The 55670-nt window shown below is 74.5% G+C and carries 54 protein-coding genes (2 of these 54 cut by a window edge); 30 read left to right on the top strand and 24 right to left on the bottom strand.

All coding sequences use genetic code 11. The annotated features are described in order from the left end of the window. Both dapE and EDD39_RS01990 read left to right on the top strand, forming a co-directional pair. Positions 1 to 138, top strand: partial view of a succinyl-diaminopimelate desuccinylase gene (gene dapE / locus EDD39_RS01995; protein ID WP_123553082.1) — the 3' end only. 936 nt of this gene lie to the left of the window's left edge; only the last 138 of its 1074 coding nucleotides appear in the window; its start codon lies off the left edge, out of view; the stop codon is at positions 136 to 138. Positions 139 to 272: 134 nt separating this feature from the next. Beyond that, on the top strand, positions 273 to 1055 hold the full coding sequence (locus EDD39_RS01990; RefSeq protein ID WP_123553081.1) for an LOG family protein: 783 nt from the start codon (positions 273 to 275) through the stop codon (positions 1053 to 1055). A 39-nt stretch (positions 1056 to 1094) separates the two neighbouring features. Here the strand turns inward: EDD39_RS01990 and folP are convergent, their stop codons facing one another. Next, positions 1095 to 1907 (bottom strand): dihydropteroate synthase, encoded by an 813-nt coding sequence (gene folP, locus EDD39_RS01985; protein WP_051816906.1) that lies wholly within the window; start codon positions 1905 to 1907, stop codon positions 1095 to 1097. Between the two features lie 183 nt (positions 1908 to 2090). On the opposite strand from folP, the gene EDD39_RS01980 reads away from it, so the two are divergent. Beyond that, entirely contained in the window at positions 2091 to 2588 is a 498-nt protein-coding gene (locus EDD39_RS01980) for a DivIVA domain-containing protein (protein WP_162869917.1), read from the top strand. Further along, on the top strand, positions 2585 to 3154 hold the full coding sequence (locus tag EDD39_RS01975; RefSeq protein ID WP_123553080.1) for a DNA-3-methyladenine glycosylase I: 570 nt from the start codon (positions 2585 to 2587) through the stop codon (positions 3152 to 3154). Before EDD39_RS01980 ends, EDD39_RS01975 begins: the two co-directional genes overlap by 4 nt. Before the next feature lie 105 nt (positions 3155 to 3259). Here EDD39_RS01975 and EDD39_RS01970 read toward each other — a convergent pair whose 3' ends face one another. Further along, a complete protein-coding gene (locus tag EDD39_RS01970; protein WP_123553079.1) occupies positions 3260 to 4060 on the bottom strand; it encodes an enoyl-CoA hydratase/isomerase family protein in 801 nt (266 codons plus the stop codon). 292 nt (positions 4061 to 4352) lie between these two features. Here EDD39_RS01970 and EDD39_RS01965 point away from each other — a divergent pair, with 292 nt between their 5' ends. Continuing rightward, positions 4353 to 4520, top strand: coding sequence for a DUF3117 domain-containing protein (locus tag EDD39_RS01965; RefSeq protein ID WP_014137929.1), 168 nt, complete (start codon positions 4353 to 4355; stop codon positions 4518 to 4520). 108 nt (positions 4521 to 4628) lie between these two features. Here EDD39_RS01965 and EDD39_RS01960 read toward each other — a convergent pair whose 3' ends face one another. Then, positions 4629 to 5303 (bottom strand): O-methyltransferase, encoded by a 675-nt coding sequence (locus EDD39_RS01960; RefSeq protein WP_369794946.1) that lies wholly within the window; start codon positions 5301 to 5303, stop codon positions 4629 to 4631. A gap of 133 nt (positions 5304 to 5436) precedes the next feature. Here EDD39_RS01960 and sigE point away from each other — a divergent pair, with 133 nt between their 5' ends. From sigE to EDD39_RS01935, 5 genes are all read left to right on the top strand, one after another. Beyond that, the gene (gene sigE / locus EDD39_RS01955) at positions 5437 to 6258 is read left to right on the top strand and encodes an RNA polymerase sigma factor SigE (RefSeq protein WP_123553078.1); all 822 of its coding nucleotides are present in this window, start codon (positions 5437 to 5439) and stop codon (positions 6256 to 6258) included. Then, the gene (locus tag EDD39_RS01950; protein WP_123553077.1) at positions 6255 to 7271 is read left to right on the top strand and encodes a zf-HC2 domain-containing protein; all 1017 of its coding nucleotides are present in this window, start codon (positions 6255 to 6257) and stop codon (positions 7269 to 7271) included. The genes sigE and EDD39_RS01950 overlap by 4 nt, the downstream gene beginning before the upstream one ends. Beyond that, on the top strand, positions 7256 to 7669 hold the full coding sequence (locus tag EDD39_RS01945) for a sec-independent translocase (RefSeq protein ID WP_123553076.1): 414 nt from the start codon (positions 7256 to 7258) through the stop codon (positions 7667 to 7669). The genes EDD39_RS01950 and EDD39_RS01945 overlap by 16 nt, the downstream gene beginning before the upstream one ends. Positions 7670 to 7838: 169 nt before the next feature. Next, positions 7839 to 8528 (top strand): hypothetical protein, encoded by a 690-nt coding sequence (locus EDD39_RS40190; protein WP_107066530.1) that lies wholly within the window; start codon positions 7839 to 7841, stop codon positions 8526 to 8528. A gap of 22 nt (positions 8529 to 8550) precedes the next feature. Next, the gene (locus tag EDD39_RS01935; protein ID WP_123553075.1) at positions 8551 to 9363 is read left to right on the top strand and encodes an integrase; all 813 of its coding nucleotides are present in this window, start codon (positions 8551 to 8553) and stop codon (positions 9361 to 9363) included. Positions 9364 to 9473: 110 nt separating this feature from the next. Here EDD39_RS01935 and EDD39_RS01930 read toward each other — a convergent pair whose 3' ends face one another. Genes EDD39_RS01930 through EDD39_RS01910 form a run of 5 tightly spaced genes read right to left on the bottom strand, consistent with a single transcriptional unit; the run spans position 9474 to position 12838 of the window. Next, positions 9474 to 10709: a tyrosine-type recombinase/integrase gene (locus tag EDD39_RS01930; protein WP_123553074.1), complete on the bottom strand. Its 1236-nt coding sequence runs from the start codon at positions 10707 to 10709 to the stop codon at positions 9474 to 9476. After that, positions 10709 to 10912: a helix-turn-helix transcriptional regulator gene (locus tag EDD39_RS01925; RefSeq protein ID WP_123553073.1), complete on the bottom strand. Its 204-nt coding sequence runs from the start codon at positions 10910 to 10912 to the stop codon at positions 10709 to 10711. Before EDD39_RS01925 ends, EDD39_RS01930 begins: the two co-directional genes overlap by 1 nt. Further along, positions 10903 to 12324 carry a replication initiator protein RepSA gene (gene repSA / locus EDD39_RS01920; protein ID WP_123553072.1) on the bottom strand — a complete coding sequence of 474 codons (1422 nt, stop codon included), beginning with the start codon at positions 12322 to 12324 and terminating at the stop codon, positions 10903 to 10905. The genes EDD39_RS01925 and repSA overlap by 10 nt, the downstream gene beginning before the upstream one ends. Then, positions 12321 to 12539, bottom strand: coding sequence for a hypothetical protein (locus tag EDD39_RS01915; RefSeq protein ID WP_123553071.1), 219 nt, complete (start codon positions 12537 to 12539; stop codon positions 12321 to 12323). The genes repSA and EDD39_RS01915 overlap by 4 nt, the downstream gene beginning before the upstream one ends. After that, a complete protein-coding gene (locus EDD39_RS01910) occupies positions 12536 to 12838 on the bottom strand; it encodes a hypothetical protein (RefSeq protein WP_123553070.1) in 303 nt (100 codons plus the stop codon). Before EDD39_RS01910 ends, EDD39_RS01915 begins: the two co-directional genes overlap by 4 nt. A gap of 253 nt (positions 12839 to 13091) precedes the next feature. On the opposite strand from EDD39_RS01910, the gene EDD39_RS01905 reads away from it, so the two are divergent. The 4 genes from EDD39_RS01905 (at position 13092) to EDD39_RS39210 (ending at position 15871) form a co-directional block, all read left to right on the top strand. After that, on the top strand, positions 13092 to 13958 hold the full coding sequence (locus EDD39_RS01905) for a winged helix-turn-helix domain-containing protein (protein ID WP_123553069.1): 867 nt from the start codon (positions 13092 to 13094) through the stop codon (positions 13956 to 13958). Continuing rightward, positions 13948 to 14631 carry an HAD family hydrolase gene (locus tag EDD39_RS01900; RefSeq protein ID WP_123553068.1) on the top strand — a complete coding sequence of 228 codons (684 nt, stop codon included), beginning with the start codon at positions 13948 to 13950 and terminating at the stop codon, positions 14629 to 14631. The genes EDD39_RS01905 and EDD39_RS01900 overlap by 11 nt, the downstream gene beginning before the upstream one ends. A gap of 528 nt (positions 14632 to 15159) precedes the next feature. Further along, entirely contained in the window at positions 15160 to 15735 is a 576-nt protein-coding gene (locus tag EDD39_RS01895) for a hypothetical protein (RefSeq protein ID WP_123553067.1), read from the top strand. Continuing rightward, the gene (locus EDD39_RS39210) at positions 15716 to 15871 is read left to right on the top strand and encodes a hypothetical protein (RefSeq protein ID WP_162869916.1); all 156 of its coding nucleotides are present in this window, start codon (positions 15716 to 15718) and stop codon (positions 15869 to 15871) included. The genes EDD39_RS01895 and EDD39_RS39210 overlap by 20 nt, the downstream gene beginning before the upstream one ends. Positions 15872 to 16022: 151 nt before the next feature. Here EDD39_RS39210 and EDD39_RS01890 read toward each other — a convergent pair whose 3' ends face one another. From EDD39_RS01890 to EDD39_RS01875, 4 genes are all read right to left on the bottom strand, one after another. Beyond that, the gene (locus tag EDD39_RS01890; RefSeq protein ID WP_123553066.1) at positions 16023 to 17183 is read right to left on the bottom strand and encodes an Mrp/NBP35 family ATP-binding protein; all 1161 of its coding nucleotides are present in this window, start codon (positions 17181 to 17183) and stop codon (positions 16023 to 16025) included. 56 nt (positions 17184 to 17239) lie between these two features. Then, a complete protein-coding gene (locus EDD39_RS01885) occupies positions 17240 to 17803 on the bottom strand; it encodes a DUF1003 domain-containing protein (RefSeq protein WP_244257081.1) in 564 nt (187 codons plus the stop codon). 79 nt (positions 17804 to 17882) lie between these two features. Then, positions 17883 to 19169: a magnesium transporter MgtE N-terminal domain-containing protein gene (locus tag EDD39_RS01880; protein WP_123553065.1), complete on the bottom strand. Its 1287-nt coding sequence runs from the start codon at positions 19167 to 19169 to the stop codon at positions 17883 to 17885. A gap of 137 nt (positions 19170 to 19306) precedes the next feature. Further along, entirely contained in the window at positions 19307 to 19840 is a 534-nt protein-coding gene (locus EDD39_RS01875; RefSeq protein ID WP_123553064.1) for a pyridoxamine 5'-phosphate oxidase family protein, read from the bottom strand. A 119-nt stretch (positions 19841 to 19959) separates the two neighbouring features. Here EDD39_RS01875 and EDD39_RS01870 point away from each other — a divergent pair, with 119 nt between their 5' ends. Continuing rightward, positions 19960 to 20880, top strand: coding sequence for a DMT family transporter (locus tag EDD39_RS01870; protein ID WP_123553063.1), 921 nt, complete (start codon positions 19960 to 19962; stop codon positions 20878 to 20880). A gap of 60 nt (positions 20881 to 20940) precedes the next feature. Here the strand turns inward: EDD39_RS01870 and corA are convergent, their stop codons facing one another. Then, positions 20941 to 22056, bottom strand: a complete 1116-nt coding sequence (corA, locus tag EDD39_RS01865; RefSeq protein ID WP_123553062.1) for a magnesium/cobalt transporter CorA — start codon at positions 22054 to 22056, stop codon at positions 20941 to 20943. Positions 22057 to 22493: 437 nt separating this feature from the next. Between corA and EDD39_RS01860 the strand changes: the two genes are divergently transcribed. Continuing rightward, a complete protein-coding gene (locus EDD39_RS01860; RefSeq protein ID WP_244256569.1) occupies positions 22494 to 23138 on the top strand; it encodes a suppressor of fused domain protein in 645 nt (214 codons plus the stop codon). A gap of 21 nt (positions 23139 to 23159) precedes the next feature. On the opposite strand, the gene EDD39_RS01855 is transcribed toward EDD39_RS01860, so the two are convergent. The 5 genes from EDD39_RS01855 to EDD39_RS01840 all read right to left on the bottom strand — a co-directional run bounded on the left by EDD39_RS01855 (position 23160) and on the right by EDD39_RS01840 (position 29222). Beyond that, positions 23160 to 24008 (bottom strand): PHP domain-containing protein, encoded by an 849-nt coding sequence (locus tag EDD39_RS01855; protein WP_123553061.1) that lies wholly within the window; start codon positions 24006 to 24008, stop codon positions 23160 to 23162. Between the two features lie 94 nt (positions 24009 to 24102). Then, entirely contained in the window at positions 24103 to 24741 is a 639-nt protein-coding gene (locus EDD39_RS01850) for a DUF6758 family protein (protein ID WP_014137947.1), read from the bottom strand. A gap of 248 nt (positions 24742 to 24989) precedes the next feature. Then, positions 24990 to 25133: a hypothetical protein gene (locus EDD39_RS39205; RefSeq protein WP_162869915.1), complete on the bottom strand. Its 144-nt coding sequence runs from the start codon at positions 25131 to 25133 to the stop codon at positions 24990 to 24992. 428 nt (positions 25134 to 25561) lie between these two features. Then, positions 25562 to 26404 (bottom strand): alpha/beta fold hydrolase, encoded by an 843-nt coding sequence (locus EDD39_RS01845; RefSeq protein ID WP_123553060.1) that lies wholly within the window; start codon positions 26402 to 26404, stop codon positions 25562 to 25564. Positions 26405 to 26573: 169 nt separating this feature from the next. After that, the gene (locus EDD39_RS01840) at positions 26574 to 29222 is read right to left on the bottom strand and encodes a DEAD/DEAH box helicase (RefSeq protein ID WP_425269630.1); all 2649 of its coding nucleotides are present in this window, start codon (positions 29220 to 29222) and stop codon (positions 26574 to 26576) included. A 569-nt stretch (positions 29223 to 29791) separates the two neighbouring features. Here EDD39_RS01840 and EDD39_RS01835 point away from each other — a divergent pair. Beyond that, positions 29792 to 30517, top strand: coding sequence for a ferritin-like fold-containing protein (locus tag EDD39_RS01835; RefSeq protein WP_244256568.1), 726 nt, complete (start codon positions 29792 to 29794; stop codon positions 30515 to 30517). Between the two features lie 40 nt (positions 30518 to 30557). Here the strand turns inward: EDD39_RS01835 and EDD39_RS01830 are convergent, their stop codons facing one another. The 3 genes from EDD39_RS01830 to EDD39_RS01820 all read right to left on the bottom strand — a co-directional run bounded on the left by EDD39_RS01830 (position 30558) and on the right by EDD39_RS01820 (position 31964). After that, on the bottom strand, positions 30558 to 30827 hold the full coding sequence (locus EDD39_RS01830) for a hypothetical protein (RefSeq protein ID WP_030459952.1): 270 nt from the start codon (positions 30825 to 30827) through the stop codon (positions 30558 to 30560). Between the two features lie 119 nt (positions 30828 to 30946). Further along, positions 30947 to 31174, bottom strand: coding sequence for a DUF3107 domain-containing protein (locus tag EDD39_RS01825; RefSeq protein ID WP_030459953.1), 228 nt, complete (start codon positions 31172 to 31174; stop codon positions 30947 to 30949). A 142-nt stretch (positions 31175 to 31316) separates the two neighbouring features. After that, complete coding sequence (locus tag EDD39_RS01820) at positions 31317 to 31964, bottom strand: TetR/AcrR family transcriptional regulator (protein ID WP_035955088.1); 648 nt, start codon at positions 31962 to 31964, stop codon at positions 31317 to 31319. 241 nt (positions 31965 to 32205) lie between these two features. Here EDD39_RS01820 and EDD39_RS01815 point away from each other — a divergent pair, with 241 nt between their 5' ends. The 5 genes from EDD39_RS01815 to moeZ all read left to right on the top strand — a co-directional run bounded on the left by EDD39_RS01815 (position 32206) and on the right by moeZ (position 38371). After that, the gene (locus EDD39_RS01815) at positions 32206 to 33120 is read left to right on the top strand and encodes an alpha/beta fold hydrolase (RefSeq protein ID WP_123553058.1); all 915 of its coding nucleotides are present in this window, start codon (positions 32206 to 32208) and stop codon (positions 33118 to 33120) included. A 309-nt stretch (positions 33121 to 33429) separates the two neighbouring features. Beyond that, positions 33430 to 35049, top strand: coding sequence for a DUF3492 domain-containing protein (locus EDD39_RS01810; RefSeq protein ID WP_162869914.1), 1620 nt, complete (start codon positions 33430 to 33432; stop codon positions 35047 to 35049). After that, positions 35046 to 35996: a hypothetical protein gene (locus EDD39_RS01805; protein WP_123553056.1), complete on the top strand. Its 951-nt coding sequence runs from the start codon at positions 35046 to 35048 to the stop codon at positions 35994 to 35996. Before EDD39_RS01810 ends, EDD39_RS01805 begins: the two co-directional genes overlap by 4 nt. 91 nt (positions 35997 to 36087) lie before the next feature. After that, positions 36088 to 37032: an NAD-dependent epimerase/dehydratase family protein gene (locus EDD39_RS01800; RefSeq protein WP_123553055.1), complete on the top strand. Its 945-nt coding sequence runs from the start codon at positions 36088 to 36090 to the stop codon at positions 37030 to 37032. A gap of 160 nt (positions 37033 to 37192) precedes the next feature. Then, positions 37193 to 38371 (top strand): adenylyltransferase/sulfurtransferase MoeZ, encoded by a 1179-nt coding sequence (gene moeZ, locus EDD39_RS01795; protein WP_030459959.1) that lies wholly within the window; start codon positions 37193 to 37195, stop codon positions 38369 to 38371. A 61-nt stretch (positions 38372 to 38432) separates the two neighbouring features. On the opposite strand, the gene EDD39_RS01790 is transcribed toward moeZ, so the two are convergent. Continuing rightward, the gene (locus EDD39_RS01790) at positions 38433 to 39149 is read right to left on the bottom strand and encodes a TetR/AcrR family transcriptional regulator (RefSeq protein ID WP_123553054.1); all 717 of its coding nucleotides are present in this window, start codon (positions 39147 to 39149) and stop codon (positions 38433 to 38435) included. 153 nt (positions 39150 to 39302) lie between these two features. Between EDD39_RS01790 and EDD39_RS01785 the strand changes: the two genes are divergently transcribed. Continuing rightward, positions 39303 to 40214, top strand: coding sequence for an NAD-dependent epimerase/dehydratase family protein (locus EDD39_RS01785; RefSeq protein ID WP_123553053.1), 912 nt, complete (start codon positions 39303 to 39305; stop codon positions 40212 to 40214). Between the two features lie 9 nt (positions 40215 to 40223). Here EDD39_RS01785 and EDD39_RS01780 read toward each other — a convergent pair whose 3' ends face one another. Next, positions 40224 to 42926, bottom strand: coding sequence for a lysylphosphatidylglycerol synthase transmembrane domain-containing protein (locus tag EDD39_RS01780; protein ID WP_244256567.1), 2703 nt, complete (start codon positions 42924 to 42926; stop codon positions 40224 to 40226). A gap of 142 nt (positions 42927 to 43068) precedes the next feature. Here EDD39_RS01780 and EDD39_RS01775 point away from each other — a divergent pair, with 142 nt between their 5' ends. The 4 genes from EDD39_RS01775 (at position 43069) to EDD39_RS01760 (ending at position 51420) form a co-directional block, all read left to right on the top strand. Further along, positions 43069 to 43398 (top strand): MGMT family protein, encoded by a 330-nt coding sequence (locus tag EDD39_RS01775; protein ID WP_123553052.1) that lies wholly within the window; start codon positions 43069 to 43071, stop codon positions 43396 to 43398. A gap of 179 nt (positions 43399 to 43577) precedes the next feature. After that, positions 43578 to 46850 (top strand): ATP-dependent helicase, encoded by a 3273-nt coding sequence (locus EDD39_RS01770; protein ID WP_123553051.1) that lies wholly within the window; start codon positions 43578 to 43580, stop codon positions 46848 to 46850. Then, positions 46837 to 50022, top strand: a complete 3186-nt coding sequence (locus EDD39_RS01765; protein WP_123553050.1) for an ATP-dependent DNA helicase — start codon at positions 46837 to 46839, stop codon at positions 50020 to 50022. The genes EDD39_RS01770 and EDD39_RS01765 overlap by 14 nt, the downstream gene beginning before the upstream one ends. Before the next feature lie 198 nt (positions 50023 to 50220). Next, positions 50221 to 51420 carry a PP2C family protein-serine/threonine phosphatase gene (locus EDD39_RS01760; RefSeq protein WP_123553049.1) on the top strand — a complete coding sequence of 400 codons (1200 nt, stop codon included), beginning with the start codon at positions 50221 to 50223 and terminating at the stop codon, positions 51418 to 51420. Here EDD39_RS01760 and EDD39_RS01755 read toward each other — a convergent pair. Then, complete coding sequence (locus EDD39_RS01755) at positions 51417 to 52325, bottom strand: endonuclease/exonuclease/phosphatase family protein (RefSeq protein WP_123553048.1); 909 nt, start codon at positions 52323 to 52325, stop codon at positions 51417 to 51419. The genes EDD39_RS01760 and EDD39_RS01755 overlap by 4 nt on opposite strands. 77 nt (positions 52326 to 52402) lie before the next feature. On the opposite strand from EDD39_RS01755, the gene EDD39_RS01750 reads away from it, so the two are divergent. The 3 genes in view from EDD39_RS01750 to EDD39_RS01740 are tightly spaced (at most 16 nt apart) and all read left to right on the top strand, a layout consistent with a single transcriptional unit that may run on beyond the window. Beyond that, a complete protein-coding gene (locus EDD39_RS01750) occupies positions 52403 to 53014 on the top strand; it encodes a PadR family transcriptional regulator (RefSeq protein WP_123553047.1) in 612 nt (203 codons plus the stop codon). 16 nt (positions 53015 to 53030) lie between these two features. Then, the gene (locus EDD39_RS01745) at positions 53031 to 53795 is read left to right on the top strand and encodes an ABC transporter ATP-binding protein (RefSeq protein WP_123553046.1); all 765 of its coding nucleotides are present in this window, start codon (positions 53031 to 53033) and stop codon (positions 53793 to 53795) included. Beyond that, positions 53792 to 55670, top strand: the 5' portion of a protein-coding gene (locus EDD39_RS01740; protein ID WP_123553045.1) for an FtsX-like permease family protein. The gene runs 947 nt beyond the window's last position; 1879 of the gene's 2826 nt are visible here — the first part of the coding sequence; the start codon lies at positions 53792 to 53794; its stop codon lies off the right edge, out of view. The genes EDD39_RS01745 and EDD39_RS01740 overlap by 4 nt, the downstream gene beginning before the upstream one ends.

Below are 55670 nucleotides of genomic sequence, written 5' to 3'. Positions count from 1 at the left end.
CGGTTCTCCGCGCACGGCGTCCCCGCCGTCAACTACGGCCCCGGCGACCCGAACCTGGCCCACAAGCGCGAGGAGCACTGCTCGCTCAGCGCGATCGCCGAGGTCGAGCAGCGGCTGCGGGACTGGCTCACCGCGTAGCGCGGCGGGGCCTCCGGCGGGCCCTCCGGCCGGGCCGGAGGGCCGGTGGAGCCGGGCGGGGTTCGCCCGACTCCCGCCTGGGCGACGGCTGTTATTTACCTCGGATCGCGCCTCGTCAGGCGTAGGGTTTCGTCATGACAGCCAACGGAGATGAACCCGTCCGCCGGCAGAAGAAGCCGTGGCCCGAGAAGCGCAAGGGCCCCGTGCTGCTGCGGCGCGACCAGGTCGAGACGAGTACGACGGACCAGCGGCTGCTGGACACCACCGGGCCGTCCGACTGGTTGCACACCGACCCGTGGCGGGTGCTGCGGATCACCTCGGAATTCGTCGAGGGCTTCGGCGCGCTCGCCGAACTCCCCACCGCCATCAGCGTGTTCGGTTCGGCCCGGACGCCGGTCGGCTCGCCCGAGTACGAGGCCGGGGTGGAGATCGGCCGGGCCCTGGCCGAGGCCGGCTACGCGGTGATCACCGGCGGCGGCCCCGGCGCGATGGAGGCCGCCAACAAGGGCGCCACCGAGGCCGGCGGGCTGAGCGTCGGCCTGGGCATCGAGCTGCCGTTCGAGCAGGGCCTGAACGAGTACGTCGACCTGGGCCTGAACTTCCGCTACTTCTTCGTCCGCAAGACGATGTTCGTGAAGTACGCCCAGGGCTTCGTGGTCCTCCCCGGCGGGCTCGGCACCCTGGACGAGCTGTTCGAGGCGCTCACCCTGGTGCAGACGAAGAAGGTCACCCGGTTCCCGGTCATCCTGTTCGGCAGCGCCTACTGGGGCGGGCTGGTGGAGTGGCTCACCTCCACCCTGGTCGCCCAGGGCAAGGCCAACCCGGCCGACCTCGAACTGTTCCACGTCACCGACGACGTGACCGAGGTGCTGAAGATCCTGGACGCCGCGCGCGGCCCGAAGGGCACCCCCGCGTAGCGGGGGCGACGGGCCGCCGCGGCCCGCGGCGACGGGCCGTCAGGCCAGCCCCCGGCGGGCCGCCGCCGGGGGGCGGGTGCCGCGGATCGAGGCCACCATGTCCAGCACCTGGCGGGTCTCGGCGACCTGGTGCACCCGGTAGACCTGCGCGCCCAGCCAGGCCGAGACCGCCGTGGTGGCCAGGGTGCCGAGCAGCCGCTCGTCCACCGGCTTGTCCAGGGTCTCGCCGACGAAGTCCTTGTTGGAGAGCGAGACCAGCACCGGGAAGCCGGTCGCGGTCATCTCCGGCAGCCGCCGGGTCGCCTCCAGCGAGTGCCGGGTGTTCTTCCCGAAGTCGTGCCCCGGGTCGATGATCAACCCGTCGCGCCGCACGCCCAGTTCGAGCGCCCGCTCGGCCAGGCCGACGGTCACCGCCAGGATGTCCGCCATCACGTCCTCGTACCCCACCCGGTGCGGACGGGTGCGCGGCTCGGCGCCGCCCGCGTGCGTGCACACCAGGCCCGCGCCGTACCGGGCCGCGACCTCGGCCAGCTTCGGGTCGAAGCCGCCCCAGGCGTCGTTCAGCAGGTCCGCGCCGACCTCGCAGACCGCCTCGCCGACCTCGTGCCGCCAGGTGTCCACGCTGATCACCGCGTCCGGGTGGCGCTTGCGCAGCTCCGCCACGAACGGCACCGTGCGGCGCAACTCCTCCTCCACCGTGACCTCTTCGCCCGGACCGGCCTTCACCCCGCCGATGTCCAGGATCGCCGCGCCCTCGGCCACCGCCCGGTCCGCGGCCGCGAACGCCGCCTCGTCCGCGAAGGTCGCCCCCCGGTCGAAGAACGAGTCCGGGGTGCGGTTCACGATCGCCATGACGACCAGCTCGTCCGGGCCGAACTCCCGCGTGCCGAGGCGTAGTGCCACCGGTGTCTCCTCCTCAGCGCTCCCGGGTGCAATGATGGGCCCCGGCCTGTACAGGGACCATGATCCCACCGTAGCCCTCGCGGGCGGGCCGAAGCCGACCGGGAACTGCCGGGAACTGACGGAGGACAGCTCGTGTTCGTGGTGATCGTGATCGCGATGGCCCTGGTGGTCGGCGGCGCCGCAGTGGTGGCGCTCGGCGGTGGCGGAACGCTGCCCGAGGCCGAGCACGACCGGCTCGCCGTGCGCCTCCCGCAGGACCGCGCGCTCAACCGCACCGACGTCGACGAACTCCGCCTCCCGATGGCCCTGCGCGGCTACCGGATGGACGAGGTCGACGACCTGCTCGACCGCCTCGGCGCCGAACTCTCCCTCCGCGACGCGCGGATCGCCGAACTCGAGGCCGTCGGCGCGGTCCGCGGCTCGGTGGCCGCCACCGAGGGCGCGACCGGCGAACCGCTGCCCGGGCTGGAGTCCTTCACCGCCGTCCTGGAGAAGGCGCCGCAGGGCCCGGCGACCGGCGAGGTCACCGCGGACGCGGAGGGCGGCGTCACCGAGGCCACCGACCTGGTCGCGGACGAGGACACCGCGGCGGGCCCGGCCGCCGCCGAGCGGAAGGGCGACCGGGCGTGACCGGTGCGGTCCTCGGGGCCGACGGGCTGCGGCGCTGCGGCTGGGGGGACTCGGCCGAGGACTACCGGGCCTACCACGACACCGAATGGGGCCGCCCGGTCCACGGCGACCGGGCCCTGTTCGAACGGATCACCCTGGAGGCGTTCCAGTCCGGGCTGTCCTGGATCACCATCCTGCGCCGCCGCGAGGGCTTCCGGACGGCCTTCCGGGGCTTCGACCCGGCGGCGGTCGCCGAGTTCGACGACACCGACGTCGAACGGCTGCTCGCCGACACCGGGATCATCCGCAACCGCGCCAAGATCCTGGCCACCGTGGCCAACGCGAAGGCGGCCCGGGCGCTGGCCGGCGGCGAACTCGACACCCTGGTCTGGAGCCACGCCGGCGACCCCGCCCGCCCCGCCCCCCGCACCCTCGCGGACGTGCCCGCGGTGACCCCCGGGTCGACGGCGCTGGCGAAGGACCTCAAACGGGCCGGCTTCCGCTTCGTCGGGCCGACCACCGCGTACGCGCTGATGCAGGCCTGCGGACTGGTGAACGACCACCTCGCCGACTGCCACGCCCGGTAGCCCAGCGGCCGCCCGGCCGCCCGTGGACCTTGTCCGCCTGCCCCTTCCGCCGCGCGCAGTCCCCCGCGCCCCTGACGGGGCGGGGGAGCAGGCGCCCGGGGCGGGCTAGCGGCCGGTGAAGGCGGGCTTCTCCTTGGCGAGGAAGGCGTCGACGGCGATGGCGTGGTCCGCGCTGTTGCCGGCGAGGGTCTGGAGTTCGTCCTCCTTGTCGAGGAGTTCGTCGAGGGAGCGCGAGGCGCCGTAGGCGAGGGAGGCCTTGATCGCGCCGTAGGCGACGGTGGGGCCGCCTGCCAAGGTGAGGGCGAACTCGCGCGCGGCGGCGGCGAGTTCGGCGGCCGGGAGGACGCGGGTGGCGAGGCCGAGGGTGAGGGCCTCGTCGGCGCGGACGGTGCGGGGCAGCATCAGGAGCTCGGTGGCCCTCGCGTGGCCGACCAGCCGGGGGAGGGTCCAGGAGGCGCCGGAGTCGGCGGTGAGGGCGACGCCCGCGAATGAGGTGTTGAAGCCCGCGGTGTCGGCGAGCAGCCGGAAGTCGCAGGCGAAGGCGAGCGAGGCCCCGGCGCCGGCGGCGATGCCGTTGACGGCGGCGACGGTGGGCTTGCGCATCCCGGCCAGGGCGCGGACCAGCGGGTTGTAGTGCTCGCCGACGGTGCGCAGCGCGCCCTCGCCGGTCTCGCGCTGGCGCTGGAGCAGGCCGACGTGCTCCTTGAGGTCCTGGCCGACGCAGAAGGCCTTGTCTCCGGCGCCGGTGAGCAGCACGGCCCGGACGTCGGGGTCGGTGGCGGCGGTGGTGACGGCGTCCCGGAGGGCGATCTTGGTGGGGACGTCGAGGGCGTTCATGGCGGCGGCGCGGTCGATGGTGAGGACGGCGAGGGCGCCGTCGCGCTCGTAGCGGACGGTGTCGGACATGGGTGAGGGCTCCCCGGGTCGCGGTGGCTGTCGTGGGCCAGCATGCCGGTTCGCGGCCGGGCGGGGGAGTGTGAGGTGCCGCACCTCCGGAGGGCGTGTCGGAGTGCGGCGCGATGCGGCTTTCGGCAGGTAATCAGCGCTTTTCTGCTGGTTGGCGAGGGTTGGCGCAGAGAGTGATGTTGGTCATCCAGCGGTTGCATGCGGGATAATGGCTTCCGATCAATGCGTTCGATACCGGCGGTGGACGGACTGTCCGGTGCGTACCTGAACGGTTGCAGGAAGGGGAACGAGCATGGCGGCCATGAAGCCGCGGACGGGTGACGGCCCGCTGGAGGTCACCAAAGAGGGGCGGGGCATCATCATGCGAGTTCCGCTCGAAGGGGGCGGGCGCCTGGTGGTGGAGCTGACGCCGGACGAGGCGGACGCTCTGGGCGAGGCCCTCAAGAAGGCCTGCGGCTGATCTGCAGGTGGTGACCCCGCACCTCCCCGGCGATCGGCGAGGTGCTCGACGGGCCCGGCTCCCCGCTGCGGGGGGCCGGGCCCGTCCCGCGTGTCCGGCCCCGGACGGTCAGCGCTTGACGGCGCAGAGCAGCCCGTCCGAGACCGGGAGCAGGGCGGGCAGCAGGGTGTCGCTCTCCCGGATGTCGGCGACCAGGTCGCGCACGGCCCGGGTCTGCGGGTCGTCGGCCTCCGGCTCGGCGAGCCGGCCCTCCTGGAAGACGCCCTCGAAGCAGACCACGCCGCGCGGCCGCAGCAGCCGCACCGCCTCGGTGAGGTGGAAGCCGGAGTCGGCCGGGTCGCCGTCGCAGAACACCAGGTCGTACTGGCCGTCGGCGAGCCGGGGCAGCACGTCCCGGGCCCGGCCGGGGATGCAGCGGGCCCGGTTGCCGGCGAACCCGGCGGCCCGGTACGCCTCGCGGGCGTACTGCTGGCGGACCGGCTCGGCGTCGACGGTGGTGAGCACCCCGTCGGGGCGCATGCCGCGCAGCAGGTAGACGCCGGAGACGCCGGTGCCGGTGCCGATCTCGACCACCGCCTTGGCGTCCAGCGCGGCGGCCAGCAGCCGCAGCGCGGCGCCGCCGCTGGGGCCGATCGCGCGTATGCCGGTGCGGGCCGACTGGGCCCGGGCGTAGGTCAGCACCGCGTCCTCGCCGACGTAGGTGTCGGCGAGGGCCGCTCGCTGGGGCCCGAACTCGGTGATGGCTGCCTCTTCCGGAGCGCCGGTGCCGACCCAAGTCGACAAATTCCAGCGACAGACTACTGGCCGCCCGGGAACCGCGTTCGACGGCTGGCCGTTGAACTGCTACGGGCGGCCGGACCGTCCGGGGCGGTCGCTGTTCGACGGCTCTTATCCGGGCTTGACGGGTGAGGTGGATATGGTGGTGGCTCTGCTGGGCAGAAGAGCCGACCGAGGAGGTGTGGCCGAGGGCGACGTCCCTGTGCAGCGGCACCCCCGCGGCCTCACGTCGATCCGTACGCCGAAGCCCGTGATGAACCAGTCTGTGCAATCCCCCCTGGACAAGTCGACCGCAGCCGACGACTCGGTGGCCGGGGCCGCCGGCACGCTCGCGTCCTTCGCGGAGGGGCCCGACGCGCAGAGCTGGACGCCGCCCAGCTGGGAAGAGATCGTCGAGGCGCACAGCGCCCGGGTCTACCGCCTGGCCTACCGGCTGACGGGCAACCAGCACGACGCCGAGGACCTCACCCAGGAGGTCTTCGTCCGGGTGTTCCGCTCGCTGTCCACGTACACCCCCGGCACCTTCGAGGGCTGGCTGCACCGGATCACCACCAACCTGTTCCTGGACATGGTCCGCCGCCGCCAGCGGATCCGCTTCGACGCCCTCGCCGAGGACGCGGCGGAGCGCCTGGCCAGCCGCGAGCCCAGCCCCGCCCAGCACTTCAGCGACACCCACTTCGACGCGGACGTCCAGCAGGCGCTGGACACCCTCGCCCCGGAGTTCCGGGCCGCCGTGGTGCTCTGCGACATCGAGGGCCTCTCCTACGAGGAGATCGCCGCCACCCTCGGGGTGAAGCTCGGCACCGTCCGCAGCCGGATCCACCGCGGCCGCTCGCACCTGCGCGCGGCCCTCAAGCACCGGGCGCCGAACGCCGCCGCGGGCCGTTCGCGCCGGGGCGGTTCCGCCGAGCCCGTGCCGGTCGGCGCCGAACAGGCCGTCAGCGACCGGAGGGGGTCATGAGCGATCGCGCCCCCGAGCGCGCGGACACCACCGGCCGCCCGCGCTGGGCGCCGCTGCGCCGCGCCGAGCAGGCGGCGGCGGGGCCCGAGCTGCGTCCGCTGGCGGTCCGTCCGGTCGAACCGGCCGCCGAGGAGCACCACCTGGGCGACCGGCTGTCCGGGTACCTGGACGGCGAGTTGGGCCACGACGCCCGCGAGCGGGTCCAGGCCCACCTGGCGACCTGCCCGGACTGCCTGGCCGAGGCCGAGCAGGCCCGGTCGGTCAAGCGCGCGCTGAGCGAGTCCGCCCCGCCCGGCCCGTCCTCGGCCCTGATGGCCCGGCTGCTGGCCGTCGCCGCGCTGCCCGAGGACGAGCCCGGCCAGGACGGCCCGCCGGGCCCCGGCGGCGTGTTCGGCGCCAGCCGGCTCACCGGCGGCTCGTTCGGCCGCGGATCGGGCTTCGGCGGCGGCGCGCTCGGCGCGGACGCCCCGATACCCGGGATCGACCCGCGGGCCGGCCTGTTCGGCGCCCGCCCGTCCGCCCTGCCGCGCCGCGAACCGGACGCGGACGTCCGCCCGCTGGCCGCCGGCCTCGGCGAGCTGCCGGTCTCCCGGCCGCCCGCGCGCGGGCGCCGGCTGGTGTTCGCCGCCGCCGGGGCGTTCTCGGTCGCCGCGGTCACCCTCGGCGGGGTCGGCGGCGTCACCGCCGGGCAGAGCCCGAGCCGGCAGCCCAGCAGCGTCACCCCCGGTCGGCGGCTCGATCGTCCCGGTCAACGCCCAGCAGCCGGTCAACCCCCCGCAGCAGGTCGACGAGTACCCGCTGCGCGCCCCGGTACCAGCTCAGTCCGCCCACGCCCACCGGTGACCCGCGCCAGCTCCTGCGCTAGCCTGCCTTCACCGGCACGCCGTCGACGCCGGTCACCCGGGTGGTCTTTACCACGGTTTCATCCTCCGGGGACCGGGGGAGCGGCCGACCGCGTTTACCCTTGGTTCAGCGTTGTCGGGTGCTGGGAGTTCAGGTGTTCGGAGACATAGGCGGACTGGAGGTCGTGACGATCGTCGTCATGGCCATCGTGATCTTCGGCCCGGACAAGCTCCCCAAGCTGATCCAGGACACGATGGGCTTCATCCGCAAGATCCGCTCCTTCGCGGACAGCGCGAAGGAGGACATCCGGAGCGAACTCGGGCCGGAGTTCCAGAACTTCGACTTCGAGGACCTCAACCCGAAGACCTTCGTCCGCAAGCAGCTGCTCGGCAACGGCGACGACCCGCTGGGCCTCAAGGACCTCAAGGACAGCGTCGACCTCAAGTCCGCGCTGAACGGCGACCCCGCCCCGACGCCCACCGCCTCGGTCGACTTCAGCAAGAGCGCCAGCCCCGGCCCGGCCCTGGCCGCCGGCGAGCGCCCCCCGTTCGACCCCGACGCCACCTGAGGGCACCCCTCCTCCCCGCGACGCCCCGTCCTGCTCCGGCAAGGCGGGGCATCGTCGTCCGCGCCGCTAGGGTGTCACTACCCTCCCCGGACGGCGGACCCGTGGGCTCCGTCACGCCGGGCCGCGCACCGGCCCGGTTCCCCGGACGGGAGGGCCCGGGTGCGCGACCATGGGACGCCCGGGGAGCACAGCTGAGGAGAGGCCCGCAGTGGACGCCACGCACCGTACCGGAGGCACTGCCGCCGCCGCCCGCCGCGCCACCGACCCGCTGGCCGGCTACCACGCCGCCGACTTCCCCTGGTACGGGCTCGACGAGGGCTGGACCGGCCGCCGCTGGCTCGGCCAGGTCGGCACCGGCCAGCGCGGCGCCGACACCGGCGCCCCCGACTACGGCACCCTCGGCCACGGCGACGAACCCGCCCGCGGCCCCGAACCCCGCGACACCCGCCGGTTCGCCGTGGTGGTCACCGTCGCCCGCCGCGAGGTGCGCCGCAGCGCCGACAACACCGGCACCCTCGAAGCGACCTCCGCCTCCTCCGCCGCCTGGCTGGCCGGCTCCGGCCTGCTCGCCGCGACCTGGCCCGGCAACCTCGACCGCACCCTGCGGCAGAACTGGCTCGACCAGCAGTCCGCCCTCGCCTGGGACCTGGCCGACGACCTCGACGGCCCCGCCTGGACCTCGCTCACCCTCCCGGTCAACGGCCTCCCGCAGCCCTTCCGCTACCGCGAGTCCGAACACGGCTGGGTACTGGCCGGCGAGGCCCCCGGCGTGCTGATCGGCGCCTACGGCCGCTCGGTCTCCGCGTACGGCGTCGGCTTCACCGCCGTCACCGACCTGGGCAGCTACGACGGCCGCTGAGGCCGGGCGGAGCCGACCACCCGTGCAGATCTCCTTCGCCACCGCCCCCGGCCACCCCGACCGCCCGAACGAGGACCTCGTCCTGGCCGGCCCCGACACCGTCCTGGTCCTCGACGGCGCGGGCCTGCCCGACGACACCGCGACCGGCTGCGCGCACGGCGTGCCCTGGTTCGTCCGCACCCTCGGCGCCGAACTGCTCCACCGCACCCCGGACGGCGACCGCCCCCTGCCGGACTGCCTGGCCGACGCCCTCGCCGCCACCGCCCGCCGCCACGGCCCCGGCTGCGACCTCGCCCACCCCATGACCCCCACCGCCGCCGTCGCCCTGCTCCGCCGCAACGGCGACGACGCGCAGTGGCTGGTGCTCGCCGACTCCACCGTCCTGCTCGACCTCCCCGACGGCCCGCGCGCCGTCTCCGACCACCGGGTCGGCGAGGTGACGGACCGTCAACTCCGCGACCTCGCCGACCGCCTCGACGGCCTCCCCGCCCCCGACCGCCGCACCCTCCTCACCGCCGCCCAACGCGAGGCCATGAACACCCCCGACGGCTACTGGGTGGCCGGCCCCGACCCCGCCGCCGCCCTGCACGCCCTCACCGGCACCGCCCCCTGGGCCGCCCTGCACGGCGCCGCCCTGCTCACCGACGGCGCCGCCCGCCCCGTCGACGACTTCGCCACCACCGACTGGCCCGGCCTCCTCGCCCTCCTCCGGGACACCGGCCCGCAATCCCTCATCGACCACACCCGCGCCCTGGAACGCACCGACCCCCACCACACCCGCTGGCCCCGCACCAAGACCCACGACGACGCCACCGCCGCCCTGCTCCGCCCCTGAAACGCCGGAACCGGCCCCGGGGCACTCGCCCGGAGCCGGTCGCGGCCGGAAGGACCGTCAGAACTTGTTCAAGTCAGGCCGAATAGCCGCTGACCTGTGGTGATGGGGCGTCACTCGGGCCGGTGGGCCGTCGTGGGGCCGTCAGCCGGTCCGGGGCCGCCGAAGGCGCGGTCGACGGCTTCCTTGGTCCGCTTCTCGCTGCTCGGCATCAGGTGCGTGTAGGTGCGAAGCGTGAAGCCGGGGTCGTGGTGTCCGAGGTAGTCACTCAGGGCCTTGATGCTCTCCCCGGCGTCGAGCAGCACCGAGGCGTAGAAGTGCCGGAGGGCGTGCATGCCGTTCTCCCGGCCGGCGGCGATGCCAGCCGCAGCGAGGGCGGGCCGCCACGACGAGCGGTTGAAGTCGTTGCGGTTCAGGTGGCGCCCCCGAGAGTCGAGGAACAGCAGCGAGGCAGTGACCTGAGGGCCGTCCACGTCCCGCCACGGCAGGGTGATGCTCACCGGCGGATGCGCGGCGATGTGCTCCCGGAGGCTGCGGGCGACGGTCCCCGGGAGGGGGACGGTTCGGGTCTTGCCGCCCTTGGGCAGCGAGAACACCGGCCGGTTCCGGATGAGACGAATCTGCCGGACCACCTGAACGGTGCCTTCGGTGAAGTCCACCGCGTCGACGGCCAGGCCGAACACCTCTCCCTGGCGCAGGCCGCATCCGCCGGCCAGGTCGACCATCGGCCGGTGCGGTTCCGACAGCCCGGCCCGTACGGCCAGGACCTGACCGAGGAGCCACGGAGCGATCCGGCGGGCGTCGAGCTTCGGGGCCCGGACGGATGAGGAGCGGCACGGGTTCACCGGGATCAATCGGTCCTCGACCGCTGCCGTCAGCATCGTGCCCAGGTTCGCGAACACCACCCGCTGAGTCGCCGCCGACAGGCCCAGGCCGTTGAGCTTCACCAGCCACTCGCGAATGTCGGACGGCCGCAGCGAGGCCAGCGGCCGGACGCCGAGGTGCGGTACGACGTGCAGGCGGATGCGCTGCTCGGTGCTGACGTACGACTGCGGGTCCATGGTCAGAGAGGCCAACCACGTTTCGGCGAACTGCTTCACCGTGACTCGGCCCGCGTTCGGGTCGATGTACTGGCCGCGTGCCATGTCGGCTTCGATCTGGGTCAGCCAGTCTTCCGCGCGGCGCTTCTGGCGGTCGGGGAAGCTCTTGGACTTCTCGGTGCCGTCGGGGGCGACGTAGCGGGCGCGGTAGCGCATGCCGGTGCCGTGCCGGTCGGTCTTGGTCTTCTTCGGCTTGCCGTCGGGGCCGGGCTCGGTCTTGAACCAGCGGTCCTGGATGTGCCCGGCCATCAGGCAGCCACCCCCTCGGTGAGGGTCTCGATCCAGGCGTGCACCTTGGCGGGGTCGTAGCGCAAGTGCCGGCCGACGCGGAAGCCGGGCGGGCCGGTGCGCTTGCGCCGCCACTGGTAGACGGTCTCCACCGGGATGCCCAGCAGCGCGGCCAGGTCGACCGGGGTCAGGTAGCGGTCGGGCAGTGCCCCCCTCACAGCCATGCGTCGTTCTCCTCTCGCGCGAGTTGCGCGTGCAGCTCCTGTCGGTCGGTGGTGCGGCGTTCGTTCAGGTCCCGGGCGATCGAGGCGGCGAGCATCGACTCGCCCGGGGAGTTGCCCGCTCCGGCGAAGGCCCAGTGGGCGACGATCAGGGTTTCGGCTTCGGGCAGGTCCTCCAGGTCCGGGAGTCCCTGGGCGAGGAGGCGTTCGCGGAGGTCGGTGCGGGCCTGTTCGGCGCGGTAGTCGGCGCGGACCTGGCGCAGGGCACCGAGAGTGGTCGAGTAGGTAGGGGACTTGGACGAGAAGTGCCCCCGGAAGCCGAGCATGTGCGACCAGTGCGCCAGCAGCCGGTCCGGGTAGTGGCGGTCCAGGTCCCAGCAGCTTTCTATCAACTTCCTTGTGTGGGGTGGGAGTTGGTGCCGGTCGAGTTCGTGGCGTTCCAGGATGCGGCGGTCCACGGTCTCGGTGGTTTCGGCGCTCTTGGTGGCGTACTTGGCGACGTAGGAGGCGACGGCCCGCTCCGAGATCTCCCCGGTGGCGAAGGCCCCGATGGGGCGGACGTCCACCTGGGTGCCCCACTTGAGAATGCGGGCGGGTTGGTCTCCGGCGGCGGCGACGGGGACGCCGGCGCGGCGGGCGGCGGCGCGGATCGCGTCGTCCAGGAGCGCGACGGTGGCCCAGGAGGGCGGGGGCGTCTCGGCGCCGTCGGGTCCGTCGAGGCGGATCACGGCATGGAAGTGGACGGCCCCGCGTCGCTGGTACTCGGCGACCTTGCCGAAGGAGACCTTGGCCCGCTCCCGGAAGTCGCGTTGGGTCAGTCCGGCCATCTTCGCCAGGGTGCGGAACAGGTAGACGGTGAAGCGCCGCCACAGGTCGGGGGCGTGGTTGTTCCACAGCACCGCGTGCCCGTACTCGTAGGTCTCGGGGTCCAGCGGAGTGCCCAGCAGCGGCGAGGCGGCCGGGTGGGCGAAGCCGCAGCGGCAGACGCCCTTGTCCGGCCGGTTGTGCACGGGGCCGAAGCTGGGAGCGGTGAGGGTGGCGAAGACGCGGGGGTGGGTGCGCACGGTGTCCGGGACGCCCTTGGAGTCGTCTCCGGCGAGTCCGGCGCGGATCAGGTGGAAGGTGTCGGCGGAGTAGGTGCGGGCGCAGGCCGGGCAGCGGGAGGCGCGGCGGTTGCCGCACGCGACCTTCAACCGGTGGCCGGGTTCGTGGTCGGTGGAGTAGCGGTGCCACACCGCGCCGGTGGGGGCGTGGGTGAGGGTGCGGAAGCCCTTGAGGTGGATCGGGTTGGCGCAGCCGCCGGTGCGACGGAGCTGTTCGGCGAGCTTAGGCAGGTCGCCCCGGGAAGCGAGGCGGGCCAGGTCCGCGACAGCGAGCCGGTCCGCCCCGTCCGGGAGAGCGCGGGTGGGGGTCACGCGGCTACCACCAACGGGCTTGCCGTGGGGGCCAGTTCGGGGCCGGTGAGGGTGCCGAAGGTCGGGTCGGCGGGGCAGAGGGTGGTGCCGTCGTGGGTGAGGACCCTCAGTCCGTCGGCGCGCACCCAGCGCCAGGCCGGGACGCGGGTCGAGCAGCGGGGGCAGCGGTCGCGGCGGGGTTCGTCCAGCTCGGACCAGGACAGCAGGGCGCTCATGCCGCCACCGCCAGCACGGGCAGCAGGGTCGGGGCGTGGACGGCGCAGGGGCGGAAGAACGGGCCGTCGTCCTCGAACTCCTCCAGCGGGATCGGCACCCAGCCGGTGTGGCCGTCGTTCTCGCCCCACACCGCGATGTGGCACGGGCACCGGCCGTCCTGTCCGTACAGGTGGCCCACGCAGTCGCACGGCACCAGCAGGCCGACCGTGCCAGACAGCGCGCCGTCGGGGTCGGCGACCCGCAGCGTTCCGAAGCAGGCCGGGCACGATTCGGAGACCAGGGAGAGCGAAGCAGGCATGATGGAGCTCCCTTGAAAGAGGGGCGAAGGGGACGGCGCGTCGGCTTGGCGGCATGAGCGCCGTCCCCTGTTTCACGTGCTTGGCGGCTTGATCGGCAATCCGTCTCTCATTCGAGAAAGACGCCTAGATGCAGATGGTCATCCTGGCTAGCCAGGCTGGCCACGTCTCCAAGGTAGAGAACATGGCTAGCCACGTCAACATCCTGACTAGCTTGGCTGTCCATATGTGAGCTTCGGCCCCTATCGTTGAGGCATGCCCTTCGCCCCAGAGCCCCTTGACCCCGACGACGACCGACCGCCCTACGAGCAGGTGGCAAGCAGCCTTGGCGCAGCCATCCGAACGAGGAGGCTCGCGCCGGGGGAGAGGCTGCCGTCGCACAAGGAGCTGACGGAGCTGTTCGGCTTCGCCCGCGCGACGATTCAGCGCGCTCTGCGAGACCTCGAAGATGAAGGCTTGGTGGTCTCCCGCAAGGGAAGCGGCGTGTTCGTCCGGAACCGCACCGAGCGGCCGGCGGGGCTGCGGCCGTACGTCGAGCAGGCGTTCGCGAGTCAGAACGTCACGATCGACTTCGCGGGATTCTCAAGTGAGACGCTGCACGGCGCTCTCCAGGAGCCGTTGGACAAGATCCGCGTCGGCAGGCTGACTCCGGCGAGCATCGTGATCCGGATACTCGTACCTGACATGTCGGTGCCGCAGGCTGCCCCCGTCCGGCGAGAAGACTGCGCTGACGACCCCAGGCTCCGCGAGCGGATGCGCAACATCATGATCGGCTATGCGCGGAGCATCCGTGACTCCGTGGCCGAGCTGAGCCACCTGGGGCTAGTCCCGGAGACCCGGGTCGACGTGCGAGTCCACAGCGGCACCCAGTTCTTCAAGCTGTATGTGATCAACCAGGCGGACGCGTTCTTCGGGTACTACCCGATCAAGCCCAACAAGGTCATGGCTCAGGGCGAAGCGATCGAGATCTACGACCTTGTGGGGAAAGACACGGTGCTGTTCCACCACTCGCTGAACGACGGCGACTCATCCGGCGGAACGCAGCAGGTCGAGCAAGCCCGCATGTGGTTCGAAAGCGTTTGGGAGACCATCGCAAGGGAGTTTGATCTCGATGCCCAGTAACGAGCTGGCCCGAGCGATGGCCCTTCCGGGGCTGCTCTTTGACTTCGATGGCCCCGTCTGCGACGTCTTCGCTGGCCTGCCGGCGCCCCAAGTTGCCCACGAACTCAAAGAGTTGGTCGCGTCGTGCCTACCTTCGGCGAGAGTCGATGTTGAGGCGACAGACGACCCACTCGTTGTGATGAGCGTGGCCTACAAGGCTGGCCCGCAGCTCGGTGCGGAGATTGAACGCGCCCTCATGGCCGCCGAAGTAGCCGCGGTGGCTGTGGCAGGTGACCCCACGCCAGGTGCAGTCCAGTCGCTTCGGGAGGCGCGTGCCGTCGGCCGTCGAGTGGCGGTCGTGAGCAACAACTCGGCGGAGTGCGTCCACGCGTTCTTGGAGCGCCAGGCCATCGGGCACTACGTGGACCACATCGTTGGTCGACCCAGCGGGCAGCCGGACCTGATGAAGCCGGAGCCGTTCTCCCTGCACAAGGCTGCGGATCTTCTAGGGCTCCAAGTCTCAGAGTGCGCCATGATCGGCGACTCCCTGACCGACATTCAGGCGGCCCACGCGGCAGGGACCATCGTGGTCGGCTACGCGAACAAGCCCCGCAAGCGTCAAGCCTTCGTGGAGGCGGGTGCCGACTGCATCGTCGACGGCATGGACGAGATCGCATCAGCCTTGCGCCCGTAGCCCTACGGCGGGAGGAGATCAAGGAGGGTGCAGTAGGGGAGCTGTTACGAGTTTCGCTACTTCATCAAGGCGCGCACAGCGCGCCAGCGCGCGGCCCTGGCCGCTCGCCGACGCTCCTGTCTTCGCCCCGCTCCGGCGGCGCCCCGGCCGCGCCGGCGGACGGACGGCAGAGGAGGGCGGAGCCCAGAACCCCGCCGGGGCTGGGGGCGGGCGGCTCCACGGTTTTACCCACCTGCCAGGACCGGGACCCGCACCGAGCAAGACCGGGGGGCCACTCGGCCAAATTGCGGTCAGGCCCAAAGAGCCCTGACCGAGTCGCAGCAGCTTACGGCCCCCCGATCATGCTCGGACCCAGACCAGACAGGACACCGGCCAAAACCGCTCCACCACCCGCTGACGTCTACTGCCGCCGAGCAGCAGTTTCGATCCTGGCCTAGCTTGAAGCACATGAGGATCTCGCCGAATCAGGCTTGGCGGGCCCGTCATGGAGTTGGCCGAGTTCTTCGGTATGCCCCGTGGATCACGACCGTGACCGCTCTCGCGTGGTTAGGCCGCCGTCGAGGTCGGCCATCAGACGACTGGCAGCCGCGAGAGTTCTTCAGGGAAGAGCTTGACAGGGAGATTGATCTCCAAGAGAAGCGTGCGGACGGGACCGACACGAAGGCGGGCATCCTGCTCGTCCTTGTCGGGATCATCGTGGGCGTCGTCAAGGACACGTCCGATGCCAACGGGCTTCAACAAGCCGCGCAGTGGGTGGGTGCCTTTGGCGGTCTTATCATCGTCGCCTCGCTGTTCATGTCGGCTGCAGCGACGCTCGATGCTGAAGCGCTTCGCGACTACTACGCGAACGATGAGGAAGACACGGTTCGCGACGTTACGTTCGACACGAGGGCGATGCTGCTTGATGGCAACCGGGTGAGGTTGCGGCGCAAGAGCAGGTTGCTAAGGACGGCGCTCGTCGTGCTTGGAGTCGCGGTTGCCCTAATGATTGCGGGTACCGTGGAGAAGTCAGGAGGACACCATGGGCCAACTCAAACGCCGAAGCCAACCAGTACGGCGAGCGCCACGGCCGGACCCTCGCTTGGTGGACAGCCTCACGGGTGACCAGTACGAGATTCGAGCAGACAAAAAGCGGCTCGCGAAGGCGCTGAAGGGCATACGGCGCCTCAGCGCCCCGACCGCCGCCACAGAGGAAGTCGATGCGGCTGCTGGATCGGTGGCGGCAGGCGTCGACAAGTGACGCGTTCAGAGGCGGCCCGGGGAGTCTTCCCGGGCCGCCTCTGGGCCGTGTGAGGTCGACCAGCGCCAACCAACATTGACAACTGGTGACGGCGTTCCTGCTGGTCAGCGAGCCGGAGGGGTCTCCGGCCGCTGGTCGGCAGGGTGGACGATCAGAACTTGTTCTTCGGGGTCAGGCCCAGCGAGAGGCCCGAGAGGCCGCGCTGGCGGCCGGAGAGCTTGCCGGCGATGGTGCGCAGGGCGGCGCCGGCGGGGGACTCGGGGTTGGAGAGGACGACCGGGCGGCCGTCGTCGCCGCCCTCGCGGAGGCGGACGTCGATCGGGATGGAGCCGAGGACGGGGACGGTGGCGCCGACGCTGCGGGTGAGGGCGTCGGCGACGGTCTGGCCGCCGCCGGTGCCGAACACGTCGATCATCTCGTCGCAGTGCGGGCAGGGCATGCCCGACATGTTCTCGATGACGCCGACGATCTTCTGGTGGGTCTGCAGCGCGATGGTGCCGGCCCGCTCGGCGACCTCGGCGGCGGCCATCTGCGGGGTGGTGACGATCAGGATCTCGGCGTTCGGGACGAGCTGCGCGACCGAGATGGCGATGTCGCCGGTACCGGGCGGCAGGTCGAGGAGGAGGACGTCGAGGTCGCCCCAGTAGACGTCGGCGAGGAACTGCTGGAGGGCGCGGTGCAGCATCGGGCCGCGCCACACCACCGGGGCGTTGCCCGGGGTGAACATGCCGATCGAGATGACCTTCACGCCGTTCGCCGACGGCGGCATGATCATGTCCTGGACCTGGGTCGGCCGGCCCTCGACGCCCAGCATCCGGGGCACGCTGTGGCCGTAGATGTCGGCGTCCACCACGGCGACCTTCAGCCCGTCCGCGGCCAGCGCCGCCGCCAGGTTGACCGTCACCGAGGACTTGCCGACGCCGCCCTTGCCGGAGGCCACCGCGTACACCCGGGTCAGGGTGCCGGGCTTGGCGAACGGGATCTCCCGCTCGGGGGCGCCGCCGCGCAGCAGCTGCGACAGCTCGCGGCGCTGCTCCTCGCTCATCACGTCGAGCTCGACGGAGACGGAGGAGACCCCCGGCACCGCGGAGACCGCGTCGGTGACCCGCTGGGTGATCGTCTCGCGCATCGGACAGCCGGAGACGGTGAGGTACACCGCGACCTTCACCGCACCGCCGTCGCCGATCTCGACGGATTTCACCATGCCGATCTCGGTGATCGGACGGTTGATCTCCGGGTCGTGGACGGTCGCCAGGGCTTCCTGGACGGACTGCTCCGTCACCCCGGCCGCCACCTCTGTCTCGTTGGCCATGTGTTGATGGTACGGCGCGGCACCTCGCGTCCCACTCGCTGCGGGCGTGCCGCCGGTCACAACGTGTCGGCGGACTCCCGGCGGTCGTCCAGTTCCTTGAGCAGGGCCTGCAGTTCGGCGCGGACGCCGCCCAGTTCGGAGCTGATGAAGGCGCGGGTGGCGACCTCGCCGAGCCCCTGGCGCAGCGCCGCGACCTCGCGGGTCAGGTACTCGGTGTCGGCGATGTTGCGGTCGCTGCGGGCCCGGTCCTGCTCCATGTTGACCCGGTCCCGGTCGTCCTGGCGGTTCTGCGCGAGCAGGATCAGCGGGGCCGCGTACGAGGCCTGCAGGGAGAGCACCAGGGTGAGGAAGATGAACGGGTAGCCGTCGAAGTGGACGGCCGTCGGCAGCAGGGTGTTCCACACCACCCAGACGATGATCACCACCGTCATCCAGACGATGAACCGCCCGGTGCCCAGGAAGCGCGCGATCCGCTCGGAGAGTTTGCCGAACGCCTCCGGGTCCCAGGCCGGCAGCCGGATCAGCCCGGGGCGGCCGGTGCGCGGCTGGTCCAGCCGGGAGCGCGGGCCGCCGGCCGCGGGCCGCTCCTCGCGGCGGCCGCGCTGCTCCCGGGTCCGCAGTTCGCGCAGCTGCCGCAGTTCGCGCAGCTCGCCCTGGATCCGCTGGCCCGGGGTGCCGTTCTCGTCGCGCCGCTTGCGGTCACCGTCCACTGTGCACCTCGTCCGTCTCCGTTCCGATGCCGTGCGCGGTGCCCTCGCGCCAGTCCTCGGGCAGCAGGTGGTCCAGCACGTCGTCCACCGTGACGGCGCCCAGCAGGTGGTCGTCCTCGTCCACCACCGGCGCCGCCACCAGGTTGTACGTGGCCAGGTAGGAGGTGATGAGCGGCAGCGGGGTGTTCGGCGGCAGCGGGTCCAGGTCGTCGTCGACCAGCGAGCCGACCAGGGTGTACGGGGGTTCGCGCAGCAGCCGCTGGAAGTGCACGGTGCCCAGGTACGTCCCGGTCGGGGTCTCGTTCGGCGGGCGGCACACGTACACCTGGGCGGCCAGCGCCGGCTTGGTGTCGGCGACCCGGACCCGGGCCAGCGCCTCGGCGACCGAGGCGTCCGGCTCCAGCACGATCGGCTCGGTGGTCATCAGCCCGCCCGCGGTGTCCTCCTCGTAGGAGAGCAGGCGGCGCATCTCCTCGGCCTCGGCCGGTTCCATCAGCCGCAGCAGGCGTTCGGCGTCGGCCTCCGGCAGTTCGGAGAGCAGGTCGGCGGCGTCGTCCGGGTCCATGGTCTCCAGGATGTCGGCGGCGCGTTCCTCCTGGAGCTTGCCGATGATCTCCACCTGGTCGTCCTCCGGCAGCTCCTCCAGGACGTCGGCCAGCCGGTCGTCGTCGAGGGCCGCGGCGACCTCGGCCCGGCGCTTCGCCGACAGGTGGTGCATGACGTTGGCCAGGTCGGCCGGCCGGAGCTGTTCGAAGGTGGCCAGCAGGTTGGCCGCGCCCTGGCCCTCCTCGGTCAGCGAGAACCCGGTCACCGCCGACCAGTCGAGCAGCAGTTGCTCGCCCTTCGCCTTCCGGAGCCGGCTCGGGCGTCCGACCTGCACGAACACCTTGTCGATCTCCCACTCGCGCAGCCGGGTCTGCACCATCGCCACGTCCAGGACGGTCACCTCGGCGGCGGTCTTGGTCCGGGTCACGGTGCGGTCCAGCAGTTCGGCCAGCACCAGCGTCTCGGACGGGCGCTGTTCGAACCGGCGCATGTTCAGCAGCCCGGTGGACAGCACCTGGCCGGACTCCAGGCTGGTCACCCTGGTCATCGGCAGGAAGATCCGCCGCCGCCCGATCACCTCCACCACCAGCCCGAGCACCCGCGGCGGGCGCCCGCCCAGCCGCAGCGAGACCACGACGTCCCGGACCCGGCCCACCTGGTCCCCGTTCGGGTCGAACACCGCGACCCCGGAGAGGTGGGAGATGAAGACCCGCCCGCCAGGCCCCGCCATACGAGACTCCCTCCGGGAAACGGACACAACCCCCCAAATCTAGCCGCAGCGGGGGAGGGTGACGCGTCGGCACGAGCAGGTGGGCGCGAAGCCGCAGGGCGGGGGACGCGGGACGGCGCCCCGGCGCCGCGTCGGCGTCAGCGCTTGCGCTTCTTGAGGAGCAGCCTGGGCAGCCCCGCCGGGGCCGGCTGCCGGGTGGTCGCGGCGGTGGGCAGGGGCGCGGCGGCGAGGGCGTCGTCGGGGAGCGGGGCGAGCGGGCCGTCGGCGGGGGTGAGGCGCAGGACGTGGCACTCGCGGGCCCAGCGCTCGCCGATGGTGTCGGTGTCGGGGGCGTTGAGGCGCTTGCCCTTGAGCTCCTCGACGGCGCCGTCCCAGGCGGGGGTGCCGGGTTCGAGGCGGGTGACGGCGGCGGTGAGGGCGGCCAGCCTGCCCCACTTGTCCTTGCTGCGCAGCGTGACCGTGGCGGAGGAGCCGGCGGCGAGCCCGTGCAGGGGCTGCTCGGAGCCGTCGCCGACCACGACGATCGCGCCGTCGTGCCAGGCGTGCCAGAGCGGGCGGGCGTGCGGCTGGCCGGCGGCCCGGACCCAGAGCAGGCCGGACTTCTTGGCGGCTTCCTCCACCAGGGCCCGGTCGAGGAAGTCCGTCGGGCTCGCGGTCGTCGTACGCTCCATGCCGCACAGCGTACGGCCTGGGGTGTCCGCGGCCGGTCCCATCCCCCGGACGACAGTGCCGTAACTGCCGGACAGCCCTTACCGTATAGGCCGTCCACCCCACTGCCCGAAGGAGCGCCGTGACCGCCGTCAGCACCACCGCCCCCGCCGCACCCCCGGCGCTCGGGGAACGACGGCACCTGCCGCGCACCGACCTGCTGCTGCTGGCGGTGTCGATCGCGGGCATCTCGCTGTCCGCGCCGCTGATCAGCGCGACGGCCGCGCCCGCGCTGGCGATCGCGTTCTGGCGCAACGGCATGTCGGTGGCGGTGCTCGGCCCGTACGCGCTGTGGCGGCACCGGGCCGAGCTGCGCGGCATCCCGCGGCGGGCGCTGCTGCTGGCGGTGGCGGCGGGCGTGCTGCTGGCGCTGCACTTCGCGCTGTGGATGCCCAGCCTGCGGATGACCTCGGTGGCCTCGGCGACCGCGCTGGTGACCACCACCCCGCTGTGGACGATCCTGCTGATGCGGCTGTTCGGGGTGCGGGCGCCGCGGCTGGTGTGGCTGGGCACGGGCCTGGCGTTCGCGGGTGTGCTGGTGCTGACCGGCGTCGACCTGGCGGTCTCGACGCGGGCCCTGCTGGGCGACGGCCTGGCGCTGGCGGCGGGCGCGGCGGCGGCCGGGTACATGCTGCTGGGCGCGGAGGTGCGGCGCACCGTGTCGACCACCGCGTACACCCTGGTCTGCTACGCGACCTGCGCCCTCGTGCTGCTGGCCCTCTGCCTGCTGACCGGCGTCCGGATGGGCGGCTGGTCGGCGGGCGCGTGGTGGCAGATCTTCCTGCTGATGGTGGCGGCGCAGCTGCTCGGGCACTCGCTGAGCAACCGGGTGGTGCGCACCCTGGGCCCGTCGATCACCTCGACGGCGATCCTGCTGGAGACCCCGGGCGCGGCGCTGATCGCCGCGGTGTGGCTGGGCCAGTGGCCGCCGGCCGCGGCCTACCCGGCGGTGGGGCTGATCCTGCTGGGCCTGGTGCTGGTGGCCCGGGCGGAGCGCCGCTGACGCCCCGCCCGCCCCGGGCCCGGCGCGCGCCCCGCCCGCCCGGGCTCCCCGCCGGGCCGGTCACAGCCAGCCGTTGCGGCGGAAGCCCCGGTACATGCCGACGCAGATCAGCGCGATCGCGCCGAGCACGCTCGGGTAGCCGTACGTCCACTTCAGCTCGGGCATGTTGTCGAAGTTCATCCCGTACACGCCGGTGATCATGGTCGGCACGGCGAAGATCGCGGCCCAGGCGGTGATCTTGCGCATGTCCTCGTTCTGGGCGACCGAGACCTGCGCCAGGTTGGCCTGCAGCAGCGAGTTGAGCAGCTCGTCGAAGCCGTGCACCTGCTCGCTGACCCGGGCCAGGTGGTCGGCGACGTCCCGGAAGTACTTCTGCATGTCGAGGTCGACCAGCCGCGCGGTGGGCTCGGACAGCTGCTGCATCGGCCGCAGCAGCGGGGTCACGGCGCGCTTGAACTCCAGCACCTCGCGCTTGAGTTGGTAGACCCGGCCGACGTCCGCGCCGCGGCCGCCCTTGTTGGCGAACACGTCGTACTCGATCTCGTCGACGTCGTTCTGCAGCCGCTCGGCGACCAGCAGGTAGTTGTCCACCACGTGGTCGGCGATGGCGTGCAGCACGGCGGCCGGGCCCTTGGCGAGCAGGCCGGTGCCCTCGGCGTCGGCCTCCAGGCGGTGCCGCAGGGCGCGCAGCGAGGAGTGCGCGCCGTGCCGGACGGTGATCACGAAGTCCTGGCCGGCGAAGACCATCAGCTCGCCGGTCTCGACCACCTCGCTGGTCGGGGTGAGCTGCTCGTGCTCGACGTAGCGGACGGTCTTGAAGACCGCGAACAGCATGCCGTCGTACCGCTCGACCTTCGGGCGCTGGTGCGCGTGCACCGCGTCCTCGACGGCCAGCGGGTGCAGGCCGAAGCGCTGCGCGATGCCCTCGAACTCGGCCTCGGTGGGCTCGTGCAGCCCGATCCAGCTGAACGAGCCGGGCCCCGTCTGGTGCGCCGCCCTCACCTGCCGGGCCGCCTCGCGCGGGCTGCACGTCTCGCCCGTGCGCTTGCCCTGCTGGTAGACGGCGCAGTCCACCACGGCGGACGGGGTGTCGCCGGGCTTCGACTCGAACGCGTCGCCGACCCGGCGGCGGGCCGGACGGACGACGGCGGCGCGCAGGTTGTTGATCATCGACATGGCGCGGGCTCCCTAGGGCCGGACCGGCGCGCCCCGGGGCGTACCGGGGGAACACGACGGCGGAAAACACCGGTGGACACGCCAGGGCTGAGGAAGTGTCAGAAAGCCGTTCGCTGGGCGGGTTTCGTCGGATCAGCCCCGGGGAAGGTGCTCTCTCGGCCGCGCGCGACGCTGCGGTGGGTCCCGGTCAGCCGCGCTGACGGCGGGCCGGGGTGGGCCGGAGAGAGCTTCCGGTACTGCATGGTCGACTGCTGTCCACCGTGACCACCTCCTCCACGCCGGGGCCCGCGCGGGGGCCGTCGCGGCCCTGGTTCGCATCCACAAGGCCGACCGCTCACATTAACAGCTCTTCCCGGCGCCGTGCCCCGGAGTTCCCGGTCCGCCGGGTAAAGCTCGCGCCAAGGTTCGGTCGGGCGTGCCCGCGCTAAGGTCGCGGCATGGCGCACGACTTCCCTCACTTCGGCGACTTCTCGCAACCGGGCGGCGACTCGGGCCCGACCCGGCAGACCGTCCTCACCCTGGTCGAGGCCCGGCTGACCGGCACCTTCGGCGAACCCACCGGCCGGGCCGCCGTCACCTTCGTCGGCGCGGACCGGATCGAGGTGCTGCGGTTCGGCCCCGACGCCGACGGCCTGGTCCGGTACGCGACGCTCGGCATGGCGGCCGCCCCGATGGCCGACCCGACCTCCGCGGTCGTCGACCCGGTGCGCGGCCCGCGCGCCGAACTGGTGCTGACCGTCCGCGGCGGCCGCGACGAGGCGCACAAGGCGCTCGCGGTGTTCGCCGCCAGCCCGCAGGTCGAGGGCCTGGTGGTGGCCCCCGGCGGCTCGCTCGACCTGGGCTCCCCGCTGTGGACCGGCGCCCCGTTCACCTCGGTGCTGGCCGCCGAGCCCGGCGGCCTGGTCGAGGACCTCGAACTCCCCGAGCCCGCCGACCCGGTGCGCTTCCTGCCGCTGCTGCCGATGACCCCCAACGAGGCCGCCTTCAAGCGCGTCCAGGGCGCCGAGGCCCTCCAGGAGCGCTGGCTGGGGCACGGCACCGACCTGCGCGACCCGGCCCGCCGCGGCGTCCCGCTGGACTGACCGCCCGCCGGGCGGCGGGGGTCAGCCGGTGATCGGCGCCGCCCCCGTCGCCTGCGCCAGCAGCTCCTCGTACGCGGCCGGATCGGTGGTGTGCTCGCCCAGCCGGACGGTCTTGCGGCTGCCGTGGTAGTCGCTGGAGCCGGTGGTGAACAGCCCCAACTCGGCGGCCAGGCCGCGCAGTCGGGCCCGCGCCCGGTCGTCGTGGTCGACGTGGTCGACCTCCAGGCCGCCCAGCCCGGCCGCCGCCAGCTCGGCGATCACCGCGTCCGGCACCGTCCGCCCGCGCTTGTCCGCCGCCGGGTGCGCGAACACCGGCACCCCGCCCGCGGCCCGGACCAGCCGCACCGCCACCACCGGGTCGGTCTCGTGCTTGCGGACGTCCGCCCGCCCGCCGTTGGCCAGCCACTCGGGCGTGAACGCGTCCGAGACGCCCGCCACCACGCCCGCCTCCACCAGCGCCGAGGCGATGTGCGGACGGCCCACCGAGCCGTCGCCCGCGATCCGCTGCACCTGCTCCCAGCTGATCGGCGCGCCCAGCTCCCGGCAGCGCTCCACGATCGCCCGCCCGCGCCGGAACCGGTCGGTGCGCACCAGCTCCCGCTCGGCCGCGAAGGCCGGCTCCGCCGGGTCGAACAGGTACGCCAGCAGGTGCATGCTGATGCCGTCCACCTGGCAGGACAGCTCCGCGCCCGGCACCAGCACCAGCCCCGTCCCGGCCACCGCGGCCGCCGCCTCCCCGTACCCGGCCACCGTGTCGTGGTCGGTCAGCGCCACCACGTCCAGGCCGGCGGCCACCGCGTTGGCCACCAGTTCGGCGGGGGAGTCGGTGCCGTCCGAGGCATTGCTGTGGGCGTGCAGATCGATGCGCATGCCGCCAAGGATAGGGAGCCGCCGCGGCCCGGACGCCGGACGGCCCGTCAGGGCGGGCCCGCGGCCCGCGAACTCGACCGCGGGCCGGGGGAGTTCAGCCCAGCAGGCGGGGAGTGAGCGCCCCGCAGGGCAGCAGGCCGAGTTCGGCGCCGGCGTCCCGCAGGTCGGTCAGCACCAGTTCGTCGTGCATCAGCAGCGCCGACTGCTCGGGCCAGGCGATCGCCCACAGCCACAGACCGCGCGCCTCGCCGACGTACACCGCGCGGTCGTCCGGCGCACCCGGCACGTGGAACATCGGGGTGGGGCGGCCCGCCGCCATCAGCTTGGCGTCGGCCGGCTTGTACAGCGCCACCGAGTCGCCCGGGTCCGGCCCGTCCAGCCCGGCGTAGCGGGCGCCCAGGCCGATGCCCAGCTCCTCGGCCACCAGCACCAGTTCGCCGAACCCGCCGAGCGGGGCCGGGCCGGAGCAGGCGACGGCGGTGGCCCGGGCGCCGGACAGGTCGTCCCCCGCGTGCGCGATGCCGGTGAACAGCCAGCCCACCGGCAGCGGCCAGGGCAGCCAGACCGGCACCTGGGAGCGGTTCACCGCGACGTTCAGCGCCTCGATGCTGGGGGGCAGCACGGGCTGCATCGGGTGCACGGCACCGTGCAGGTCGCACTGCCAGGTGTCGGAGAAGAGACCGGGGGCGCGGACCCGACCGGCGCACCTCGGGCAGCTTGGCTCGCCCCTCATAACCGACAACGGTCCTCCCTCCGGACTGCTGCGTCAAGGACGATCACCCGTAAGGAGTGCGTCACGAGTCGCCCCGGCAACGGCCCGGGTCCGGCAGAGGTGATGTCCCGGGCGGAGCACCGTCAAACCCCCGCAGGTCGGGGTGCCCGAACACACTGACGCCCCGTCGTCCCAGGGGTCTCCTGTGGTGACGGGGCGTCAGCCGGGTATCGGAACGTCGGACGACTCGGAGGTCGGTCCGCGTCCGCTCACACGGCCTTGCACGGCCGGATGTACAGGCGTTCGCCGGTCTGTGCGGCGGCCTTCAGGTACTCGGAGACGGTCTCCGCGTCGGCGATCAGCCGGTCGGTCTCCGTTCCCGCGTGATCCAGGCGGAGGATCTCGAAACGCATGGGCCTCTCCCTTCCCGTCCTCGGGCTCCGAGGCGGACTCGGCCGACGGTCGGCCACCGGCAGGTGGCTCGTCGGCGTTGACTGGGTCGGACGTCCGGCAGGTGCAGTCACCCGTCGTTCCCCCACTCTCAAGCAGGACTAGTTCAGCGGCACTTTCCCTAGCGGCACTGGAGGGGGGCTGTAGTGCCCCGTTGACCCACCGTGCCGCGACGCTGCTACCCGGCGGTTGCCCGCGGGTAAATCCGTGGTTTCGGCAGCCGGAGGAGGGTGCGGCCGCCGGAGGGTGTTGATCCCGGACGAAATCAAATATTACCCGAGCTAACGATTCTTGTCGCGTGAAAACCGGGGCCGACTTCTGAACGGACGTCAGGAGACCCGCCCGTGGCCAGGATCCGGCCGGAAACTCCCGCCGGCCCCGGCCGGGCCGCTCAGGCGGACCAGAACGCGGCCAGCGCCGCCGCCGTCTCGGCCGGCCGCTCCGCGTTCGGGGAGTGGCCCGCACCGGCCACCGTCCGCCGCACCGCGCCCAGCCGCTCCGCCATCAGCGACTGCTCCGGGACCGGCCAGGCGTAGTCCCGCTCGCCGGACAGCACCAGCTTCGGCAGGCCGACCGCCGCCAGCTCGTCCACCCGGTCCGGCGCCGACACCAGGTGCGCGGCCATCGCCTTCAGCGCCAGCGGGTGGTTCGCCAGCCAGCGGCGGTGCAGGAAGTCCGCGACCTCCGGGTCCAGCGGCGGCACCCGCTCGCCCTCCATCTGCCGCATCACCTGCCAGATCGACTCCAGGTCCATCGAGTCCAGCGCCTCCAGCAGCAGCGCCGTCCGGGCCGCCTCCACCGGGTCGATCGCCCCCGGGCCGGTCGACATCAGCGTCAACGACTCCCACGGCAGGTCGTCCGGGTCCGCGAGGACCGCCTCGCGCGCCACCTGCCCCCCGAACGAGTGCCCCAGCAGGTGCACCGGCCCGGCCGCCCCCAGCCCGGCCGTCACCGCCCGCACGTCCGCCCCCAGCGCCGCCACCGCGTACGCGGCCGGGTCGTCCGGGCCGTCGGACTCGTACTGGCCGCGCTGGTCCACCGCGACGGTCCGGAAACCGGCCTCCGCGAGCGGCTCCAGCAGCGCGATGAAGTCCTCCTTGCTGCCGGTGAACCCCGGCACCAGCACCGCCGTCCCCCGCACCGCCCCCGCGGGCTCCCCGCACAGCGCGGCCAGCCCCGCCACCCGGACCGTCCGCACGCACGACGGCAACTTCAAGAACGGCGGCGTACTCATCCGCTGCGGCCCCTCGTCTCTCCAGGTCGACCCGACACCGGCGCTCAGCCTACGGCCGCGCAACGGTCACCGGCGCCGACGCGCGAAGCGGGCCGCCCGGAGAGCCGCCCGAACGCCGCAGGGGAGGGACGACGCGTACGGTCGTCCCTCCCCTGCGGGGTGGTGCGGGTTACTTCTCGACGGCCTTGCGGGTCCGGCGCGGGGCCGGGATCTCCTCGGCCGTGGCGGCCGTGGCCTTCTTGACGGCCCGCTTGCGCGGCGCCGGGGCGGCAGCGGCCTCCTCGGTGGCGGGCGCCTCGGCGGCGACGGCCTTCTTGACGGCCCGCTTGCGCGGCGCGGGGGCGGCAGCGGCCTCCTCGACGGCGGCCGGGGCCTCGGTGGCGACGGCCTTCTTGGTGGCGCGCTTGCGCGGAGCCGGGGCCTCCTCGGCGGCCGGAGCCTCGGCGGCGACGGCCTTCTTGGTGGCCCGCTTGCGCGGCGCGGGGGCGGCAGCGGCCTCCTCGACGGCGGCCGGGGCCTCGGTGGCGACGGCCTTCTTGGTGGCGCGCTTACGAGGGGCCGGGACCTCCTCGGCGGCCGGAGCCTCGGCGGCGACAGCCTTCTTGGTGGCCCGCTTGCGCGGCGCCGGGGCGGCAGCGGCCTCCTCGACGGCGGCCGGAGCCTCGACGACGGCCGGAGCCTCGACGACGACCGGAGCCTCGACGACGACCGGAGCCTCGACGGCGGCCGGGGTCTCGATGGTGGCGGCGGCCTTCCTGACGACCCGCCGACGCGGCGCCGGGGCGGCAGCGGCCTCCTCGGCGACGACCGGAGCCTCGACGGCGACCGGGGTCTCGACGGTGGTGGCGGCCTTCCTGACGACCCGCCGACGCGGCGCCGGGGCGACAGCGGCCTCCTCGACGACGACCGGAGCCTTGGCAACGACCGGAGCCTCGACGACGGCCGGGGCCTCGACGGCGACGGTGGCAGCCTTCTTGGTGGTCCGCTTGCGCGGCGCCGGCGCGGCCGGCGCCTCCTCGACCGGGGTCACCAGGGACATGACCGGCTTGCGGACGGCCCGCCGCTGCGGCGTCCGGGAGCGGATCACCGGCTCGGCGGCGTCCACCACCGGCTCCGCGACGGCCGCCACGGGGGCAACAGCCTCGGTCACCGGCTCGGTCACCGGCTCGGCGACCGTCTCCACGGCCGGGGCGGCCGCCTTGCGGGCGCGCTTGCGCGGGGTGCGGGCGGGGGCCTCGGCGGCCGGAGCCTCGGTGACCGGGGCCTCCACCACGGCCGCGGCGGCCTCGACCGTCTCCACGGCCTCCACCGCGGCGGCGCCGCCGCCCCGGCGGTTGCGGCTGCGGCGGCGCGAGCTGCGGCCCTCCACCGGGGCGGCCGCGGGGCCGGTACCGGTGGCGGCGGGCTGCTGCTCGACGGCCGGGGTCTGGGTCTCGGGAGCGACGGTGCCCGCCGTGCCGACCGCGCTGCTGCCGCCACGGGTGCGGCGGCGCTCGCGGGAGCGGCGGGACGGACGCTCGGCGGGAGCCGGGGTCTCGGGGGCGGCGCCCCGTCCACCGCGGCTGTCCCGGCTGTCCCGACCGTCCCGGCTGTCCCGGCCGCTGCGCCCGCGCTGGCCGCGGCCGCCGGTCTCGCCGAGGTCCTCGACCTCTTCGGCGGCCAGGCCGGCCCGGGTGCGCTCGGAGCGGGGCAGGACGCCCTTGGTGCCGGGGGCGATCCGCAGCAGCTCGTAGAGGTGCGGCGAGCTGGAGTAGGTCTCCTCCGGGTCGTTGAACGGCAGGTCCAGCGCCTTGTTGATGAGCTGCCAGCGCGGGATGTCGTCCCAGTCGACCAGGGTGACGGCGGTGCCCGAGGCGCCGGCCCGGCCGGTGCGGCCGATCCGGTGCAGGTAGGTCTTCTCGTCGTCGGTGCACTGGTAGTTGATGACGTGCGTGACGCCCTCGACGTCGATGCCGCGGGCGGCGACGTCGGTGCAGACCAGGACGTCGACCTTGCCGTTGCGGAAGGCGCGCAGCGCCTGCTCGCGGGCGCCCTGGCCGAGGTCGCCGTGCACCGCGCCGGCCGCGAAGCCGCGCTTGGTGAGCTGCTCGGCGACGTCGGCGGTGGTGCGCTTGGTGCGGCAGAAGATCATCGCCAGGCCGCGGCCGTCGGCCTGCAGGATCCGGGAGACCATCTCGACCTTGTCGAGCGAGTGCGCACGGAAGATGTGCTGCTCGATGTTGGCGACGGTGGTGCCGGTGTCGTCCGGGGCGGCGGCGCGGATGTGGGTGGGCTGGCTCATGTACCGGCGGGCCAGCGAGATGACCTGGCCGGGCATGGTGGCGGAGAAGAGCAGGGTCTGCCGCTTGGCGGGCAGCATGGTGATGATCTTCTCGACGTCCGGCAGGAAGCCCAGGTCGAGCATCTCGTCGGCCTCGTCCAGCACCAGCGAGCGGACCTTGGACAGGTCGAGCTTGCGCTGCCCGGCCAGGTCGAGCAGGCGGCCGGGGGTGCCGACCACGATGTCGACGCCCTTCTTCAGGGCCTCGACCTGCGGCTCGTACGCGCGGCCGCCGTAGACGGCCAGCACGCGCACGTTGCGGACCTTGCCGGCGGTCTGCAGGTCGTTGGTGACCTGGGTGCACAGCTCGCGGGTGGGGACGACGATCAGGGCCTGCGGGCTCTCGGAGAGCTGCTCGGCGGTGGCCCGGCCGGCGGCGACGTCGGCCTGGACCACGACCCGCTCGATCAGCGGGAGGCCGAAGCCGAGGGTCTTGCCGGTGCCGGTCTTGGCCTGGCCGATGACGTCGTGACCGGTCAGCGCGACCGGCAGGGTCATCTCCTGGATCGGGAACGGGTGGACGATGCCGACGGCCTCCAGGGCCTCGGCGGTCTCCGCGAGGATCCCGAGTTCGCGGAAGGTCGTCTTGATGGGTTCGGCGGTGGTGGACAGGGTGCTGCCTCTTCCGTGTGGAGGGGCCGAGTGAACGCGTCCTGCCGTGCCCGGGCAGCCCCGTGGGGGCGCGTCGGGCGGGCGGCGCGGGGGAGGGCGTCCCGTTGACGGGTCGTGCGGCGCGCTGTCGGCGCGGTCCGCGGCGGCCCTCGCTCGGCCTGATGCGGTGCCTGGGCCCGAGGCTCGGGCCAGGTCGGAGCCGATCGGGTCTCCGACCGGGCATCCGCGTACGTGAGCGCCGGGTGCTGCACCGGGCGGCCGAACGCCGCCGGGCACGACTGCGCGGCCTGCCGTTGGACGGACCGGCCGCGCGGGTCTACACCTGGCCTCACTACCTACCATACAGTCAAGCGACGACTCGAACACGTGACGGCGGCTACTCCGACCGGCCGCGCCCGGGTGGCGGGGCGCCCGGAGGGCGGATCCGGCGGTGCGGTCGGTCTAAGGTCGTGGGCATGGAGACTCAGGAACCCGCCGACGGCCGCACCGACTCGATCGGGCCCTGGACGGCCCGGGCCGCCGACCCGCAGTACCGGGCGGCCGTGCTGGACCTGCTCGGCGCCCTCGCGTACGGCGAACTGAGCGCCTTCGAGCGGCTGGCCGAGGACGCCAAGTTCGCGCCCGGCCTCACGGAGAAGGCCGAGCTGGCCCGGATGGCCTCCGCCGAGTACCAGCACTTCCAGCTGCTGCACGACCGACTGGTCGAGGTCGGCGCCGACCCGGTCGCGGTGATGGAGCCGTTCGTCGAGCCGCTGGAGAACTTCCACCGGATGACCGCCCCGGCCGACTGGCTGGAGGGCCTGGTCAAGGCGTACGTCGGCGACGCGATCGCCACCGACTTCTACCGCGAGGTGGCCGTCCGGCTCGACGACGACACCCGGGACCTGGTGCTGCGGGTGATGTCCGACACCGGGCACGCCGGGTTCGCGGTCGAGCGGGTGCGGCAGGCGATCGCCGAGGACCGGCGGGTCGGCGGGCGGCTGGCGCTGTGGGGGCGGCGGCTGATGGGCGAGGCGCTCAGCCAGGCGCAGCGGGTGGTCGCCGAGCGCGACGCGCTGTCCAACCTGCTGGTCGGCGGGGCCGAGGTGCAGGGCTTCGACCTGGTCGAGGTCGGCAAGATGTTCAACCGGATCACCGAGACCCACACCAAGCGGATGGCGGCGCTGGGCCTGGCCTCCTGAGGCCGCCGGCGCCCCGGCCGGGCCGCGCGGGCCCGGCCGCTCAGCCGTGCCGGTGCCGCCCGCGCGGCAGCAGGTCGGGCCGGGCCGGCACCGTCACCAGCAGGACCGCCGCCACCACGGAGACCGCCAGCTGCACCGGCGGCAGCTGCCCGTCCAGCACGTAGCGGCTGATCCGGCCCGCCAGCACCGCCGCCACCAGGGCGGTGCCCACCGGCAGCGACCGCGGGCCGGGGAACAGCTCAGGCCGGGCCAGCAGGGCGCCGAACCCGACGGCCAGCCCGATCAGCACGAACGCGGTCGTCTCCCACACGGCTGCCTCCCGGGGCGTGCGCTGCTGCGACAGCACTCCGCCTACCCGCCCGGGCCCGCCGGTACGCACAGCACGGCGCCCCGCCCCCCGGGCGGGGGACGGGGCGCCGCAGCACGGGCTCAGAGCGTGCCGAAACCGACCTTGCGGACGGACGGCTCGCCGATCTCGACGTACGCCAGCCGCTCGGCCGGCACCAGCACCCGGCGGCCGTGCTCGTCGACCAGGGTGAACAGCTTCGAGGTGCCGTCCAGGGCCTTGGCGACCGCGTCCGCGACCTCTTCGGCAGATTGCGCGCTCTCCAGGACGATCTCCCGGTTCGCGTTCTGCACGCCGATCTTGACCTCCACGGCTTCCGTCCCTCCGGTAGCTGGCCGCGCGCGCCCCGACCGCGGTTCGCGGTGGGCGCGCCGTACGGGCATCACCTTAAGGCAGTGACCGGGCCGGGAGGCGAAGGTCGGGGTCCGGTCCGCTCAGGGCCGAATCCGCCGGTCAGTCGGCCTGCTCGGCCGAGCCCTCCTGGGCCGGGTGCATCGGGAAGCCCTTCAGGCCGCGCCAGGCCAGGCTGGCGACCAGCCGGACGGCCTCGTCGCGGGGGATCTCGCCGTCCTGGGTGAGCCAGTACCGGGCGGTGATCTGGGCCAGGCCGCAGACGCCGACCGCGAGCAGCTTGGCCTCGGCCTCGGGCAGGTCGGTGTCCTCGGCGATCACCTTGGAGACCAGGGTGGCGCTCAGGTCGGTGGCCCGGTCGACCCGCTCGCGCACCGCCGGGTCGTTGGTCAGGTCCGATTCGAAGACCAGCCGGAACGCGCCGGACTCGCTGGAGACGTAGTGGAAGTACGCCTCCATGGTGGCGGCGACCCGCTGCTTGTTGTCGTTGGTCGCCTCCAGCGCGGCCCGGGTGCCGTCGACCAGGGCGTCGCAGTGCTTGTCGAGCAGCGCGAGGTAGAGCTCGAGCTTGCCCGGGAAGTGCTGGTACAGCACCGGCTTGCTGACCCCGGCCCGCTCGGCGATGTCGTCCATCGCAGCGGCGTGGTAGCCCTGGGCGACGAACACCTCCTGGGCGGCTCCGAGCAGTTGCTCACGGCGGGCGCTTCGCGGCAGGCGGGCGCCGCGCGGACGCTCCTGCGCCTCTTGCATGGCCGTCACGGCGCTCCTCACTTCACGATCTGCGGTGGACTGGCACGGTGATTGATTCTACTTTTCGGTAACCCGTGCGTGCGCGGGTGAAGCCGAGTAAAGCGCACAACCGCCCTTGTCGGGACCCCACAATACGACCCGGGCCTCCCCTGTCCACGGGTCGAGACGGGCCCGTGACAGCACCACCACGGCCCCGTGACCAGGCCCGGCGGCCCGGCATCCCTCACTACCATCGTGCTCCATGAGCGCCCAGTACCCCCTCGCCGCCCTGGAGCCGCACCGCACCGTCGAGGTGCCCGGAGCGGCGCTGGCCGTCAGCCGCCACCGCGAACCCCGGGCCGACCTGCCGCCCGCGCTGTTCGTGCACGGGCTCGGCGGCTCCGCCGACAACTGGCTGGAACTCCTCGACCGGCTCGCGGACGACGTCGACGGCGAGGCCGTGGACCTGCCCGGCTTCGGCCACTCCGCCCCGCCGCTGGACGGCAACCTGTCGCTCTCCGGGCACGTGAGGGCCGTCATCGGGTACCTGGAGGAGACCGACCGGGGGCCGGTGCACCTGTTCGGCAACTCGCTCGGCGGCGCCGTCGCCGTCCGGCTCGCGGCGCTCCGGCCCGACCTGGTGCGCAGCCTCACCCTGATCTCCCCGGCCCTGCCCGAACTGCCCCCGCAGCGCACCGCCTGGTCCACCGGGCTGCTGGCGGTGCCCGGGGTGGCCGAGCTGGTCCGCCGCCGCGGCCCGGCCGCCGACCCGGAGACCGCCACCGCGGACCTGCTGAGGCTGGTCTACGCCGACCCGACCGGCATCCCGGCCGACCGCCGGGCCCGCGCGGTCGCCGAGTACCGCCGCCGCACCGCGCTCCCGTACGCGCTGGGCGTGCTGGCCGCCTCCGCGCGCGGGATCGTCGGCGCGTACACCGAGCGCGGCGAGCAGTCGCTGTGGCGGCAGGCCGAGCAGGTGCCGGTGCCGGTGCTGCTGGTCTACGGGCTCAAGGACAAGCTGGTCTCCTACCGCTCCGCCCGGCGGGCCTGCGCCGCGTTCCGGGACGCCCGGCTGCTGGTGCTGCCCGACTCCGGGCACGTGGCGATGCTGGAGCACCCCGAGCCGGTGGCCCGCGCGGTGCGGGAGCTGCTCGCGGAGGTCGACGGGCGGGGCTGAGCGGCGGGCCCGGGAACGGGCCCGGCCGGGCGCACGCGGGGCGCACGGGGCGCGAAGGCGGAAAACGGAACGGGGACGCGCGAGGTCACGGGCGTTCACTCGATGGTGTGGCAAGCCGGGCCGGGCCCCTAGGGGGCTCGGCCCGGCGCTCTACCTTCGTGTTGTCGGACCGAACAGGTGTGGGGGGCGAGACGGCGAGGGCGGTGGCCGCGGGGAGCGGGCACCGGCCGGACGGCCGTCGAGCACGGACGCACTCCCCTGTGTCGTAGGGCCGTGAACCCAGTCGAAACGCTCTGTCCTGGAGGCGTCGTGCGCATCGCTCTGCTCACCGAGGGCACCCTCACCACCGCGCAGCGTGGCGAAGGGGGCTGGTGCGGCCGCCTGGTCGACGGCCTGCCCGAGCACGAGTTCCGGCTCTACCGGCTGCTGCCCGCCGACCGCCCGGCCCCGCCCAGCGGCGTCCGCGGCCTGCACGGCGTCCACGAACTGCCCATGTGGGGCCGCCGCCCCGGCGGGCGCGGGCCGACCGCGCTGCGCCGCCGGGCCTACCTCAAGGCGTACGAGGAACTGGTCCGCGCCCTGGTGACGCCCGGCGAGCGGGCCGGGTTCGGGCCCGCGCTGTACCGGCTGGCCGCGCTCGGGCGGGAGGACGAGGCGCTGCCCGCGTTCCTCGCCTCCGGCCACGCGCACCGCGCGCTGGAGCGGATCTGGCGGATGCCCGGCGCCGACACCGCGGGCGGCCAGCCGCTGGTCTGCGACGTGCTGGTCGCCGCCGACCTGCTGGAGCAGTGCCTGCGGCCGCTGTCCGCGCCCTGGTACGGCACCGGCCCGGCCGGGCTCGGCGGCGCCGACCTGTGCCACGTGGTCGGCGGCGGCCCGGCCGCGCTGCCCGCGCTGGTCGCCCGCGAACTGCACGGCGTGCCGTTCGTGGTCACCGAGCACGGCCTGCACCTGCGCGAGCAGTACCGCGGCTACCGCAGCGCCCCCTACCGCTGGCCGGTGCGCGCGCTGCTGCTGTCCTTCTTCCGGCAGCTCACCGAGGAGACCTACCGGCGGGCCGCGGTGCTCACCCCCGGCAGCGACTACGACCGGCAGTGGCAGCAGCGCTGCGGCGGCGACCCGGCCCGCACCCGGATCGTCCACGAGGGCACCACCGCCACCGGACGGCCCGCCGCCGGACCGGAGCCCGCCGCGCCCACCCTGGTCTGGGCCGGCGCGCTGGAGCCCGGCCGCGACCCCGAGCTGATGCTGCACGCCTTCGCCCGGGTCCGGGCCGAACTGCCCGCCGCCCGGCTGCGGATGTACGGCGAGGAGGGCGCGCCCGGCTACCTCGCGCACTGCACCGCGATCGCCGAACGGCTCGGCGTCGCGGAGGCCGTCGAGTTCGCCGGGCGGCCCGCCTCCACCGCCGAGGCCTGGGCGGCCGGCAGCGCCGTGGTGTTCAGCGCCCTCGCCCAGCGCAGCCCCCGGCCGCTCGCCGACGCGATGCTCAGCGGCCGGGCGGTGGTCGCCACCGAGGTCGGCGTCGCCCGCGAGGTGCTCGGCCCCACCGGGCTGCTGGTGCCGCCGCGCAGCCCGCGCGCCCTGGCCGCGGCCTGCCTGGCCCTGCTCACCGACCACGAGCGGCGCTCCCGGCTCGGCCTGGCCGGCCGGCTGCGGGCGCAGGAACGCTTCGCCGTGGAACCCGTGGTCGGCGCCTTCCGCGAGATCTACCTCGACCTGGTCTCCCGCTACCCCGCCTTCCCGGCCCGCCCCGGCGCGCCGGTCCGGCCGTTCGCCCGCCCCGCCGAGTACTGGGTGGCCGGGACGGTCGGCGCGGCCGGCGGGGAGACCCCGGTGCCGGCCGCCGAGACCCCGGCCGAGCGGACCGGGCGGCCCGAACGGACCGTGCGGACCGCCGCCGGGCCGGCCCTCGCGGAGGCGCTGTGACCGGCACGCCCGCCGACCCCGTCCGCGAACTCCTGGACGCCAACCGGGACTTGTGCGAGCAGGCGGTCGACCCGCTGGAGATCGCCGCCGCCCTGGAGGACTCCGGCCTGGCCACCGACGGCGCCGCCCGCTACCGGCACGCCGACGTCTTCGGCCTCGCCGAGGAGCTGTACGCCCGGGTCCCGCGCCGCCCGCCGGTCCGCGAACCGCTGCCGCCCGCCGAACCGCTGCGCGCCCTGCCGCTCGCCGCCCTGCGCGGCGCCGGCGCCCACCTGCTGCCGCTGCTGCCCGCGACCGTCCCCGGCGGGCTGGCCGGCGGGGCGCTCGCGGTGCTGGCCGGCGCGGGCGCGGGCGCGCTCACCGCCCGGCGGGGCGGGGGAGCGGGACCGGACGGTGCCGTCGGCCGGGCCGCCGTGCCGTGGGCCGCGCTCGGACAGGGCGCCGGCACCGGACTGCTGCTGGCGCTGCTCGCCGCCGCCGCGCCCGGGGCCGCACCGGCCGCCGGGCTCGGCGGGGCCGCCGCGGGCTGGGCGGCGGCCTGGCTGCGCCGGTTCGGTCGGCGACAGGGCGGGGCCGCCACGCTGGGGGAGTTCCGCTCCCGGCTGCGGTTCGCGCTGCCGCTGGCCGTGCTGGCGCAGCTGGCCGTCCTCGCCGGACTCGGCCGGGCCGCGGCCGGCGGCACGTCCGCCACCGGGTGGGCCGCGCTGCTGGTGCTCGGCACCCTGCCGCTGCTGGCCGGGGTGGTCCGCGACGCGGGCCGCCCGGGCGCCGCCGCGGGCGCGGTCCTCACCGCGGCCGCGGGCGCCGCGCTGCTGGCCCTGCCCGGCCCGGCGCGCTGGCTGGACGCCTCGCCGTCCGGCGGGCTGGCGGCGGCGGCCCTCGGGCCCGCCCTGCTGCTGGCGGGCTGCGGCTGGCCGCCGTCCACCCGGCCGGGGGCGTACCGGTGAGGGCCGCCGCGGCGGGCCGGGTGGTCCGGCGCGCCGATCAGATCTCGTTCCGCCCGGCGGGTGCCGGGCCTGAGGGAAGGACTTGGACCCGATGAGGGTGCTGCTGCTGGGGGCCGACGGGTTCATCGGCCGGCGGGTGGCCGACCGGCTGCTGGCGGAGGAGGGGCTCCAGGTGACCGTGCTGGGCCGGGGCGATTCCGCCGACATCCGGTTCGACCTGGCCGCGGGGAGCCCGGGCGCGCTGGCCCGGTTCCTGGACGCGGTCGCCGCCCAGGTGGTGATCAACTGCGCGGGCGCCACGTACGGGACGTCACGGACCCTGATCCGGTCCAACACGCTCGCGGTGGCCACGGTCTGCGAGGCGATCCGGCGCAGCCGGGAGCCCGCGCGGCTGGTGCACGTGGGCTCGGCGGCCGAGTACGGGCCGGCGCAGCCCGGCGGGCCGATCCCGGAGAGCGCGGAGCCGCGGCCGGTGGGTCCGTACGGGGTGTCGAAGCTGGCGGGCACCGAGCTGGTGCTGAACTCCGGGCTGGACGCGCTGGTGCTGCGGGTGTTCGACGTGGTGGGGCCGGGCGCGCCGACGGCCTCGCTGTTCGGGCGGCTGGCGGAGGGCCTGCGGCGGGCGCTGGAGCAGGACGAGAGCCAGGTGCGGATGCCCGACCTGTCCGGCTACCGGGACTTCGTGGACGTCCGGGACGTGGCGCGGGCGATCCAGGCGGCGGCGGTCTCGGCCGCCACCGGGGTGATCAACATCGGCTCCGGCCACGCCGTCCGGGCCCGGGACGCGGCGCACCTGCTGGTGCGGGCGTCCGGCTTCGAGGGCACCGTCACCGAGGACGCCCGGCAGGTGGTGCTGCCCGCGCAGCAGGCGGGCGCGGAGGGGCTGCGGGCGGCGGAGGCCCGGACGGTGGTGGAGCCGGTGCAGTGGCGGCAGGCCGACGTCCGGACCGCCCGGGACCGTCTCGGATGGCGGACGCAGGTGCCGTTGGAGGAGTCGCTGGGGGACGTCTGGCTGGAGACCGCCTGCCGGGTGTGATCCGGAACGGCCGGGCCTGACCAGGGGGTTGGCCCGGACGGCGGGGGTCTCGGCATCCGGTGTCGCGCATCTCACCCACTGGACCCACTGTCTTGGAATACCCCGGGCGCGTGACACTGTTGGCGTAGTCGAACAGAACCTGACGACCATCGGAGTCCCCGTGTCGCTGCCACCCCTGGTCGAGCCCGCCGCCGAGCTCACCGTCGAAGAGGTCCGCCGGTACTCCCGCCACCTGATCATCCCCGACGTGGGCATGGACGGGCAGAAGCGGCTGAAGAACGCCAAGGTGCTGTGCGTCGGCGCCGGCGGCCTCGGGTCCCCGGCCCTGATGTACATGGCCGCCGCCGGTGTCGGCACGCTCGGCATCATCGAGTTCGACACGGTCGACGAGTCGAACCTGCAGCGCCAGATCATCCACGGCCAGTCCGACATCGGCCGCTCCAAGGCCCAGTCCGCGCGGGACTCGGTCAAGGAGATCAACCCGCTGGTCGAGGTGATCCTGCACGAGGAGCGCCTGGACAACGACAACGTGATGGAGATCTTCTCCGGCTACGACCTGATCGTCGACGGCACCGACAACTTCGCCACCCGGTACCTGGTCAACGACGCCGCGGTGCTGCTCGGCAAGCCGTACGTGTGGGGTTCGATCTACCGCTTCGACGGCCAGGCCAGCGTGTTCTGGGCCGAGCACGGCCCCTGCTACCGCTGCCTCTACCCGGAGGCCCCGCCGCCGGGCATGGTCCCGTCCTGCGCCGAGGGCGGCGTGCTCGGCGTGCTGTGCGCCTCGATCGGCTCGATCCAGGTCAACGAGGCGATCAAGCTGCTGGCCGGCATCGGCGAGCCGCTGGTCGGCCGGCTGATGATCTACGACGCCCTGGAGATGCAGTACCGCTCGGTGAAGGTCCGCAAGGACCCGAACTGCGCCCTCTGCGGCGAGAACCCGACCGTCACCGGCCTGATCGACTACGAGTCGTTCTGCGGCGTCGTCTCGGAGGAGGCCAGCGCGGCCGCCGTCGGCTCCACGATCACCTCCAAGCAGCTCAAGGAGTGGATCGACAACGGCGAGGCGATCGACATCATCGACGTCCGCGAGGTCAACGAGTACGAGATCGTCTCGATCCCGGGCGCCCGACTGATCCCGAAGAACGAGTTCCTGATGGGCAACGCCCTGCAGGACCTGCCGCAGGACAAGCGCATCGTGCTGCACTGCAAGACCGGCGTGCGCTCCGCCGAGGTCCTCGCGGTGCTCAAGTCCGCGGGCTTCGCGGACGCCGTGCACCTGGGCGGCGGCGTGATCGGCTGGGTCAACCAGATCGAGCCGGAGAAGCCCGTCTACTGACGGACGCCCGCTGTCGAGACCGCCCGGTCGGGGAGTTCCCCGGCCGGGCGGTCTCGTGCGTTCAGCAGGAGGCGGCGGGGGAGGCGAGGCCGAGCAGGGCGCCGGTGCGGTGCATCAGGTGGTCGAAGTACGCCCCGGGGTCGGTGGTGATCCGGGCGAGGTGGCCGAACAGCTCCAGGGCGAGCGCGCCCAGCAGGTCGCTCCAGGCGGCCAGGGCGGAGACCACCAGGTGCGCGGGGGTGCCGGGGGGCAGCCGGTCCAGCAGCGGGGCGAGCGCGGCCCGGGCCGGGGCGGGGACGGCCGGGTCGCCGAGCGGGCGGTAGGCGCCCGCGGCGGCGGCCTCCTGGAAGAGCCGGCCGATCAGCAGCGGCAGCCGGGTGCCGGGCCCGGTGGTGTCCTCGGGTGCGGTGTAGCCGGGCACGGGGGAGCCGTGGACCAGCGCGAACTCGTGCGGGTGGGCCAGGGCCCAGTCGCGGACGGCCCGGCAGACGGCCAGCCAGCGGTCCGCGTGGTCGGTGCCGTCGAACGGGTCGGCGGCGGCGTCCGCGGCCTCGCCCAGCGCGTCGTAGGCGTCCGCGATCAGCGCGGTCAGCAGGGCGTCGCGGCCCGGGTAGTAGCGGTAGAGCGCGGAGGCGGAGACCAGGCCCACGTCCTTGGCGAGCGTCCGCATGGAGAGGCCGGCGGGCCCGTGCTCGGCCAGGTGGCGGCGGGCGGCGTCCTTGATCTCGCGGGTGAACTCGGCGCGGACCCGCTCGCGGGGGGTGGGGGCCTTCGGCATGCCGGCCATCCTCGCAGCGGGCGAGAACGGGCGCAACATTCGAGTACGTCGTTCTCTTCCGAGAACGGTGTTCTTGACAGCGGGCGCGGCGGGGCGCCAGGCTGTGGAGCGAGCGAGAACACGGTTCTCCCCGACTCCGAGCGGAGCGTTCCCATGAGCAAGCACCTGATCGTCGGCGCCGGCCCGGTCGGCTCGGCCGCCGCCCGCCTGCTCGCCGACCGCGGCGAGGAGGTCGTGGTCGTCACCCGCACCGGGGCCGCCGCCGGCCCGCTCGACGGCGTCCGCCGCCTGCACCTGGACGCCGCCGACACCGCGGCGCTCACCGCCGCCGCCGAGGGCGCCGCCGCGCTCTACAACTGCGCCAACCCGCCCTACCACCGCTGGGCCGAGGTCTGGCCGCCGCTCGCCGCGTCCCTGCTGACCGCCGCCGAACGGACCGGCGCGGTGCTCGCCACCGTCTCCAACCTGTACGGCTACGGCGCGGTGGACGGCCCGATGAGCCCCGACAGCCCGCTGCGGCCCGTCTCCGTCAAGGGCGGGGTCCGGGCCGCGATGTGGCGCGAGGCGCTCGCCGCGCACCGGGACGGCAGGGTCCGGGCCACCGAGGTCCGCGGCTCCGACTACCTCGGCCCCGGCGTCACCGCCGCCCTGGACGGCCGGGCGTTCGGCCGCGCGCTGGCCGGCCGCACCGTCCAGGTCCTCGGCGACCCGGACGCCCCGCACAGCTGGACCTCCCCCGCGGACGCCGCCCGCCTGCTGGTCACCGTCGCCGCCGAGGAGCGGGCCTGGGGCCGGGCCTGGCACGTGCCGAGCAACCCGCCGCGCAGCCAGCGCCAGGTCGTCGCCGACCTGTGCGCGGCGGCGGGCCGCCCCGCGCCGAAGGTCACCGCGATCCCCGGCCCGGTGCTGGCCCTGCTCGGGCTGGTCAACCCGACGGTCCGCGCCGTCCGCGAGACGGCCTACCAGTTCGAGCGGCCGTTCGTCATCGACGACACCGCCACCCGGGAGGCGTTCGGGCTGGAGCCGCGGCCGTGGGAGCGGATCGTCGCCGGGCTGCTCCCGTAGCGCCCCCGCTCAGAGGGCGCCTTTGCGCTGGAGCACGTTGTAGGCGACCCAGCCCGGGATGACCGGGAGCCAGAAGGTGAGCAGGCGGTAGAGGAAGACGGCGGGGGTGGCGGCGGTGGCCGGGACGCCGGCCACCGTCAGGGCGGTGATCAGGGCGATCTCGACCGGGCCGATGCCGCCGGGGGTGGGGATCGCCGAGCCGGCCGCGTTCGCGGTGAGGAAGACCACCGCGACGGCCGCGTAGGTGACGTTGGCGCCGCCGCCGAACGCGTGGACCGAGGCGTCCAGGCAGGCGGTGAAGGACAGCGTCAGCAGGAGGATGCCGCCGAAGCCGGTGACCAGCTTGCGCGGGGTCTGCATCAGGTCGAGCATCCGCGGGATCACGCCGAACAGCAGCGAGCGGACCCGGGTCACCACGAAGCGGCGCAGCGGGGCGACCGCGGCCACCACCAGGGCGAGGACGGCCGCGGTGAGGACGCCGATGATGACGGCCCGGGACGCGCCGAGGTCGCCGTTGGTCTGCGAGCCGGTGATCAGGCCGAAGGCGAACAGCAGCAGCAGGTGCCCGCCGAGGCCGGCCAGCTGGGAGGCGCCGACCGAGGCGACGGCCTGCACCGGGCGGATGCCGGCCTTCTGCAGGTAGCGGGTGTTCAGCGCGATGCCGCCGACCGCCGCCGGGGCGACCAGCTTCACGAAGGAGCCGGCCAGCTGGGCGGCCACCGTGCGCCAGAACGGGAGCTTCTCCGGGACGAAGCCGGTCAGGCTCATCGCGGCGGCCACGTACGAGAACGCCGAGGCGGCCAGCGCGACCGAGGCCCAGGCCCAGTTCATCTGGGAGACCTTGAACTGGTCCGGCCGGATGGTGGTCAGTGCCAGGTAGGCGGCGAAGGCCAGCGCCACCACCATGATCAGCGTCTTGGGCCTGAGCCGCTCCAGCTTGGCCGGGGCCAGCGGCGCCTCGGGGGCGATCTGCAGGATCTGCGCCCGGATCCGGGCCAGCAGGTCCTCGCCGGCCCGGGCGATGTCCTCCTCCGCCTGCTGCTGGGTGCGCTCCCCGGCGGCGACCTGCTTGAGCGCCAGCGCCTGCGCGGCGGTCTTCCGCTCCTTGGTCATCCGCTGCAGGTCGCCGCGGGTCTGCCGGCTCAGGCCGACCGGCTGCAGCAGCGGCAGCGCCTCGGCGATCCGGGTCGGGCCGAGGACGGCGGTGGCGACGGCCACCGCGCGCTCCGGGCCGGTGCGCAGGGCGAAGGTGGTGAGCAGCTGGGCGACGTCGATGCGCAGGGTCAGGTCGCCGGCCGCGATGTCGCCGCCGGAGAGGTTGACCAGGCAGCCGGTCTGCTCGTCGACCACCAGCAGGGACTCGCCGGTGAGCCGGCGGTGCGCGATCCGGCGCTCGTGCAGGGTGGAGACGGACTTCCAGAACGAGGCCATCACCGCGTCGGTGACCTCCTGGTCGGCGAGGTCGTCCAGGGTCCGGCCGGCCACGTTCTCGTAGACCAGGATCGCCGCGTCCGGGCCGAGCTCGGAGGTGGCCACCAGCTGCGGGGCGCGGGCCCCGGAGGCGGCGGCCGCGTACGCGATCAGCGCCTCCTGCTCCAGGGCCTGGCGCAGCGACTGGGGGCTGCGGCGGACCGCGACCGAGCGCAGCCGCAGCCGCCGCCAGGCGCGGTAGAAGAAGCCGGACGCCTGCTGCTCGCGGTCGATGATGTGCACGTCCAGCAGCGGCCCGGTCTGCTGGGTGACCAGGTAGCGGCGGGTGCCGCCGGGCGCGGCCGGGGCCAGGTGGGCGGCGGACGGGACGAAGCCGACCTTGCGCAGGCCGATCATCAGGTGCTGCCCGGTGGGGCGGATGTTCGGCGAGCCGATCGCGTACAGCGTGCCGTACGCCACCGACCAGCCGATCAGCACGGTGAGGACCAGCGAGAGCGGGGTGGTGTTGCCGTTGATCAGCTCGGCGGCGCCGGAGAGGATCACCACCACCCACAGGGCGACCCGCCAGCGCGGGCGGCTCGACATGCCGACCGCCGTCATGTAGGCGATCACCGGGGCCAGGTAGCCGTGCACCGGGTCGGTGAGGGTGTCGCTGCCGGGCGAGCTCTGGGTCAGCGCGTTGCGGATCTCCTCGGGCGCGCTGGCGGCCACCCACCAGTCGACGCCCAGCGAGACGCCGTACGCCAGCACCGAGGCCAGCACGCCGTCGGCGACCCGCAGGCCGTCGCGCTTGATCAGCCGCTCGACCGCGAAGGCCAGCGGCACGGTCAGCACCGCGATCGAGGAGACCAGGGCGGAGATCTTGGACAGCACGCCGGGGATCCGGTTGGCGTTGACCGTGATGTCGTTCTCGATGCCGGTGGTGGTGGAGACCGCCACCTGCGCCAGCACGAACACCGCGATGATGCCGAACAGCCCGGCCAGGAACCGCAGCAGGTCGGACGGCCGGTGCGCGCGCGGGGCGAGCAGCGGCTCGTCGACGGCCAGGTACTCGCCGGCCGGCTCCTCGGGCTGCGTGTCGTCCGGCCCGTAGGGCCCGTCAGGTCCGTCCGGGGGCCGGTCCGGCCCGCCGTCCGGCGGCAGCTGTGCGGCCACCGCTTCCTCCCCCGTGTGGTGCGCGTCCCGCGCCCGGTGGCGCAGGTCGACCGGCCGTTCGGCGAAACCGTCGGTGGCGGGCTGCTCGGAGCCCTCGTCCACGTTCAATTCGGCCGTCCCGGTCATCTGGTCTTCGTCCTCGTGTGTCGCACTGCCCCGAAGATGCTGCCATGCCCGCCACCCGGGTGCGGTCCAGGGGCGGCATCCCGCGCGCCGGGTCGCCCGCACGGGGTGCTGGAAATCGACCGGATGGGGAAGAATGCGTCGGATGACCGAGCCCGAGGACGCCGCCGAGATCCCGCCGTACGCCGAGGCCGTGCTCGACCTCGCCGAACGCATCCCGCCCGGCAAGGTCATGACGTACGGGGACGTCGCCGAGTACCTGGGCCGCGGCGGACCCCGGCAGGTCGGCCGGGTGATGGCGCTGTACGGGGCGCCGGTGCCCTGGTGGCGGGTGATCCGGGCGGACGGGCGGCCGCTGCCCGGCCACGAGCACCGGGCGCTGCCCGAGTACCGTTCCGAGGGCACCCCGCTGCGCACCGTCGGCGGCGAGCCCCGGGTCGACCTGCGGGCCGCCCGCTGGGACGGGGCGTCCTGACCGGGCGATGTGCGCCGGAGGGGTCTGTGGGTGCAGGATCGTAGGCTCGTCGCGGCAAGGCCCTCTCCTCCGGATCCTGCCGGGCGCCCGACGCCGCGCGCCGATCCGTCAGGATCCGGAGGAGAGGGCCGGCCCGCTCCCCGGCCCGCCGCTGAACCGCCGTACGACCCTGGACCGCAGTGACCTCACCGTTCCGCCTGGTGCGCAGCCCCCTCGCCCAGCCCGACCCGCCGCAGCTGGACGCCTTCCAGCAGGCGGTCGTCGAGCACGCCTCGGGGCCGCTGCTGGTGCTCGCCGGGCCCGGCACCGGCAAGACCACCACCCTGGTCGAGGCGGTCGCCCGGCGGGTCGCCGACGGCACCGCGCCCGACCGCGTGCTGGTGCTGACCTTCAGCCGCAAGGCCGCGATGGAGCTGCGCGACCGGATGACCGCCCGGATCGGCGCCACCGCCCCGCAGGCCACCACCTTCCACTCGTTCTGCTACGCCCTGCTGCGCGCCCACCAGCCGCCCGAGGAGTACGCCGAGCCGCTGCGCCTGCTCTCCGGCCCCGAGCAGGACGTGATGGTCCGCGAACTGCTCGCGGGCGGCGCCGAGGACGCGAAGGCGGGCGTCGGCACCATCAGCTGGCCGCTCGACCTGCGGGCCTGCCTGACCACCCGCGGCTTCGCCGACGAGGTGCGCGCCGTGCTCGCCCGCAGCCGCGAGCTCGGCCTCGGCGAGGCCGAGCTGGAGCGCTTCGCGGCGGGCGTGGACCGGCCCGACTGGGCCGCCGCCGCGCACTTCCTGGCCGAGTACCTGGACGTGCTGGACCTGCGCGGCGTCCTCGACTACGCCGAGCTCGTCCACCGCGCCGTGCTGCTCGCCGAGCGGGCGGACGTCGCCGCGGGGCTGCGCGAGCGCTACGACGCGGTGTTCGTCGACGAGTACCAGGACACCGACCCCGCCCAGGTCCGGCTGCTGCAGCGGCTGGCCGGCGGCGGCCGGGACCTGGTCGCGGTCGGCGACCCGGACCAGTCGATCTACGCGTTCCGCGGCGCCGACGTGAACGGCATCCTGGAGTTCCCCGACGCCTTCCGGCACGCCGACGGCCGCCCCGCCGAGGTCAAGGTGCTGCGGGTGTCCCGGCGCTCCGGCGCGGTGCTGCTGGCCGCCTCCCGCGAACTGGCCCGCCGGATGCCGATGGGCCGGCTGCCCGCCGACAAGCTCGCCGCGCACCGCGCCCTGCTCCCCTCCCGGGAGGGCGGCGCCGTCGAGGTGTACACCTACCCGACGCCCGGCACCGAGCTCGACTCGGTCGCCGACCTGCTGCGCCGCGCCCACCTGGAGGACGGCGTCCCCTGGGGCGAGATGGCCGTGCTGGTCCGGGCCGGCTCCCGGACCATACCGGCGGTGCGCCGCGCGCTGGCCGCCGCCGGCGTCCCGCTGGAGATCGACGGCGACGACCTGCCGCTGCGCGAGGAGAGCGCCGTCGTCCCGCTGCTGCTCGCCCTGCGGGTCTGCGCCGAGGGCCCCGGCGCGCTCACCGCAGACCTCGCCCACACCCTGCTCACCGGCCCGCTCGCCGCCCTCGACGGCTCCGACCTGCGCCGCCTGGGCCGCACCCTGCGCGAGGAGGAGCGCCGGGCACTGGCCGCCGACGGCGCCCCCGGCGTGGTCCGGCCCGCCGAGGAGCTGATCCGCGAGGCCCTGGAGCAGCCCGAACTGCTCGCCCTGCTGGACACCCCGTACGGGCGCCGCGCCCACGAGCTGGGCACGCTGCTGCGCAAGGTCCGCGAACTGCTGGCCGGCGGGGCGAGCGCCGAGGACGCGCTGTGGGAGCTGTGGGACGGCTCCCGGCGCTGGCGCGAACGCCTGGAGCGGGCCGCGCTGCGCGGCGGCCCCGCCGGGCGCAACGCCGACCGGGACCTGGACGCGCTGTGCGCGCTGTTCGAGACCGCCGCCCGCGCCGAGGAGCGGGTCACCGGCCACCGCGGCGCCCTCGACCTGCTCGCCGAGGTCGAGGCCCAGGACATCGCCGCCGACACCCTGCACGTGCGCGCCGTGCGCCCCGACGCCGTCCGGCTGATGACCGCGCACCGCTCCAAGGGCCTGGAGTGGCGGCTGGTCGTCGTCACCGGCGTCCAGGAGGGCCTCTGGCCCGACCTGCGCCGCCGCGGCTCGCTGCTGGAGGCCGACCGGATCGGCCGCGACGGCCTCGCCGAACCGCTGTCGGCGGCCGCGCTGCTCGCCGAGGAGCGCCGGCTGTTCTACGTCGCCGCGACCCGGGCCAAGGACCGGCTGGTGGTCACCGCGGTCAAGGCGCCCGCCGAGGACGGCGACGAGCCCTCCCGGTTCCTGCGCGAGCTCTACCGGGAGACCGTCGACCCCCGCACCGGCAAGGTGCTGGAGCGCGTCCCCCGGGTCAAGGTCGCCGACGTCACCTCCCGGCCGCGCCGCCCGCTGTCGGTGCCCGCGCTGGTCGCCGAACTGCGCGCCGTCACCGTCGACCCGGACCGCTCCCCGCAGCTGCGCCGGGCCGCCGCCGAACGCCTCGCCACCCTGGCCGCCGCGCTCGACGAGGACGGCCGCCCGCTGGTCCCCGCCGCCCACCCCGACCAGTGGTGGGGCCTGGACGACCCGACCGCCGCCCCGCAGCCGCTGCGCGAGCCCGAGCAGCCCGTCCGACTCTCCGGCAGCGGCCTGGAGCAGCTGGAGTCCTGCGCGCTGCAGTGGTTCCTGGAGAAGGACGTCAAGGCCGGCACCACCGCCTCCGCCGCCCAGGGCTTCGGCAACGTGGTGCACGCCCTCGCCGACGAGGTCGGCTCCGGCCGCACCCCCGCCGACCTGGCCGTGCTGATGGAGCGCCTGGACACCGTCTGGGACGCCCTCGCCTTCGACGCGCCGTGGAAGTCCACCCAGGAGAAGGGCGAGGCCCGCGACGCCCTGGAGCGCTTCCTGCGCTGGCACGTGCTGGAGCGCGAACGCGCCACCGTCGCCACCGAGCACGGCTTCGACCTGACCCTGGACGTCGGCGGCGTCGCGGTGCGCCTGCGCGGCTCGATGGACCGGGTCGAGGCCGACGCCGCGGGCCGGGCGTACGTCGTCGACTTCAAGACCGGCAAGACCCCGCCGCCCAACAGCTCGCTGCCCGAGAACCGCCAACTCGCCGTCTACCAGCTCGCGGTGAGCCGCGGCGCGCTCGACGCGCTGCCCGGCTTCGCGGACGGCGCCACCCCCGGCGGGGCCGAACTGGTGCACCTGCGCGAGCCGGACCGGAAGGACCCCGAGGCCCCCAAGGTGCAGCGGCAGCTGCCCGAGGAGAGCACCCCCTGGATCGAGGGCCTGCTGGTGGAGACCGCGGGCAAGGTGCTCGCCGAGAGGTTCACCCCCACCGCGGGCGAGCGCTGCGGGCGCTGCGCGTTCCGCGGCAGCTGCTCCGCGCAGCGGGACGGCCGGCATGTCGTCGACTGAACCGCTGCAGCACCCGGCCCAGCTCCGCGAACTGCTCCAGATCCCGTTCAACGACGAGCAGTTGGCGGCCATCGGCGCGCCCATGGAACCCGGCGTGATCGTGGCCGGCGCGGGCTCCGGCAAGACCACCGTGATGGCCGCCCGGGTGGTCTGGCTGGTCGGCTCCGGCGCGGTGCGCCCCGAGCAGGTGCTCGGCCTGACCTTCACCAACAAGGCGGCCGGGGAGCTCGCCGAACGCGTCCGGGCCGCCCTGCTGCGCGCCGAGGTCCGCGAGCAGGACGAGGACGCCCTCGGCGAGCCGCAGATCTCCACCTACCACGCCTTCGCCGGGACGCTGCTGAAGGAGCACGGCCTGCGCCTGGGCATAGAGCCCGACGTCCGGCTGCTCGCCGACGCCACCCGCTTCCAGCTCGCCGCCCGGGTCCTGCGCCAGGCCCGCGGCCCGTTCCCGGCGCTCACCGGCACCTTCAGCTCGCTGGTCGCCGAGATCGTCGCGCTGGACTCCGAACTCGCCGAGCACCTGGTCGATCCCTCGCAACTGCGTTCGTACGACGAGGAGTTGCTTGACCGGCTGGCCACCGTCAAGCTCACCAACGAGGACCTGCGGGCCGTCCCGAAGGCCGCCCGCGGCCGACAGGAACTGCTGCACCTGGTCGAGGACTACCGGGCCCGCAAGCAGAAGCTCGGCCTGCTCGACTTCGGCGACCAGATCGCCGCCTCCGCCCGGCTCGCCACCCAGCGCCCCGAGGTCGGCAGGCTGCTGCGCGAGCAGTACCGGGTGGTGCTGCTGGACGAGTACCAGGACACCTCGGTGGCCCAACGCCTCATGCTGGCGGGCCTGTTCGGCGGCGGCGCCGGGCACCCGGTCACCGCGGTCGGCGACCCCTGCCAGGCGATCTACGGCTGGCGCGGCGCCTCGGTCGCCAACCTGGACGACTTCCCCCGGCACTTCCCGCGCGCCGACGGCAGCCCGGCGCACCGCTTCGCGCTCAGCGAGAACCGCCGCAGCGGCGGCCGGCTGCTCGACTTCGCCAACCGCCTCGCCGCCCCGCTGCGCGCCATGCACGAGGGCGTGGAGGCGCTGCGCCCCGCCCCCGGCGCCGAACGCGACGGCTACGCCCGCGTCGCGCTGCTGCCCACCCACGCCGAGGAGGTCGACTGGCTGGCCGACTCGATCGCCCACCAGGTGCGCACCGGCACCGCGCCCGGCCGGATCGCCGTGCTCTGCCGGGCCGGCAGCTCCTTCCCCGACATCCACGCCGCGCTGGTCGCCCGGCAGGTCCCGGTCGAGGTGGTCGGCCTCGGCGGGCTGCTCCAACTCCCCGAGGTGGCCGACCTGGTGGCGGTCTGCGAGGTGCTCCAGGACCCGACCGCCAACGCCGCCCTGGTCCGACTGCTGATCGGCCCGCGCTGGCGCACCGGCCCGCGCGACCTGGCCCTGCTCGGCCGCCGGGCCGCCGAACTCGTCCGCACCGCCCGCCCCGGCGAGCAGGACGCCCTGAGCGCCGCCGTCGCCGAGACCGACCCGACCGAGGTGGTCTCGCTGGCCGACGCGCTGGAGACCTTCGTCGACGCCGACCAGCCCGACGACCTGCCGTTCTCGCCCGAGGCCCGGGTGCGGTTCGCCCGGTTCGCCCGGGAGATCCGCGAACTGCGCCGGGCCCTGGCCGAACCGCTGATGGACGTCCTGCACCGGGTGCTCACCGTCACCGGCCTGGAGGTCGAACTCTCCGCCTCCCCGCTGGCGCTGGCCGCCCGCCGCCGCGAGACGCTGCACTCCTTCCTGGACATCGCCGCCTCCTTCGCCGACCTGGACGGCGATCCCGGCCTGGCCGCCTTCCTGGGCTTCCTGCGGGCCGCCCAGGAGTACGAGCGCGGCCTGGACGCCGGGCTGCCCGGCGGCGAGGACACCGTCAAGGTGCTGACCGCGCACAAGTCCAAGGGCCTGGAGTGGGACGTGGTCGCCGTCCCCGGCCTGGTCAAGGGCGGGTTCCCGTCCGGCCAGGGGCGCGAGCGCTGGACCTCCACCCGCCGGGTGCTGCCGCACGCCCTGCGCGGCGACGCCGCCACGCTGCCCGGCGACCCGGCCTGGAACGCCAAGGGCATCGGCGCGTTCAAGAAGGAGATGGCGCAGCACGGCGAGGTCGAGGAACTCCGGCTCGGCTACGTCGCGTTCACCCGGCCGCGCTCGCTGCTGCTGGCCTCCGGGCACTGGTGGGGGCCGTCCCAGAAGCGCCGCCGCGGGCCGTCCGACTTCCTGCTGCAGCTGCGCGCGCACTGCGAACGCCCCGACGGCGGCGGCGAGATCGAGCACTGGGCGGCCGAGCCCGGACCGGAGGAGCAGAACCCGGCGTTCGACGTCTCGGTGGAGACCCCCTGGCCGCTGCCGCTCGACCCGGCCGCCCAGCACGCCCGCCGCCGGGTCGCCCGGGTGGTGCGGCAGCGGCTGGCCGGCGCCCCCGCACCGGAGGCCGAGCCGATGGCCGTCGAGGACCAGCGGCTGGTGGCCTCCTGGGACCGCGACCTGACCGCCCTGCTCGGCGAGCTGGAGCGCTCCCGGCGCACCACCCGGGACGTCGCCCTGCCCGCCTCGCTGTCCGCCACCCAGCTGATGCGGCTGGCCGCCGACCCCGACGGCTTCGCCCGCGACCTGGCCCGCCCGATGCCCCGCCCGCCCGCGCCCGCCGCCCGCCGCGGCACCCGCTTCCACGCCTGGGTGCAGTCCCGCTACGACCAGCCGCTGCTGCTCGGCCCCGACGCGCTGCCCGGCCTGGACGCCGAGGAGATCGAGGACGAGCGCGACCTGGAGCGGCTCAAGGAGGCGTTCCTGCGCGGCCCCTACGCCCGCCGCACCCCGCACCGGGTCGAGGCGCCGTTCCAACTGGTGCTCGCGGGACGGGTGGTGCGCGGCCGGATCGACGCGGTCTACCGGGACGCGGGCGGTGGCGCAGGGTCACCGCGCTACGAGGTGGTGGACTGGAAGACCGGCCGGGAGGACTCCGGCGACCCGCTGCAGCTCGCGGTCTACCGGCTGGCCTGGGCCGAGCAGGCGGGCGTTCCGGTGGAGCAGGTCACCGCCTCGTTCTGCTACGTGCGTTCGGGCCGGATCGAAACCCCGTCAGGACTTCCCGGCCGAAAGGAGTTGAGCGATCTTCTGATCGGGAATAGGTAGAAAAGAGTCACTCAGAGCATCCAACCCGTCACGAGATCACGCGAAACCTGTGCGCCCTGCACGTTTCGTGCCTATTGTGGGGTCGGTAACCGGTCATCCCTCGTACTCCGGCCGCCGTCAGGGCTCCCGACCCCCTGACCTCCCGTCAGACCCGCAGGTGCCGAGCAGCACCCGCACCTTCCGCTGGAGAGACCGACGTTGAGCGCGACCGGATGGATCAGGGACGTCCTCCACGGCCCCACCCCAGGCCCGGTACCGGGCACCGTCACCGGCACCTGGCCCAGGACCTCGCACGCCCTGCCGCTGATCGGCATGCTGCTGATCGTCTCCCTCGACCTGCTGACCAACAGCCAGGTCACCGTCGAGCCCGCCCTGACCGCCGTCCCCGCCCTCGCCGCCGTGGTCTCCCGCCGCGCCTGGTACCCGCTGCTGACCGGCGCGCTGGCCGAGGCCTGCGCGTTCGGCATGGCCTGGTACAACGAGGTGCTGGGCCAGTCCGTGCACACCGCCACCGTCGCCGCGATCATCATCATCGCCGGCATCGGCCACCTCAGCGTCAACCTCCGGCTGCGCCAGGAACTCGCGCTCGCCGAAGCCCAGTTGGTCGCCGAGATCGCCCGCCGGGTGCTGCTGCGCCCGATCCCCGGACGGGTCGGGCCGGTCCGCGCCGCCGTCCGCTACGCCGCCGCCGCCGCGCACGCCTCGATCGGCGGCGACCTCTACGAGGTGGTCAACACCCGGCACGGCGTGCGCGCCGTGATGGGCGACGTCCGCGGCAAGGGGCTGGCCGCCGTCGAGACCGCCGCCGCCGTGCTCGGCGCGTTCCGCGAGGCCGCCCACCAGGAGCCCGCGCTGGAGAAGGTGGCCGGCTGGCTCGCCGTCAGTCTCGACCGGGCCCTGCACGAGAACGACCACCCCGGCGTGGAGGAGGAGTTCGTCACCCTGGTGCTGGTCGGCGTCCGCCCCGACGGCGTCCTGGAGATCGCCAACTGCGGCCACCCGCCGCCCGTCCTGCTCCGCGGCGAGGACGCCCCGCGGCTGCTCGCCGCCGACGAGACCGTCCCCCCGCTGGGCGTCCTCGACCCCGAGGACGTCTGCCCGCCGCTCCAGCTCGTCCCGGTCGAGCCCGGCGACCGGATCCTGCTCTACACCGACGGCGTCATCGAGGCCCGCGACCACGGCGGCGCCTTCTACCCCCTCACCGACCGCCTTCCGCTGCTCGCCGACGACGGCCCCGGCGACGTCCTGCAGCGCCTGCACGACGACGTGGTCCGGCACGTCGGCCACAAGCTCGGCGACGACGCGGCGATGCTGCTGCTCCAGTTCGACCCGGTCGTGCTGCCCGCGCAGGCCGCCCCGCGCGACGAGGCCGCCGTCCCCGGGCGCCTGGAAGGCTAGACCTCGATCTCGACCACCAGCGGCCGGTGGTCGGACACCCCCGTGCGGGGCGCCGAGACCGAGCCGACCGCGCTGCGCGGGACGCCGATGCCCAGGATGTGGTCGAACTGCACGGTCGGCCGGTGCGAGGGGTACGTCGGGGTGCGGGCGAGGTCGTACCAGCCCTGCAGCCTGGTCCGCCGGGCGGTGCGCACCCGTTCGCGCTTGGCGGTGCGCTGGATCGCGTGCGCCGAGCCGAGCACGGTGCGCGGCACCGCGCCGATCAGGTTGAAGTCGCCGAGCACCAGGTAGGGCTGCGGCAGGTCGGCGATCCAGCGCCGGATCGCGGCCAGCTGCCCGACGTTCCAGCCCGGCACGAAGGACAGGTGCGCGGCCACCACCGTGAACTCCCCGCCCGGCCCGGCCAGCACCGCGGCGAGCGCGGCCCGCGGCTCGTCCGGCACCGGCGTCAGCCCGCGCCGCCCGGCGACCCGCAGCGGCAGCCCGAACGGCGCCGGGGCGAACCGGCGGGCCCGCCAGTGCAGCACCGGCAGCCGGGTGAGCAGCGCGGTGCCGTACGAGGGGCGGGAGTCGTCGGCCAGGTCGGCCGGCCCGTAGACGGCGAGGCCGGGCCGCTCCGGGTCGGCGATCCAGCCCGCCGAGGGGGCGGGGGTGCCGTGCAGGGCGGCGGCGAAGCGCCAGTCGGTGGCGCCCGTGGCCTTCGCGGCGAGGGCCGCCTGGTCGGTGCGGCCGGAGCGCTCCTGGTACCGGTCGACCTCCTGGAGGGCCAGCACGTCGGCGTCGAGCGAGGCGACGGCCTCGGCCAGCGGGGCGCCCGGCTCGGCCGGGAGGGGCGCGGGGCTGCCGTCGGGGGCGAGCGGTTGGCCGTGCAGCAGGTTGTACGTGGCGATCCGCAGTGTGGTCACGCCGTCGACCGTACCGGGCCGAGGTGAACGCGACGGCGGCTTGAGCCCGGGGACCATACCGGGTATACATACTGAGTATGTCGATCCGTCACGGCCTGCTCGCCCTGCTCGACCAGGGCCCGCGCTACGGCTACCAGCTGCGATCCGAGTTCGAGGCCAGGACGGGGGCGACCTGGCCGCTGAACGTCGGACAGGTCTACACCACGTTGGGCCGCCTGGAGCGCGACGGGCTGGTGGAGGCCGCCGGCGAGGACGACGAGGGCCACCAGTTCTACTCCGTCACCGACGAGGGACGCGCGGAACTGCGCCGCTGGTTCGACACCCCGGTACCGCGCACCAACCCGCCGCGCGACGAACTGGCGATCAAGCTGGCGATGGCGGTGGCCATCCCGGGGGTGGACGTGGCCGCGGTGGTGCACGGCCAGCGCCGGCACAGCATGCAGGCGCTCCAGGACTACACCCGGCTCAAGGGCCGGGCGCTGGCCGCGGACGACGGCTCCGGCAAGGACCTGGCCTGGCTGCTGGTGCTGGAACAGCTGATCTTCCAGACCGAGGCGGAGATCCGCTGGCTGGACCACTGCGAGTCCCGGCTCGCCCAGCACGCCGAACGCGCCGCCGCCACCCCGTCCGAACCCGCCGCGCCGCCCGCCCGGCGCGCCGCCAAGAGCCGCGACCGCGGCCGCACCTGAACCTCCTGGGGGAGCGATGACCGAACAACTCAAGCCGGCCGAGCCCGTGCTGCACCTCGACGGGGTGAGCCGGACGCACGGCCACGGCGCGGCCGAGGTGCACGCGCTGCGCGCCGTCGACCTGCGGGTCCACCCCGGCGAACTGGTCGCCGTGATGGGGCCCTCCGGCTCCGGCAAGTCGACCCTGCTGACCCTGGCCGGCGGCCTGGACAGCCCCACCGGCGGCCGGGTCGTCGTCGAGGGCACCGTCCTGGGCGAGCTGGACCGCAAGAAGCTGGCCGCCGTCCGCCGCCGCTCGGTGGGCTACGTCTTCCAGGACTACAACCTGATACCCGCGCTCACCGCCGCCGAGAACATCGCGCTGCCCCGGGAGCTCGACGGCGTCTCCGCCCGGGCCGCCCGCCGGGAGGCGCTCGCCGCGCTCGAGGAACTGAACATCGCCGAACTCGCCGACCGCTTCCCCGACGACATGTCGGGCGGCCAGCAGCAGCGCGTCGCCATCGCCCGCGCCCTGATCGGCGACCGCCGCCTGGTGCTCGCCGACGAACCCACCGGCGCCCTCGACTCCACCACCGGCGAGTCCGTGCTCTCCGTGCTGCGCGCCCGCTGCGACGCCGGCGCCGCCGCCATGATGGTCACCCACGAGGCCCGGCACGCCGCCTGGGCGGACCGGGTGGTGTTCCTGCGCGACGGCCTGCTGGTCGACGAGACCACCCGGCAGGACGCCGGCAGCCTGCTGGTCACCGCCGCCGCCAACGCGCGGAAGGACGGACAGCCGTGAAGCCGACCGCCTGGCGCGCCGCCCTGCGGATCGCCCGCCGCGACGCCGCCCGGGCCAAGGGCCGCAGCGCCCTGGTGCTGGCGATGATCGCGCTGCCGGTGCTCGGCGTGGCCGGCGTGGACGTGATCGCCCGCAGCGCCCAGCTGGAGCCCGCGGAGAAGGCCGCCCGCGCGATGGGCACCGCCACGGCCGCCGTCACCATGTCCTCCCGCGGCGCCACCGAGCTGCAGACCCCCGACGGCAGCGAGAACACCACCCGGACGCCCGCGGCGGGCCAGGCGCAGACCCCCGAGCAGCAGCGCAGCGCCAACACCGACCCCGCGCGGCTGCTCACCGAACTGCTGCCCGGCGCCGTGCTGGTGCCGGACGGGATGTACAAGAGCACCTCGGCCACCACCGCCGAGGGCCGGATGACGGTGATGGCCGGCGAGGCCGACCTCACCGACCCGGTCTGGCACGGCAAGCTGAACGTGGTGGAGGGCACCGCCCCCACCCAGCCCGACCAGATCGCCGCCACCCGCGGCTTCCTGGAGCGCGCCGGCCTGCGGATCGGCGACCGCACCGCGTTCCACGGCCTGGAGGCCAGGCCCTACACCATCACCGCCGTCGCCGAGGACCCCGCCCGACTGGACCGGGTCATGCTGTACGGCCGCCCCGGCGCGGTGGTCCAGCCGCTGGTGCAGGCCGACACCGGCGGCGCCGACAGCGAGCCGCGCGACGGGGACAGCTGGCTGGTCAAGCTGCCCGGCGGGGCCCGGATCGACTGGGCCGGGGTCAAGCGACTCAACGACTACGGCTTCACGGCGGTCTCCCGGGACGTCCTGCTGCACCCGCCGGCCCGCTCCGAGGTGCCCTACTACGCGGAACAGGCCCAGTACTCCTCCTACGTGAACAAGAGCGTGCTGGCCGTCGCCGCGCTGGTGCCCGGCATGGCCCTGCTGGAGATCGTGCTGCTCGCCGGACCGGCGTTCGCGGTCGGCGCCCGCCGCTCGCGCCGCCAGCTCGGCCTGCTCGCGGCCGGCGGCGGCGACCGCTCGCACGTCCGGGCCGTGGTGCTGGCCGGCGGCGCGGTGCTCGGCGCCGGCGGCGCCGTGCTCGGCCTGGTCGGCGGCGTGGGCCTGGTCGCGGTGCTGCGCGAGCAGCTCGAGGGCTACGGCGGACAGCGCTTCGGCCACTTCGACGTCCAGCCCCTCGACCTGCTCGGCGTCGCCCTGGTCGGCCTGGTCACCGGCCTGCTCGCGGCCGTGGTCCCCGCCGTCCAGGCCTCCCGGCAGGACGTGGTCGAGGCGCTCACCGGCCGCGGCGGCAGCAAGCCCGCCAACCGGATCATCGCGGTGCTCGGCGCCGTGATGGTGGCCGGCGGCACCGGACTGGCCCTGCTCTGCGCGGTCACCAACACCGCCCCCGTGCCGGGCCTGCTCGGCGGCTCGGTGATCGCCGAACTCGGCATGCTGCTGTGCACCCCGCTGCTGATCGGCCTGTTCGGGCGGCTCGGCCGCCACCTGCCGCTCAGCCCGCGGCTCGCGCTGCGCGACTCGGTGCGCAACCGCGGCCGCACCGCCCCCGCCGTGGCCGCCGTGATGGCCGCCGTGGCCGGCGCCGTCGCGGTGGGCATCTACCACACCAGCGACGTCGAACGGCAGCGCCAGGACTACCGGCCCAGCCTGCCGGCCGGCGCGGTCGCGCTGCTGGAGGGCGGCCGCGCGGACGGCGACGCGAGCCGGTTCGCCGCCCTGCGCGAGGCCGCCGAGAAGGACCTCGGCGCCCTCGGCGAGCGCGCCGACGTGCTGAGCCCCACCGCCGTCCCCGGCGACTGCCGGGTCAGCTACAAGTGCGGGTTCGTCCAGGCGCTGAAGACCCCGGACAAGCGCTGCC

This window comes from Kitasatospora cineracea, assembly GCF_003751605.1.
Lineage (GTDB): Bacteria > Actinomycetota > Actinomycetes > Streptomycetales > Streptomycetaceae > Kitasatospora > Kitasatospora cineracea.
The sequence above is the reverse complement of the archived record's forward strand: the minus strand, read 5'-3'. Positions and strand labels throughout refer to the sequence as shown.

Coding starts and splice junctions, on each gene's coding strand:
- EDD39_RS01990 (WP_123553081.1), top strand. CDS start 273: ATGACAGCCAACGGAGATGAACCCGTCCGCCGGCAGAAGAAGCCGTGG.
- folP (WP_051816906.1), bottom strand. CDS start 1,907: ATGGCGATCGTGAACCGCACCCCGGACTCGTTCTTCGACCGGGGGGCG.
- EDD39_RS01970 (WP_123553079.1), bottom strand. CDS start 4,060: ATGTCCGACACCGTCCGCTACGAGCGCGACGGCGCCCTCGCCGTCCTC.
- EDD39_RS01965 (WP_014137929.1), top strand. CDS start 4,353: ATGGCGGCCATGAAGCCGCGGACGGGTGACGGCCCGCTGGAGGTCACC.
- sigE (WP_123553078.1), top strand. CDS start 5,437: ATGGTGGTGGCTCTGCTGGGCAGAAGAGCCGACCGAGGAGGTGTGGCC.
- EDD39_RS01950 (WP_123553077.1), top strand. CDS start 6,255: ATGAGCGATCGCGCCCCCGAGCGCGCGGACACCACCGGCCGCCCGCGC.
- EDD39_RS40190 (WP_107066530.1), top strand. CDS start 7,839: ATGGGACGCCCGGGGAGCACAGCTGAGGAGAGGCCCGCAGTGGACGCC.
- EDD39_RS01930 (WP_123553074.1), bottom strand. CDS start 10,709: ATGGCCGGGCACATCCAGGACCGCTGGTTCAAGACCGAGCCCGGCCCC.
- EDD39_RS01925 (WP_123553073.1), bottom strand. CDS start 10,912: ATGGCTGTGAGGGGGGCACTGCCCGACCGCTACCTGACCCCGGTCGAC.
- EDD39_RS01915 (WP_123553071.1), bottom strand. CDS start 12,539: ATGAGCGCCCTGCTGTCCTGGTCCGAGCTGGACGAACCCCGCCGCGAC.
- EDD39_RS01910 (WP_123553070.1), bottom strand. CDS start 12,838: ATGCCTGCTTCGCTCTCCCTGGTCTCCGAATCGTGCCCGGCCTGCTTC.
- EDD39_RS01905 (WP_123553069.1), top strand. CDS start 13,092: ATGCCCTTCGCCCCAGAGCCCCTTGACCCCGACGACGACCGACCGCCC.
- EDD39_RS01900 (WP_123553068.1), top strand. CDS start 13,948: ATGCCCAGTAACGAGCTGGCCCGAGCGATGGCCCTTCCGGGGCTGCTC.
- EDD39_RS01890 (WP_123553066.1), bottom strand. CDS start 17,183: ATGGCCAACGAGACAGAGGTGGCGGCCGGGGTGACGGAGCAGTCCGTC.
- EDD39_RS01880 (WP_123553065.1), bottom strand. CDS start 19,169: ATGGCGGGGCCTGGCGGGCGGGTCTTCATCTCCCACCTCTCCGGGGTC.
- EDD39_RS01875 (WP_123553064.1), bottom strand. CDS start 19,840: ATGGAGCGTACGACGACCGCGAGCCCGACGGACTTCCTCGACCGGGCC.
- corA (WP_123553062.1), bottom strand. CDS start 22,056: ATGTCGATGATCAACAACCTGCGCGCCGCCGTCGTCCGTCCGGCCCGC.
- EDD39_RS01860 (WP_244256569.1), top strand. CDS start 22,494: ATGGCGCACGACTTCCCTCACTTCGGCGACTTCTCGCAACCGGGCGGC.
- EDD39_RS01855 (WP_123553061.1), bottom strand. CDS start 24,008: ATGCGCATCGATCTGCACGCCCACAGCAATGCCTCGGACGGCACCGAC.
- EDD39_RS01850 (WP_014137947.1), bottom strand. CDS start 24,741: ATGAGGGGCGAGCCAAGCTGCCCGAGGTGCGCCGGTCGGGTCCGCGCC.
- EDD39_RS39205 (WP_162869915.1), bottom strand. CDS start 25,133: ATGCGTTTCGAGATCCTCCGCCTGGATCACGCGGGAACGGAGACCGAC.
- EDD39_RS01845 (WP_123553060.1), bottom strand. CDS start 26,404: ATGAGTACGCCGCCGTTCTTGAAGTTGCCGTCGTGCGTGCGGACGGTC.
- EDD39_RS01840 (WP_425269630.1), bottom strand. CDS start 29,222: ATGACCCTGCCGGTCGCGCTGACCGGTCACGACGTCATCGGCCAGGCC.
- EDD39_RS01835 (WP_244256568.1), top strand. CDS start 29,792: ATGGAGACTCAGGAACCCGCCGACGGCCGCACCGACTCGATCGGGCCC.
- EDD39_RS01820 (WP_035955088.1), bottom strand. CDS start 31,964: ATGCAAGAGGCGCAGGAGCGTCCGCGCGGCGCCCGCCTGCCGCGAAGC.
- EDD39_RS01815 (WP_123553058.1), top strand. CDS start 32,206: ATGAGCGCCCAGTACCCCCTCGCCGCCCTGGAGCCGCACCGCACCGTC.
- EDD39_RS01800 (WP_123553055.1), top strand. CDS start 36,088: ATGAGGGTGCTGCTGCTGGGGGCCGACGGGTTCATCGGCCGGCGGGTG.
- EDD39_RS01790 (WP_123553054.1), bottom strand. CDS start 39,149: ATGCCGAAGGCCCCCACCCCCCGCGAGCGGGTCCGCGCCGAGTTCACC.
- EDD39_RS01785 (WP_123553053.1), top strand. CDS start 39,303: ATGAGCAAGCACCTGATCGTCGGCGCCGGCCCGGTCGGCTCGGCCGCC.
- EDD39_RS01780 (WP_244256567.1), bottom strand. CDS start 42,926: ATGACCGGGACGGCCGAATTGAACGTGGACGAGGGCTCCGAGCAGCCC.
- EDD39_RS01775 (WP_123553052.1), top strand. CDS start 43,069: ATGACCGAGCCCGAGGACGCCGCCGAGATCCCGCCGTACGCCGAGGCC.
- EDD39_RS01765 (WP_123553050.1), top strand. CDS start 46,837: ATGTCGTCGACTGAACCGCTGCAGCACCCGGCCCAGCTCCGCGAACTG.
- EDD39_RS01750 (WP_123553047.1), top strand. CDS start 52,403: ATGTCGATCCGTCACGGCCTGCTCGCCCTGCTCGACCAGGGCCCGCGC.
- EDD39_RS01745 (WP_123553046.1), top strand. CDS start 53,031: ATGACCGAACAACTCAAGCCGGCCGAGCCCGTGCTGCACCTCGACGGG.